The 55,082-nt window shown below is 46.3% G+C and carries 70 protein-coding genes and 1 other annotated feature (1 of these 71 running past the window's edge); of the genes, 69 read left to right on the forward strand and 1 reads right to left on the reverse strand.

What is annotated here, in order from left to right:
* The first annotated feature begins 619 nt into the window (after positions 1-619).
* From AC3WRW_RS24140 to pssA, 7 genes are all read left to right on the forward strand, one after another.
* Positions 620-1,081 (forward strand): CtsR family transcriptional regulator, encoded by a 462-nt coding sequence (locus tag AC3WRW_RS24140; protein WP_167067774.1) that lies wholly within the window; start codon positions 620-622, stop codon positions 1,079-1,081.
* 13 nt (positions 1,082-1,094) lie between these two features.
* Positions 1,095-1,607 carry a protein-arginine kinase activator protein McsA gene (gene mcsA, locus AC3WRW_RS24145; protein ID WP_171683359.1) on the forward strand — a complete coding sequence of 171 codons (513 nt, stop codon included), beginning with the start codon at positions 1,095-1,097 and terminating at the stop codon, positions 1,605-1,607.
* 66 nt (positions 1,608-1,673) lie between these two features.
* The gene (gene mcsB, locus AC3WRW_RS24150; RefSeq protein WP_492548858.1) at positions 1,674-2,693 is read left to right on the forward strand and encodes a protein-arginine kinase McsB; all 1,020 of its coding nucleotides are present in this window, start codon (positions 1,674-1,676) and stop codon (positions 2,691-2,693) included.
* A gap of 60 nt (positions 2,694-2,753) precedes the next feature.
* Positions 2,754-5,195 (forward strand): ATP-dependent protease ATP-binding subunit ClpC, encoded by a 2,442-nt coding sequence (clpC, locus tag AC3WRW_RS24155; protein ID WP_492548827.1) that lies wholly within the window; start codon positions 2,754-2,756, stop codon positions 5,193-5,195.
* A gap of 155 nt (positions 5,196-5,350) precedes the next feature.
* Complete coding sequence (gene radA, locus AC3WRW_RS24160; RefSeq protein ID WP_492548828.1) at positions 5,351-6,718, forward strand: DNA repair protein RadA; 1,368 nt, start codon at positions 5,351-5,353, stop codon at positions 6,716-6,718.
* A gap of 40 nt (positions 6,719-6,758) precedes the next feature.
* Entirely contained in the window at positions 6,759-7,838 is a 1,080-nt protein-coding gene (gene disA, locus AC3WRW_RS24165; protein WP_171683363.1) for a DNA integrity scanning diadenylate cyclase DisA, read from the forward strand.
* Positions 7,839-7,923: 85 nt separating this feature from the next.
* Positions 7,924-8,673, forward strand: coding sequence for a CDP-diacylglycerol--serine O-phosphatidyltransferase (gene pssA / locus AC3WRW_RS24170; protein WP_492548829.1), 750 nt, complete (start codon positions 7,924-7,926; stop codon positions 8,671-8,673).
* Positions 8,674-8,755: 82 nt separating this feature from the next.
* Here pssA and AC3WRW_RS24175 read toward each other — a convergent pair whose 3' ends face one another.
* Positions 8,756-9,151: a DUF1573 domain-containing protein gene (locus tag AC3WRW_RS24175; RefSeq protein WP_171683398.1), complete on the reverse strand. Its 396-nt coding sequence runs from the start codon at positions 9,149-9,151 to the stop codon at positions 8,756-8,758.
* Positions 9,152-9,307: 156 nt separating this feature from the next.
* Here AC3WRW_RS24175 and AC3WRW_RS24180 point away from each other — a divergent pair, with 156 nt between their 5' ends.
* The 62 genes from AC3WRW_RS24180 to cwlD form a co-directional block, all read left to right on the forward strand.
* A complete protein-coding gene (locus tag AC3WRW_RS24180; protein ID WP_492548830.1) occupies positions 9,308-10,375 on the forward strand; it encodes a PIN/TRAM domain-containing protein in 1,068 nt (355 codons plus the stop codon).
* Positions 10,376-10,441: 66 nt separating this feature from the next.
* Positions 10,442-11,146 carry a 2-C-methyl-D-erythritol 4-phosphate cytidylyltransferase gene (gene ispD / locus AC3WRW_RS24185; RefSeq protein ID WP_492548831.1) on the forward strand — a complete coding sequence of 235 codons (705 nt, stop codon included), beginning with the start codon at positions 10,442-10,444 and terminating at the stop codon, positions 11,144-11,146.
* Positions 11,143-11,628 (forward strand): 2-C-methyl-D-erythritol 2,4-cyclodiphosphate synthase, encoded by a 486-nt coding sequence (gene ispF / locus AC3WRW_RS24190; protein ID WP_492548832.1) that lies wholly within the window; start codon positions 11,143-11,145, stop codon positions 11,626-11,628. The genes ispD and ispF overlap by 4 nt, the downstream gene beginning before the upstream one ends.
* A gap of 31 nt (positions 11,629-11,659) precedes the next feature.
* On the forward strand, positions 11,660-13,114 hold the full coding sequence (gene gltX, locus AC3WRW_RS24195) for a glutamate--tRNA ligase (protein ID WP_492548833.1): 1,455 nt from the start codon (positions 11,660-11,662) through the stop codon (positions 13,112-13,114).
* Positions 13,115-13,460: 346 nt separating this feature from the next.
* Positions 13,461-14,132 carry a serine O-acetyltransferase gene (gene cysE, locus AC3WRW_RS24200; RefSeq protein ID WP_492548834.1) on the forward strand — a complete coding sequence of 224 codons (672 nt, stop codon included), beginning with the start codon at positions 13,461-13,463 and terminating at the stop codon, positions 14,130-14,132.
* Positions 14,113-15,513: a cysteine--tRNA ligase gene (gene cysS, locus AC3WRW_RS24205; protein ID WP_492548835.1), complete on the forward strand. Its 1,401-nt coding sequence runs from the start codon at positions 14,113-14,115 to the stop codon at positions 15,511-15,513. The genes cysE and cysS overlap by 20 nt, the downstream gene beginning before the upstream one ends.
* A complete protein-coding gene (locus AC3WRW_RS24210; protein WP_492548836.1) occupies positions 15,510-15,941 on the forward strand; it encodes a Mini-ribonuclease 3 in 432 nt (143 codons plus the stop codon). Before cysS ends, AC3WRW_RS24210 begins: the two co-directional genes overlap by 4 nt.
* A 54-nt stretch (positions 15,942-15,995) precedes the next feature.
* Positions 15,996-16,736, forward strand: coding sequence for a 23S rRNA (guanosine(2251)-2'-O)-methyltransferase RlmB (rlmB, locus tag AC3WRW_RS24215; protein ID WP_492548837.1), 741 nt, complete (start codon positions 15,996-15,998; stop codon positions 16,734-16,736).
* 6 nt (positions 16,737-16,742) lie between these two features.
* The gene (locus AC3WRW_RS24220; RefSeq protein ID WP_492548838.1) at positions 16,743-17,255 is read left to right on the forward strand and encodes an NYN domain-containing protein; all 513 of its coding nucleotides are present in this window, start codon (positions 16,743-16,745) and stop codon (positions 17,253-17,255) included.
* 119 nt (positions 17,256-17,374) lie between these two features.
* Positions 17,375-18,019 carry an RNA polymerase sporulation sigma factor SigH gene (gene sigH / locus AC3WRW_RS24225; protein WP_028557511.1) on the forward strand — a complete coding sequence of 215 codons (645 nt, stop codon included), beginning with the start codon at positions 17,375-17,377 and terminating at the stop codon, positions 18,017-18,019.
* Positions 18,020-18,250: 231 nt separating this feature from the next.
* Entirely contained in the window at positions 18,251-18,400 is a 150-nt protein-coding gene (gene rpmG / locus AC3WRW_RS24230) for a 50S ribosomal protein L33 (protein WP_079418041.1), read from the forward strand.
* Between the two features lie 19 nt (positions 18,401-18,419).
* On the forward strand, positions 18,420-18,632 hold the full coding sequence (gene secE, locus AC3WRW_RS24235; protein WP_127457552.1) for a preprotein translocase subunit SecE: 213 nt from the start codon (positions 18,420-18,422) through the stop codon (positions 18,630-18,632).
* 24 nt (positions 18,633-18,656) lie between these two features.
* Positions 18,657-19,190, forward strand: a complete 534-nt coding sequence (gene nusG, locus AC3WRW_RS24240) for a transcription termination/antitermination protein NusG (RefSeq protein WP_126144113.1) — start codon at positions 18,657-18,659, stop codon at positions 19,188-19,190.
* A gap of 89 nt (positions 19,191-19,279) precedes the next feature.
* Positions 19,280-19,705, forward strand: coding sequence for a 50S ribosomal protein L11 (rplK, locus tag AC3WRW_RS24245; RefSeq protein ID WP_029196472.1), 426 nt, complete (start codon positions 19,280-19,282; stop codon positions 19,703-19,705).
* A 115-nt stretch (positions 19,706-19,820) separates the two neighbouring features.
* On the forward strand, positions 19,821-20,513 hold the full coding sequence (rplA, locus tag AC3WRW_RS24250) for a 50S ribosomal protein L1 (RefSeq protein ID WP_492548839.1): 693 nt from the start codon (positions 19,821-19,823) through the stop codon (positions 20,511-20,513).
* Positions 20,514-20,567: 54 nt separating this feature from the next.
* Positions 20,568-20,720: a sequence feature (ribosomal protein L10 leader region), on the forward strand.
* 66 nt (positions 20,721-20,786) lie between these two features.
* Positions 20,787-21,296: a 50S ribosomal protein L10 gene (gene rplJ, locus AC3WRW_RS24255; RefSeq protein WP_492548840.1), complete on the forward strand. Its 510-nt coding sequence runs from the start codon at positions 20,787-20,789 to the stop codon at positions 21,294-21,296.
* A 62-nt stretch (positions 21,297-21,358) separates the two neighbouring features.
* Positions 21,359-21,724 (forward strand): 50S ribosomal protein L7/L12, encoded by a 366-nt coding sequence (rplL, locus tag AC3WRW_RS24260; protein ID WP_492548841.1) that lies wholly within the window; start codon positions 21,359-21,361, stop codon positions 21,722-21,724.
* Positions 21,725-21,859: 135 nt separating this feature from the next.
* Complete coding sequence (locus tag AC3WRW_RS24265) at positions 21,860-22,456, forward strand: class I SAM-dependent methyltransferase (protein WP_492548842.1); 597 nt, start codon at positions 21,860-21,862, stop codon at positions 22,454-22,456.
* A 380-nt stretch (positions 22,457-22,836) separates the two neighbouring features.
* Positions 22,837-26,376 carry a DNA-directed RNA polymerase subunit beta gene (gene rpoB, locus AC3WRW_RS24270; protein ID WP_492548843.1) on the forward strand — a complete coding sequence of 1,180 codons (3,540 nt, stop codon included), beginning with the start codon at positions 22,837-22,839 and terminating at the stop codon, positions 26,374-26,376.
* A gap of 69 nt (positions 26,377-26,445) precedes the next feature.
* Positions 26,446-30,066: a DNA-directed RNA polymerase subunit beta' gene (gene rpoC / locus AC3WRW_RS24275; protein WP_492548844.1), complete on the forward strand. Its 3,621-nt coding sequence runs from the start codon at positions 26,446-26,448 to the stop codon at positions 30,064-30,066.
* Positions 30,067-30,242: 176 nt separating this feature from the next.
* Positions 30,243-30,494 carry a ribosomal L7Ae/L30e/S12e/Gadd45 family protein gene (locus AC3WRW_RS24280; RefSeq protein ID WP_127457545.1) on the forward strand — a complete coding sequence of 84 codons (252 nt, stop codon included), beginning with the start codon at positions 30,243-30,245 and terminating at the stop codon, positions 30,492-30,494.
* Positions 30,495-30,655: 161 nt separating this feature from the next.
* Positions 30,656-31,075, forward strand: coding sequence for a 30S ribosomal protein S12 (gene rpsL, locus AC3WRW_RS24285; protein WP_028557500.1), 420 nt, complete (start codon positions 30,656-30,658; stop codon positions 31,073-31,075).
* A 44-nt stretch (positions 31,076-31,119) separates the two neighbouring features.
* On the forward strand, positions 31,120-31,590 hold the full coding sequence (gene rpsG, locus AC3WRW_RS24290; RefSeq protein WP_127457544.1) for a 30S ribosomal protein S7: 471 nt from the start codon (positions 31,120-31,122) through the stop codon (positions 31,588-31,590).
* 39 nt (positions 31,591-31,629) lie between these two features.
* Complete coding sequence (fusA, locus tag AC3WRW_RS24295) at positions 31,630-33,705, forward strand: elongation factor G (protein ID WP_492548845.1); 2,076 nt, start codon at positions 31,630-31,632, stop codon at positions 33,703-33,705.
* A 42-nt stretch (positions 33,706-33,747) separates the two neighbouring features.
* A complete protein-coding gene (tuf, locus tag AC3WRW_RS24300) occupies positions 33,748-34,938 on the forward strand; it encodes an elongation factor Tu (protein ID WP_492548846.1) in 1,191 nt (396 codons plus the stop codon).
* A gap of 239 nt (positions 34,939-35,177) precedes the next feature.
* Positions 35,178-35,486, forward strand: a complete 309-nt coding sequence (gene rpsJ, locus AC3WRW_RS24305; protein ID WP_028557496.1) for a 30S ribosomal protein S10 — start codon at positions 35,178-35,180, stop codon at positions 35,484-35,486.
* Between the two features lie 45 nt (positions 35,487-35,531).
* A complete protein-coding gene (gene rplC, locus AC3WRW_RS24310) occupies positions 35,532-36,155 on the forward strand; it encodes a 50S ribosomal protein L3 (RefSeq protein WP_167067777.1) in 624 nt (207 codons plus the stop codon).
* 16 nt (positions 36,156-36,171) lie between these two features.
* A complete protein-coding gene (gene rplD, locus AC3WRW_RS24315) occupies positions 36,172-36,798 on the forward strand; it encodes a 50S ribosomal protein L4 (protein ID WP_492548847.1) in 627 nt (208 codons plus the stop codon).
* Entirely contained in the window at positions 36,795-37,085 is a 291-nt protein-coding gene (rplW, locus tag AC3WRW_RS24320; RefSeq protein WP_127457540.1) for a 50S ribosomal protein L23, read from the forward strand. Before rplD ends, rplW begins: the two co-directional genes overlap by 4 nt.
* Before the next feature lie 30 nt (positions 37,086-37,115).
* A complete protein-coding gene (gene rplB / locus AC3WRW_RS24325) occupies positions 37,116-37,946 on the forward strand; it encodes a 50S ribosomal protein L2 (RefSeq protein WP_492548848.1) in 831 nt (276 codons plus the stop codon).
* A 48-nt stretch (positions 37,947-37,994) separates the two neighbouring features.
* Positions 37,995-38,273, forward strand: a complete 279-nt coding sequence (gene rpsS, locus AC3WRW_RS24330) for a 30S ribosomal protein S19 (protein WP_029196461.1) — start codon at positions 37,995-37,997, stop codon at positions 38,271-38,273.
* Positions 38,274-38,304: 31 nt separating this feature from the next.
* Positions 38,305-38,637: a 50S ribosomal protein L22 gene (rplV, locus tag AC3WRW_RS24335; protein ID WP_261303076.1), complete on the forward strand. Its 333-nt coding sequence runs from the start codon at positions 38,305-38,307 to the stop codon at positions 38,635-38,637.
* Positions 38,638-38,650: 13 nt separating this feature from the next.
* Positions 38,651-39,313, forward strand: a complete 663-nt coding sequence (gene rpsC / locus AC3WRW_RS24340) for a 30S ribosomal protein S3 (RefSeq protein WP_167067701.1) — start codon at positions 38,651-38,653, stop codon at positions 39,311-39,313.
* Positions 39,314-39,316: 3 nt separating this feature from the next.
* Complete coding sequence (gene rplP, locus AC3WRW_RS24345) at positions 39,317-39,751, forward strand: 50S ribosomal protein L16 (RefSeq protein ID WP_127457537.1); 435 nt, start codon at positions 39,317-39,319, stop codon at positions 39,749-39,751.
* A complete protein-coding gene (gene rpmC / locus AC3WRW_RS24350) occupies positions 39,741-39,938 on the forward strand; it encodes a 50S ribosomal protein L29 (protein WP_028557487.1) in 198 nt (65 codons plus the stop codon). The genes rplP and rpmC overlap by 11 nt, the downstream gene beginning before the upstream one ends.
* 27 nt (positions 39,939-39,965) lie before the next feature.
* Positions 39,966-40,229 (forward strand): 30S ribosomal protein S17, encoded by a 264-nt coding sequence (gene rpsQ / locus AC3WRW_RS24355; RefSeq protein WP_492548849.1) that lies wholly within the window; start codon positions 39,966-39,968, stop codon positions 40,227-40,229.
* Between the two features lie 35 nt (positions 40,230-40,264).
* Complete coding sequence (rplN, locus tag AC3WRW_RS24360) at positions 40,265-40,633, forward strand: 50S ribosomal protein L14 (protein WP_028557485.1); 369 nt, start codon at positions 40,265-40,267, stop codon at positions 40,631-40,633.
* Between the two features lie 51 nt (positions 40,634-40,684).
* Positions 40,685-41,038 (forward strand): 50S ribosomal protein L24, encoded by a 354-nt coding sequence (rplX, locus tag AC3WRW_RS24365; protein WP_209856245.1) that lies wholly within the window; start codon positions 40,685-40,687, stop codon positions 41,036-41,038.
* Positions 41,039-41,071: 33 nt separating this feature from the next.
* On the forward strand, positions 41,072-41,614 hold the full coding sequence (gene rplE, locus AC3WRW_RS24370) for a 50S ribosomal protein L5 (protein ID WP_171683384.1): 543 nt from the start codon (positions 41,072-41,074) through the stop codon (positions 41,612-41,614).
* A gap of 36 nt (positions 41,615-41,650) precedes the next feature.
* Entirely contained in the window at positions 41,651-41,836 is a 186-nt protein-coding gene (locus tag AC3WRW_RS24375; RefSeq protein ID WP_029196455.1) for a type Z 30S ribosomal protein S14, read from the forward strand.
* Between the two features lie 32 nt (positions 41,837-41,868).
* The gene (gene rpsH / locus AC3WRW_RS24380; RefSeq protein ID WP_029196454.1) at positions 41,869-42,267 is read left to right on the forward strand and encodes a 30S ribosomal protein S8; all 399 of its coding nucleotides are present in this window, start codon (positions 41,869-41,871) and stop codon (positions 42,265-42,267) included.
* 29 nt (positions 42,268-42,296) lie between these two features.
* Positions 42,297-42,839 carry a 50S ribosomal protein L6 gene (rplF, locus tag AC3WRW_RS24385; protein WP_171683385.1) on the forward strand — a complete coding sequence of 181 codons (543 nt, stop codon included), beginning with the start codon at positions 42,297-42,299 and terminating at the stop codon, positions 42,837-42,839.
* A 100-nt stretch (positions 42,840-42,939) separates the two neighbouring features.
* Positions 42,940-43,308, forward strand: coding sequence for a 50S ribosomal protein L18 (gene rplR / locus AC3WRW_RS24390; protein WP_492548850.1), 369 nt, complete (start codon positions 42,940-42,942; stop codon positions 43,306-43,308).
* A 28-nt stretch (positions 43,309-43,336) separates the two neighbouring features.
* Positions 43,337-43,834, forward strand: coding sequence for a 30S ribosomal protein S5 (rpsE, locus tag AC3WRW_RS24395; RefSeq protein WP_029196451.1), 498 nt, complete (start codon positions 43,337-43,339; stop codon positions 43,832-43,834).
* An 11-nt stretch (positions 43,835-43,845) separates the two neighbouring features.
* Positions 43,846-44,034: a 50S ribosomal protein L30 gene (rpmD, locus tag AC3WRW_RS24400; RefSeq protein ID WP_079417994.1), complete on the forward strand. Its 189-nt coding sequence runs from the start codon at positions 43,846-43,848 to the stop codon at positions 44,032-44,034.
* 36 nt (positions 44,035-44,070) lie between these two features.
* Entirely contained in the window at positions 44,071-44,511 is a 441-nt protein-coding gene (gene rplO, locus AC3WRW_RS24405) for a 50S ribosomal protein L15 (RefSeq protein WP_127457532.1), read from the forward strand.
* Positions 44,511-45,815 carry a preprotein translocase subunit SecY gene (gene secY / locus AC3WRW_RS24410; protein ID WP_492548851.1) on the forward strand — a complete coding sequence of 435 codons (1,305 nt, stop codon included), beginning with the start codon at positions 44,511-44,513 and terminating at the stop codon, positions 45,813-45,815. The genes rplO and secY overlap by 1 nt, the downstream gene beginning before the upstream one ends.
* An 86-nt stretch (positions 45,816-45,901) precedes the next feature.
* Positions 45,902-46,552, forward strand: coding sequence for an adenylate kinase (locus AC3WRW_RS24415; RefSeq protein WP_127457530.1), 651 nt, complete (start codon positions 45,902-45,904; stop codon positions 46,550-46,552).
* Positions 46,552-47,304, forward strand: a complete 753-nt coding sequence (gene map, locus AC3WRW_RS24420) for a type I methionyl aminopeptidase (RefSeq protein WP_492548852.1) — start codon at positions 46,552-46,554, stop codon at positions 47,302-47,304. Before AC3WRW_RS24415 ends, map begins: the two co-directional genes overlap by 1 nt.
* Before the next feature lie 22 nt (positions 47,305-47,326).
* On the forward strand, positions 47,327-47,620 hold the full coding sequence (locus tag AC3WRW_RS24425; protein ID WP_492548859.1) for a hypothetical protein: 294 nt from the start codon (positions 47,327-47,329) through the stop codon (positions 47,618-47,620).
* A 2-nt stretch (positions 47,621-47,622) separates the two neighbouring features.
* A complete protein-coding gene (infA, locus tag AC3WRW_RS24430) occupies positions 47,623-47,841 on the forward strand; it encodes a translation initiation factor IF-1 (RefSeq protein WP_009676800.1) in 219 nt (72 codons plus the stop codon).
* A gap of 107 nt (positions 47,842-47,948) precedes the next feature.
* A complete protein-coding gene (gene rpmJ, locus AC3WRW_RS24435) occupies positions 47,949-48,062 on the forward strand; it encodes a 50S ribosomal protein L36 (RefSeq protein WP_029196444.1) in 114 nt (37 codons plus the stop codon).
* A gap of 19 nt (positions 48,063-48,081) precedes the next feature.
* On the forward strand, positions 48,082-48,450 hold the full coding sequence (gene rpsM, locus AC3WRW_RS24440; protein ID WP_127457527.1) for a 30S ribosomal protein S13: 369 nt from the start codon (positions 48,082-48,084) through the stop codon (positions 48,448-48,450).
* 18 nt (positions 48,451-48,468) lie between these two features.
* Positions 48,469-48,864: a 30S ribosomal protein S11 gene (gene rpsK / locus AC3WRW_RS24445; protein WP_028557470.1), complete on the forward strand. Its 396-nt coding sequence runs from the start codon at positions 48,469-48,471 to the stop codon at positions 48,862-48,864.
* Positions 48,865-48,989: 125 nt separating this feature from the next.
* Entirely contained in the window at positions 48,990-49,934 is a 945-nt protein-coding gene (locus tag AC3WRW_RS24450; protein ID WP_029196443.1) for a DNA-directed RNA polymerase subunit alpha, read from the forward strand.
* Between the two features lie 24 nt (positions 49,935-49,958).
* Entirely contained in the window at positions 49,959-50,324 is a 366-nt protein-coding gene (gene rplQ / locus AC3WRW_RS24455) for a 50S ribosomal protein L17 (RefSeq protein WP_057304263.1), read from the forward strand.
* A 110-nt stretch (positions 50,325-50,434) separates the two neighbouring features.
* Positions 50,435-51,196, forward strand: a complete 762-nt coding sequence (gene truA, locus AC3WRW_RS24460) for a tRNA pseudouridine(38-40) synthase TruA (RefSeq protein ID WP_492548853.1) — start codon at positions 50,435-50,437, stop codon at positions 51,194-51,196.
* Between the two features lie 174 nt (positions 51,197-51,370).
* Positions 51,371-51,808, forward strand: coding sequence for a 50S ribosomal protein L13 (gene rplM, locus AC3WRW_RS24465; RefSeq protein WP_127457525.1), 438 nt, complete (start codon positions 51,371-51,373; stop codon positions 51,806-51,808).
* 18 nt (positions 51,809-51,826) lie between these two features.
* Positions 51,827-52,219, forward strand: a complete 393-nt coding sequence (rpsI, locus tag AC3WRW_RS24470) for a 30S ribosomal protein S9 (protein ID WP_171683389.1) — start codon at positions 51,827-51,829, stop codon at positions 52,217-52,219.
* 268 nt (positions 52,220-52,487) lie between these two features.
* Positions 52,488-53,180 carry a phosphoadenylyl-sulfate reductase gene (locus AC3WRW_RS24475; protein ID WP_492548854.1) on the forward strand — a complete coding sequence of 231 codons (693 nt, stop codon included), beginning with the start codon at positions 52,488-52,490 and terminating at the stop codon, positions 53,178-53,180.
* A gap of 20 nt (positions 53,181-53,200) precedes the next feature.
* Positions 53,201-54,373, forward strand: a complete 1,173-nt coding sequence (gene sat, locus AC3WRW_RS24480) for a sulfate adenylyltransferase (protein WP_492548855.1) — start codon at positions 53,201-53,203, stop codon at positions 54,371-54,373.
* A 71-nt stretch (positions 54,374-54,444) separates the two neighbouring features.
* Positions 54,445-55,082 carry the 5' portion of an N-acetylmuramoyl-L-alanine amidase CwlD gene (gene cwlD / locus AC3WRW_RS24485; protein WP_492548856.1) on the forward strand. The gene runs 124 nt beyond the window's last position, so the window shows 638 of its 762 coding nt (coding positions 1-638); its start codon is at positions 54,445-54,447; its stop codon lies beyond the right edge, outside the window.

Consider the following 55,082-nt stretch of genomic DNA (forward strand, 5'->3'; position numbering starts at 1 on the left):
ACGACCGTTAAGCCCTCCAGCGTCGATGGTACTTGAACCGCAGGGTTCTGGGAGAGTAGAACGTTGCCAAGCACAGAACAAAAAGCCTTTTTGAGAGAAATCTCAGAAAGGCTTTTTTGCTTTTTCAGCGATTTTCAGGTGAAATTATCGCAAAGTGCTATCCTCACCTGCATAAGGGCAACTACAGGCCGCTATTTGAGCTGATCAGGCGATTCTCAGAATCTAAGCGGAACTACAGGGCTTTATATGCCCGCCAATGCCTAAAGGTAAGCCGATATTGGCAAAATAGCGGATCGTAGGCTCCATAAAAATGCTGAAGAGCCGATATCCTCAGAAATAACGGATCATAGTTCCCCAGTGCTCAATATGCGCATTGCTCAGTCACAATGCCCCCTCCCTAAACCACGGCCCAAAAAAAGGAACACACACCTACGTTAAGCAGGGGTATTTTTGTAAATACTGTGAGTAGGTTGTGAAACAGGTTAGTTTTCTGAGGCAAACGCACTTTAGAGTCAACACTTGTCAAAAAGAAAGGAAATGATTATAATCTAGTTAAGGTCAAAGAAAGTCAAAGTCAATCAAAGTCAATTTACTTCTAGCAGTCTGGGAGGATGAATTGATGCGTAACGTATCAGAAATCATTGAGCAGTATTTAAAGCATGTCCTGCAGCAAAGTTCTGAAGGAGCCATCGAGATTCAGCGTAACGATCTGGCCGATCAATTCCAGTGTGTGCCTTCCCAAATCAATTATGTGATTAGTACAAGGTTTACGTTGGAAAAAGGATACCTCGTAGAGAGTAAGCGCGGCGGTGGCGGGTACATTCGCATCCAGAAGATTGAGCTCAAGAGTCATGGATCGATTTTGGATCATATTTTTCGCACGATTCATACACACATAGATCAAGTCACTTCAGAGGGACTCATTTACCAACTGCAGGAAGGGCACTATATTTCAACACGAGAAGCCAACTTGATTCGGGCAGCGATATCCAGAGATGTGTTGACCTTCAAGCTCCCGCTGCGCGATGAAATTCGGGCTAAGATTCTGAAAGCGATGCTGATATCCTTGCTTAGCAGATAAGGAGGCACATGAAATGATTTGTCAGGAATGCGGGAAACGACCGGCGACTCTTCATTTTACGAAGATTGTGAATGGAGACAAGAACGAGTTCCACATTTGTGAAAATTGCGCCCGCGAGAAGGGTGAAATGATTCCCGGAACGTCTGGCGGCTTTTCGATTCATAATCTTTTATCGGGATTGCTTGATTTCGAACCCTCCTCCATCTCGGCGGCGAAGTCCCAGGCTATCCGTTGTGAGAATTGCGGTCTAACGTATTCGCAGTTTAGTAAATTAGGCCGTTTTGGCTGCGGGTCCTGTTATCAAAGCTTTTCGGAAAAGTTAGATCCTCTGTTCAAAAGGGTGCATGGAAACACCGTACACGTGGGGAAAGTCCCCAAACGCAGCGGCGGCATTATCCAATGCAAGCGAGAGATCGATATGCTTAAGAAGGATATGATGACTTGCATAGAAGCGGAAGAGTTCGAACAAGCGGCCAAGATTCGGGATCAGATTCGCGATATTGAGAAGAAAATTGCCGGCTTGTGAGTTTGTAGGGAAGGTGTGAATCCAGTGACACTACAGCGGTTTACAGGAGATGCATTGAGCGAATGGATGAAGGGAGAAGGCCCGGAATCGGATATTGTGATCAGCAGCCGAATCCGAATTGCGCGCAACCTTAGAGATTACCCTTATCCAATGCTGGCTACCAATCAACAATCACAAGAAGTACTCGATCAGTTGTCCGGTGTGCTTGAGAACGATGAGCTGGAGACGATCAGTAATTTTTCGCTTATTCCGCTGTCAGACCTTAACGAGCTTGAGCGAATGGTTCTTGTCGAGAAGCATTTAATTAGTCCAAATTTAGCTAACGAATCCAGAAATGGTGCCGTTATTTTAAGCGAAAATGAATCCATTTCCATTATGATCAATGAAGAGGATCATCTTCGCATACAATGCTTATGCCCAGGCTTTCAAATCAAAGAGGTCTGGGACTTGGCGAATCAGATTGACGATATTTTTGAAACCCAGCTGGATTACGGCTATGATGAAAAGAGGGGCTATCTGACAAGCTGCCCCACGAACGTCGGAACCGGCATTCGCGCTTCGGTGATGATGCATTTGCCCGCTTTGGTGCTTAGCCAACAAATTAATCGAATTTTATCCGCTGTTACACAAGTTGGATTGACGGTTAGAGGATTATATGGGGAAGGCAGCGAAGCATTAGGTAATCTGTTCCAAATATCGAATCAGATTACGCTGGGGCAATCCGAAGACGAGATTATTGATAATTTACACAGCGTTGCAAGGCAAATTATAGAGCATGAGCGTGCTGCCAGGCATAAGCTGATTCAAGAGTCCAGAATGCGCATCATTGATCGGGTGAACCGCTCGCTTGGCATTTTGTCCTATGCAGGCATTATAGACTCTAAGGAGGCTGCGCAGCGTCTGTCGGATGTGCGATTAGGCATAGACTTGGGGATTATCAATAATGTTTCATCCAATGTTTTGAATGAACTGCTCGTGATGACGCAGCCCGGCTTCCTTCAGCAATTCGCTGGCGAGAAGCTGAACGCGGAAGAGCGCGATATGCGCAGAGCCGAGCTGATCCGCGAGAAATTCGGCAGGATTTAATCGCATTAAGATTCATCCTTTAGGTTTTCCATAGATATACTACTTTTGGAGGTGTTCTCTATGATGTTTGGCAGATTTACAGAACGTGCACAGAAGGTGCTTTCTTTGGCTCAAGAGGAAGCAGTTCGTTTAGGGCATAACAATATTGGTACTGAGCATATTTTGCTGGGTCTTATTCGTGAAGGGGAAGGTATTGCTGCTAAAGCACTCGTTGCTCTGGGCTTAGGTCTTGAGAAAATTCAAGATGAAGTCGAATCCCTAATCGGCAGAGGACAAGAACAACCTACCAACATTGCGTATACGCCTAGAGCGAAAAAGGTCATTGAGCTTTCGATGGATGAAGCTAGGAAACTAGGTCACACGTATGTGGGGACTGAACATATTTTACTTGGACTTATTCGCGAAGGCGAAGGTGTCGCAGCGAGAGTTCTTAATAATTTGGGCGTTTCTTTGAACAAGGCGCGCCAGCAAGTGCTTCAACTGCTAGGCAGCAGCGAGACCGTATCGCCAAGCCACGGCAGTACTCAGAACGTGAACACGCCGACCTTGGATGGTTTAGCGAGGGATCTGACGGCTTACGCCAAAGAGGGTCATCTCGATCCGGTCATTGGGCGCAGCAAAGAGATTGAGCGCGTTATCCAAGTGTTGAGCCGTAGAACCAAGAACAATCCGGTGTTGATCGGTGAGCCGGGGGTTGGTAAAACCGCTATTGCCGAAGGGCTCGCTCAGAAAATCATCAACAATGAAATCCCGGAAACGTTGAAGGATAAAAGGGTTATGACCCTCGACATGGGTTCTGTCGTAGCAGGCACCAAATATCGCGGTGAATTTGAGGACCGCCTCAAAAAAATCATGGACGAAATTCGTCAAGCCGGCAATATCGTGCTCTTCATTGATGAGCTGCACACATTGATCGGTGCTGGGGGTGCGGAAGGCGCCATCGACGCTTCCAACATCCTGAAACCGGCATTAGCGAGAGGCGAGCTGCAGTGCATTGGCGCTACAACGCTGGATGAATATCGCAAATATATCGAAAAGGATGCCGCTCTGGAGCGCCGCTTCCAACCGATTACGGTGGATCAGCCTTCCCCGGAGGAAGCGATCCAAATCCTGTACGGTTTGCGTGACCGCTATGAAGCTCATCACCGCGTGAAAATTACCGATGCAGCGATTCAAGAGGCTGTTAAGCTCTCCGATCGCTACATTACGGACCGCTTCCTGCCTGATAAAGCGATTGACTTAATCGATGAGGCGAGCTCTAAAGTAAGACTTCGTTCTTACACGATACCGCCTTCACTGAAACAGCTGGAGAACAAACTCGAAGATATCCGCAAAGAGAAGGATGCCGCGGTTCAAAGCCAAGAGTTCGAGAAAGCCGCAGGACTTCGCGACACCGAGCAGAAGCTTCGAGAAGAGTTGGATACGACGAAAAATGACTGGAAAGAAAAGCAAGGCCGTCTGGACACAGAAGTAACTCCGGATGACATTGCTCAAATCGTGGCAAGCTGGACGGGAATCCCGGTCAGCAAGCTGGCGGAAGAAGAGACGGAGCGTCTGCTCAAAATGGAAGAAATTCTTCATGAACGTGTCATCGGGCAAGAAGAAGCGGTTAAAGCCGTGAGCCGCGCCATCCGTCGTGCTAGAGCAGGCCTGAAAGATCCGAAGCGTCCTATGGGCTCCTTCATCTTCCTCGGACCTACGGGCGTAGGTAAAACCGAGTTGGCGCGCGCCTTAGCCGAATCGTTATTCGGCGATGATAACGCGGTAGTCCGTATCGATATGTCGGAATACATGGAGAAACATTCGACCTCTCGTTTAGTCGGAGCGCCTCCAGGGTATGTCGGCTACGAAGAAGGCGGTCAACTGACCGAGAAAGTTCGCCGCAAACCATACTCGGTCGTCCTGCTGGATGAGATCGAGAAAGCACATCCGGAAGTTTTCAACATCCTGCTGCAAGTGCTGGAAGACGGCCGTTTGACGGATTCCAAAGGACGTACGGTCGATTTCCGCAATACGTTGATCATTATGACTTCCAACGTAGGTGCGGACACGATTAAGAAAAACTCCTCTCTCGGCTTTACGGCTGCGATTGATGCAGGTAAAGATTACACCAACATGAGAGATAAAGTGATGGGCGAGCTCAAGAAAAGCTTCCGTCCGGAGTTCCTGAACCGGATCGACGAAATTATCGTCTTCCACTCCTTGGATGAGAAGCATATCGCTGAAATCGTCTCCTTAATGGCGGACGATCTTCGTAAACGCCTGAAAGAGCAAGAGGTTGACTTCTTGCTGACGGATAAAGCGAAAGCGTTCCTTGCCAAGGAAGGGTACGACCCGACTTACGGCGCAAGACCGCTTCGCAGAGCGATTCAGAAGCATATCGAGGACCGCTTGTCTGAGGAGCTTCTCAAAGGCAATATTGCCAAAGGCGACTCCTTAACGATTGATGAGAATGAAGGCGAGCTGGTTGTCCGCAAGGGCGAAGGCGTAGCCGCTAAATAAGACAAAGCAAAGAAGCATTTTGCTGCATCCGGTCCGGGTGCGGCGAAATGCTTTTTATTTGCAGATGACCTTTCATGGACTTCGTAAAAATGGTAAACTTTATTGGTAAGGATAGCCAAATATTGAATTGTAAGATGTAAGGAGTCATTTACGCCATGAGTAAACAGAAAACCAAATTTTGCTGTCAAGAATGTGGCTATGAATCGCCGAAATGGATGGGCAAATGCCCTGGGTGTCAATCTTGGAATACGATGGTGGAAGAAATTGAAACGGTTGTGCGTACAAAGGGCATGAATTCTTCTGCCCCCCGCACGAAAGAAAAACCGACCCCCATCATACATATAGAAAGTAGCCCTGAGCCTAGGGTCGTGACCAGCAATAAGGAATTGAACCGCGTCTTAGGCGGAGGTATCGTGCCTGGATCTTTGATTCTCGTAGGCGGGGATCCGGGAATCGGGAAGTCAACGCTACTGCTTCAAACCTCTTTCGAGCTTACGCAAGCACATCAGAAAGTGCTCTATATATCGGGGGAAGAATCCGTCAAGCAAACGAAACTTCGTGCGGATCGTTTGAATGCAGCATCTCCGCTGCTCTATGTGCTTTGTGAAACGAACCTTGAGTTAATTGAAGAAGCGATTCAAGAGATTGAACCGGATTTCTTGGTCATCGACTCCATTCAGACGGTCTATCATCCTGCGATTACCTCCGCCCCTGGAACCGTTTCGCAAGTTCGGGAATGTACGGGTCATTTTATGAGAATAGCTAAAGGCAAAGGGATTGCAACGGTCCTTGTCGGTCACGTGACGAAGGAAGGCGCCATTGCGGGACCTAGAATGCTGGAACACATGGTGGATTGCGTGCTTTATTTCGAAGGCGAGCGGCATCATTCGTATCGTGTACTCCGCGCAGTCAAGAATCGATTCGGATCTACGAATGAAATCGGCATTTTTGAGATGCAAGAAGCCGGGTTGGTCGAAGTAAGCAATCCCTCGGAGCTGTTCCTGTCTGAGCGACCGCTCGGCGTTGCCGGTTCTACGGTGGTTGCCAGTATGGAAGGAACGCGTCCCGTTCTGGTAGAGATTCAAGCGCTGGTGTCCTCGACGAATTTCCCTTCTCCCAGAAGGATGGCGACTGGCGTTGATCATAACCGGCTTTCTCTGATCATTGCCGTCTTGGAGAAACGAATGGGCATGTTCCTTCAGAATCAAGATGCCTACCTGAACGTGGCCGGCGGCGTCAAGCTTGATGAGCCTGCGGTCGATTTGGCCATTGCGATCAGCATCGCATCCAGCTTCCGCGATCATGCCACGAGACCGTTTGATGTTGTGTTCGGTGAGATCGGATTAACGGGAGAGGTCCGGGGTGTGTCCCGGATCGATCAACGTGTGAAAGAAGCGGAGAAATTAGGATTCCGCAGAGTCATTATGCCGGAGAAAAGTTTGAAGGGGTGGACCCATCCGCCCGGTATGGAGATTATCGGAGTGAATACCGTGTCCGAAGCCTTGAAAGCGGCACTGGATTAGCTCTTGAATCATTCAACCTGCAAGCCTTCAGGAGGAAATTATGAGTAAAGAAGAGATAAAGCGAGACGTCATGAGCCAACTGCTGCAAATGGTAGCGCCCGGCACATCGTTCCGCGACGGTTTGGAGAATGTTCTGCGCGCCAAAACAGGCGGACTTATCGTTGTTGGATATAGTACGGAAGTAAGGGAAATCGTCGACGGAGGCTTTTCGATCGATTGTGAGTTTTCCCCCAATTATTTATATGAGCTGGCCAAAATGGACGGAGCGATCATCCTCAGCGAGGATATCAAGCGAATTCTTTATGCGAACACACAATTAATTCCCGATTCCTCGATCGCGTCTTCCGAAACCGGAATCCGGCACCGGACAGCAGAGCGTGTGGCGAAGCAGACGAATAAATTGGTGGTCTCCATTTCACAGCGGCGCAATGTCATTACCCTGTATCAAGGCAACTTGCGCTACGCGCTCAAAGATATCGGGGTCATTCTGACGAAAGCCAATCAGGCCATCCAGACGTTGGAACGGTACAAAGTCGTATTGGATCAGTCGCTTACCAATCTAAGCGCGTCGGAGTTCGAGGAGTTGGTTACGCTGCATGATGTCACCAATGTCATTGCGCGTTTCGAAATGGTGCTGCGCATTAAGGCGGAAATCAACCGGTACATTAACGAGTTGGGGAACGAAGGCCGCTTAATTAGCATGCAGCTTGAAGAACTTGTCGGGAATGCGGAACTTGAAGCGCGTTTGCTCGTAAAAGATTATGTAAGGGAATTATCGGAAGACCGCGTGAAGGAAATGCAAGCAGGCCTCAAACGCTTGTCTTCGGATGAATTGCTGGAGCCTCATCAAATCATTCGATTGCTCGGCTATCCTCATACAAATTCTATCGTCGAAGAACCGGTTTCTCCTCGCGGATTCCGGATTCTTGGGAAGATACCGCGGCTTCCCTCGATCATTATTGCGAACCTTGTGGAGAAATTCGGCTACCTGCCGCACATGATGATGGCGACGATTGAAGAATTGGATGAAGTTGACGGCATCGGAGAAGTAAGGGCTCGGGCGATCAAAGAAGGGCTCAAAAGAATTCAAGAACAAGTCTTCATTGACAGACATATTTAAAGTGGATACAATCATAAAGTATCATTGTTGAGGTTTTATAAAGTCAAGTTTAGGGCATAGTAAATCCAGAGGTGGACAAAAACATATGTTAACAAAATCAATTCCCAGCCTTTTTACAGTAGGGAACTTATTCCTCGGTGTTCTGTCGATTATTCTCGCTTTCAGTGGTGAACATGGCATCGCAGCGGTACTTGTCATTGTCGCAATGTTGCTTGACGGACTTGACGGTCGTGTAGCCCGGGCATTGAATGCGCAGAGCGAATTTGGTAAAGAGCTAGACTCGCTGTCCGATGTTATTTCTTTCGGCGTAGCGCCTGCCTTTATCATGTACGTTGTAGCCTTTAATAATCCGAATGTGATTAGTCCGGCATTTGCTTGGATCGTCACGGCGATCTTTCCTATTTGCGGAGCGCTTCGTTTGGCTCGCTTCAATGTTGTTGCAGGTACGCCTGGTTACTTCATCGGCTTGCCGATTCCGGCTGCAGGCGGCGTGCTTTGTACATTAGCGCTTTTTGTGAACGAAATTAACGTGTATGTGCTCTTGGTAAGTACAGTCCTGTTGTCGTACTTAATGGTAAGTACAGTGAAATACCCGAACTTCAAGAAAGCGGGCATTCCCAAAGCAGCAATCTGGATTACACCGGTTATTGTTGCCGTAGCCATCCTGATTGCGATCAAATGGCCGGAGTCCATTTCCAAAATGATCTTCGTACCGCTTTTACTGTACGCGCTATACGGCCTAAAAAAAAACGTTGATGGTTTCTTCATCCGCATCCGCAGAAAGAACAAAAGACGCGGCGTAGAGGATCCGAACTCCGTGAAATCCGACGTGTAACAGCAGATTCCCAAAATAAAAAGCATTTATTTTCTTCTGATGATTCAGAGAAAATAAATGCTTTTTTTGTTCATCTTCATTTTCATGACATGTTGAATAGTCCAAGAGTCGTACATTTCTTTGATTCATTTTCCACGACTTGCTCCAAATTTACATCAAGAATGTTGCTTAGTGCGGACATATAAAAAAGATTTCTGCCCAGTTCACTGCTGACAACCTCGATGCACTGCTCACATAAGTGGCCGGATACATGGGTGCCAAGCACATCTTTAGCTTCATTCAACGTCATCTCGGGATGGTACTCCTGCTTCGCTGCGTGAACCTGAATACATCCACATTCGGTAATGGACTTCACCACGGAACGATTGGCGGCTGCGCCTGACTGTTGAAATTTGGATAAGACGTCAAGCAGACTTCGGTGACGGAGCAATAATTCGGATACTTGATCTTGAAACTGCTTTAAAGTCAAGGAGCTCATTCCATCCACCTCTGGTAGGTTGGTAACTTCCAATTTCATTATAATGGAAGGCCTCTAATATTTCAATTTTACATGCAAAGAAGTGATTAACGATGGATAAATTGGAACATAATTGTAATGGAGCTTTATTAATAAGTTGATGCAGGAGGTGAATCTATGATGAGGAAATGGGTGCAATTCATTTTGGCCATCATGGGTGGCAGTTTAGGTTTTGGATGGAGCGAGGCGATCCTTCGAACGACAGGTTTGGTGAACGAGTCAGGAAAAGCAATTGCCATCAATAGTTTATGCGCGTTAGGTATGTTCATTCTTTCAGCATGGGTTGCAGGCAAGGGGATGAAGCTGCTTGTCAGAGGGGAAAGGAATGTTGCGGACATTCCGGTGTCTGATCTGCTCTCAGGTACACTAGGACTAGTAATTGGACTGCTTATATCGGTATTGGTGTTTCCTGTGCTGGAGCAGGTGAAGTGGGCGAGCCCTATTTTACCCTTCGTCGTTTCCGGAGTTTTGGCGGTTATGGGGTTTCGTATCGGTTACAGCAAGCGGGAAGAGCTGGTGCAGATCATCGCGATGAGCCGGTCAGCCGGTCCGGAGAAGCAGACGCATCGGCCTTACGAGGAGCATAAGATTCTTGACACAAGCGTTATTATTGACGGGCGTATCGCCGATATTTGCAAAACAGGGTTTATCGAGGGGACTCTCGTTATACCGGAGTTTGTCCTGGAGGAGCTGCAGCATATTGCGGATTCTTCCGATTTGCTGAAGCGCAACCGCGGTCGGCGGGGGCTCGATATTTTAAACAAAATTCAAAAGGAACTCGAAGTGAAAGTGCTGATTTATGAAGGCGATTTCGAAGAGATATCCGAAGTGGACAGCAAATTGGTGCGTCTGGCCAAGGTGCTGCAGGGAAAGGTCATCACGAACGATTTCAACCTGAATAAAGTGTGCGAGCTTCAAGGGGTTTCGGTGCTGAATATCAACGATTTGGCGAATGCGGTGAAGCCTGTTGTCCTGCCGGGGGAAGAAATTATTGTTCAAGTCATTAAAGACGGCAAAGAGCATGGACAAGGTGTGGCTTATCTGGACGACGGTACGATGATTGTGGTGGAAGGCGGACGTGAATTCATAGGGATGACGCTTGAAGTGATGGTGACCAGTGTCCTTCAGACTTCAGCCGGCCGAATGATTTTCGCTAAACCGAAACTATTGGAAAAAGCGCAGTAAAACCAGTATGATAAGGAGATGTAACGTAGACAGCTTTCGAACGGAAAGCGCTTAGTTGGAGGGCTTATGGGGAAGCTAGGGGTTATCATCGTGGCGGCGGGCAAGGGCTCGCGCATGGGAACGGCGGAAAGCAAACAATATTTACAACTGGGACAGAAGCCAATTCTCGTACATACGTTGCAATTATTTCAAAACATACATGAAGTGAATGAAATCATTCTGGTTGTTGGCGGAAATGACGTAGAGCGCTGTACAGGCTATGTGCAGAGCTATGCGCTTTCCAAGGTCACTCATGTGCTGGCAGGTGGGGCGGAACGTCAAGATTCCGTCAGACGAGGCCTGGAAGCCCTGGAACAGGACACCGAGTGGGTGCTCGTTCATGACGGTGTTCGCCCTTTCGTCAAAAGAGAACACGTGTTCGAATGTCTGGCGATGGCGAAAGATCGGGACGCAGCCGTGCTGGCTGTACCTGTGAAGGATACGATCAAAATCGTAGATACCGAGAAGCGAATACAATCTACACCGGATAGAAGAAGCTTGTGGGCCATTCAAACCCCGCAAGCTTTTCGACTTTCCCTTCTGCAGGAGGCGCATGAGCGTGCGTCTCAGGAGGATTTCATGGGGACGGACGACGCTATGCTGGTGGAGCGGACAGGAACGACGGTGCATGTTGTCGAAGGGGATTATTACAATATTAAGATTACAACGCCGGAAGATCTGCCATGGGCAGAATGGATATTACAGAATGTAAGGGGAGAGGGACAGCCATGATTCGCGTAGGACAAGGATTTGATGTTCATCAGTTAGTGGAAGGCCGCAAGTGTATTATTGGAGGCGTAACGATTCCATATGAGAAGGGGCTCTTAGGCCACTCCGACGCCGATGTGCTGCTTCATGCGGTTAGCGATGCGATTCTGGGCGCTTTGGGCCTAGGCGATATCGGGAAGCATTTCCCGGATACGGCTGCGGAATTCAAGGATGCGGACAGCTTGGTTTTGTTGAAACATGTGTGGCAATTGGCTAAGGACAGAGGATACCGGCTAGGGAATGCAGATTCCACGATTATCGCCCAGAAGCCCAAAATGGCTCCGTATATTCCGCAAATGGTGGAAATTATGGCCGAGGCATTGGAAGCTGCGCCGGACCAAATCAACGTGAAAGCGACAACGACCGAACAGCTTGGATTTACGGGCCGTGGCGAAGGAATTGCCGCGCAATCGGTTGTTTGTTTAATTCGAGATGTGCTAGAATAGCAGGTATTATTGGGGAGAAGAGGGTACAGTCATGAACCAACCTTTACGTGTGCGCTATGCACCTAGTCCAACCGGACATTTACATATTGGCGGTGCTCGTACGGCACTGTTTGATTATTTATTGGCACGCCGTCATGGCGGAGCGTTCGTTGTGCGTTTTGAAGATACCGATCAAACCCGTCATAAAGAATCCGGAATCGAAGATCAACTGAACGGCTTGAGATGGCTCGGATTAGAGTGGGATGAGAGCGTAGATATCGGGGGGCCATACGGTCCTTACCGTCAAATGGAAAGACTGGATATTTACAAAACCCACCTGGATCAACTGATTCAAAGCGGGCATGCGTATCCGTGCTATTGTTCGGAGGCTGATTTGGAGCAGGAGCGGGCAGAGCAGGAAGCGAGCGGCGAGATGGGCGGCTACTCCGGCAAGTGCCGTCACTTGACGCCTGAGCAGATTGCCGCATACGAGGCGGAGGGCCGCAAGCCTTCGACAAGATTCCGTGTGCCGGCAGACCGGATCATCGGCTTCGAGGACAAGGTTCGAGAACATGTTGAGTTTGAATCGAACGGGATCGGCGACTTTATTATCGCGCGTCCTGACGGGATTCCGACGTACAATTTTGCCGTCATTGTGGACGATCATATGATGAAAATCAACTTGGTTATCCGCGGTGAGGAACATCTGTCCAACACGCCTAGACAAATCCTCATGTATGAGGCTCTAGGCATGCCGATTCCGGAATTCGCTCACTTGGCGTTGATTCTGAATCCGGACCGGAAGAAAATGAGCAAACGGGACGAGTCGATCATCCAGTTTATCGAGCAGTACCGGGAGTTAGGCTACTTGCCGGAAGCTGTTGTGAATTTCATCGCTCTGCTGGGATGGTCTCCTGGCGGCGAAGAAGAGATGTTTACGAAGGAAGAACTGATTGCCCAGTTTGACCTCGATCGCGTATCGAAGAGTCCGGCTGTGTTTGATATGGATAAATTGAACTGGATGAACAACGCCTATTTGAAAAAGGCTCCGCTCTCCCGCGTCGTCGAGCTGTGCGTGCCTCATCTGCAAAAAGCCGGATACATCGAGCCGCAGTTGGATGAAGCGGGCCAGGCTTGGGTAACGGCTCTCGTAGGCTTGAATCAAGAGAGAATGCGCTTCGCGGCGGAAATTGTCGAATTGTCGGGCATCTTCTTCAAAGAGGAGCTCGTGATCGACGAAGAAGCTGCGGCTGTACTGAAAGAAGAGCATGTTCCGGTTGTATTGTCCAGCTTCTTGGGGCAAGTTGAGGGGGCCGAAACTTTCACGGTAGAGGCGATCCCGGCGCTGCTGAAACAAGTGCAGAAGGATACGGGCTTCAAAGGGAAGCAATTGTTCATGTCGATCCGTTCTGCCTTGACAGGACAAGTGCATGGACCTGATCTCAATGTGTCCTTGTACCTGCTCGGCAAAGAAAAAGTCGCTTCGCGGCTACGGAACTTGTTGTAATACAGGGCTCTTTTCGCTATACTTAGTTCAATAAGGAACGCAATGATCAGGAGAGTACGTTTATTTAGGGATTTATCAGAGAGGATAATCGGAGCCGTCAGGCTTCGGCTGTGAGTTATCCATTCCCTCTAATCGGAAATGCACCTGGGAGCTGCCGCGCCGAATACTCGGATACACGAGTAGGGTAGGCGCAGCCGAAATGCCCACGTTACGGGTTTTTGAGTTGGGAGACTTCCGAGTCACCAAGCAGAGTGGAACCGCGATTAATCACGCCTCTGCAGCCTTATGGCTGCGGGGGCTTTTTTTATACACAGGAGTACTGATTTCCTACTAAGAAGGTGAGAGCATGTGGCAAACGATCAAATCTGACATTTCCGCCGTATTCGATAACGACCCGGCTGCACGCAGCTGGTTTGAGGTTGTGTTTACGTACTCGGGCCTTCATGCAATTTGGGCGCATCGTATCGGTCATTGGTTCTACAAGCGGCAGATGTTTACCATCGCGCGGATCGTCTCCCAATGGAGCCGTTTCATGACAGGAATTGAGATTCATCCAGGGGCCACGATCGGCAAGAGGCTGTTTATTGACCATGGGATGGGAGTCGTGATTGGGGAAACGTGCGAAATCGGCGACGATGTTATTTTGTATCAAGGGGTAACTTTGGGTGGAACTGGGAAAGAAAAAGGAAAGAGACACCCAACAATTGGCAATAATGTAGTTGTCGGATCGGGCGCCAAAATTTTAGGCTCCTTCCTTGTGGGCGAGAATTCACGGATTGGCTCCAATGCCGTTGTTATCCGCGAAGTTCCTTCGAACAGTACGGTTGTAACGATGCCTGCTAAGCTTGTGAAGCGGGACGGCGTGCGCGTGAATCGTTTGGACCACGGTAATTTGCCGGATCCCATTGTCGATATTTTCCAAGAAATGCAGCAGCAAATTAACGAATTGAGAAGACAGTTAGAACAAGAACGGGTTAAGAATGGAGGAGCGAGAGAACATGACGCTCAGAATGTATAATACGTTAACACGCAAGAAGGAAGAGTTCGTACCCCTTGAACCGGGGAAAGTGAAGATGTACGTATGCGGTCCAACCGTATATAACTATATCCACATCGGGAACGGCCGACCGGTCATTTTCTTCGATGTCGTACGGCGCTTTTTAGAGTCTCAGCAGTATGAAGTCACTTATATTACAAATTTTACCGATGTCGATGATAAAATGATTCGCAAGGCCGAGGAGATGGGCACGACCGTTCCGGAATTAGCAGAAACCTTCATCGCCGCTTTCTTGGAAGATATCCAAGCGCTAGGCGTGCATGAAGCGACACTCAATCCGCGTGTAACGGAGAATATTCAGGAAATCATCGATTTCATTGCTGCGCTCGTGGAGAAAGGCTATGCCTACGAGGCGCGCGGCGACGTATATTACCGGACGACCAAATTTGCCGAGTACGGCAAGCTTTCCCAGCAAAATTTGGAGGAGCTCCAGTACGGCATTCGCATCGAAGTGGACGACCGCAAAGAGAATCCGCAGGATTTTGTTCTTTGGAAAGCGGCGAAACCGGGTGAAATCTATTGGGATAGCCCATGGGGCCAAGGCCGCCCGGGCTGGCATATCGAGTGCTCTGCCATGGTGCGCAAATATTTGGGCGAAACGATTGATATCCACGGCGGCGGACAAGATTTGACGTTCCCGCATCATGAGTGCGAGATTGCCCAAACGGAAGCGGTGACCGGCCATCCGATGGCGAATTACTGGCTTCATAATGCTTTCTTGAACATCGATAATGAAAAAATGTCCAAATCGCTGGGGAACGGCATACTGATCCGCGATCTGGTGAAGCAAATCAAGCCGGAAGTGTTCCGCTTCTTCATGTTGTCGGCTCATTACCGCAATCCGCTGAACTTCAGCGACGAGAGCTTGAAGCAGGCGGCCAATGCGTTGGAACGCATTCAAAATGCGAACGACAACCTGAAGCACCGGCTGGCGACGGCATCTGTGGCAAGCGAAGTGGAAGATGACCTTAAGGAGCGCGTAGCTGCGATTGCCAAACAGTTCGTCGAGAAGATGAATGACGACTTCAACACCCCGGATGCGATTACAGCGGTGTTCGATCTGGTTGCAGAAGCGAACTTGTATCTGCAGCAGGAGCGGGTGAATGCCGCCGCACTACAGGTATTCTTGGATCAGCTGCAAGTCTTCGATCAGACCTTGGGCATACTGTCTCAGCAAGCGGACGAACTGCTGGATGAAGAGATTGAGATGCTGATCGTCGAGCGGACGGAAGCGCGGAAGTCCAAAAACTGGGCGCGTGCGGACGAAATCCGAGACCTGCTCACAGAGAAAGGGATATTCCTTGAGGACACGCCGCAAGGAATTCGTTGGCGCCGCAAATGAGTGAGACTTTTACAGATTCTGCAAACCTGTTTGTTTTTCCGCCGTCCAAAAGCCCTCATTTGCTGAACCCGCTTGTACTCGCCTATATCGGGGATGCGGTGTATGAGGTCTACATTCGACAATATGTGATATCTGGCGGAAACCATCGGCCGAATCATTTGCACAAAGCATCTACCGGCTATGTTTCAGCGAAGGCGCAATCCAGAGCGCTGGAAGCGTTGATGCCGATGCTGACGGAAGAAGAAACGGATATCGTGAAGCGCGGACGCAATGCCAAATCAGGAACGACAGCCAAAAACGCGGATGTGCTGGAGTACCGGCACAGCACCGCGTTTGAGTGCTTAATCGGATATTTGTATTATAAGCAGTCCTTTGAACGTTTGAAGGAAATATTGGATTTTGCCCTTGCTTACAAGAATAAAGCCTAGCTTGTGCCCAGGGTAAGCGTTGTTGAAATTAGTGGAATTTTAGGAGGAAAAATAATGGAAGAAGAATATATTGGCGGGAAGCACTCCGTTCTTGAGGCGATCCGTGCCGGTCGAACGATTAACAAAATTTGGATTGCCGAGAATGCGCAGAAGCAGTTCGCAGGGCCAATTGTCGCGGAAGCGAAAAATTTGGGGATTCTCGTTCAGTTTACAGACAAGCGCAAGCTTGACCAAATGGTGGAAGGACTTCAGCATCAAGGCGTCATCGCGCAGGTGGCGGCTTATGAGTACGTGGAAGTGGAGGATATTCTTGCGAAAGCCGAAGCGCTTGGACAAGATCCTTTTATTCTGATTCTTGATGAAATTGAAGATCCGCATAACCTGGGCTCAATCCTCCGGACAGCGGACTGCACCGGGGTTCATGGTGTCATTATTCCCAAGAGACGCTCCGTAGGACTCACGGCAACGGTTTCCAAAACCTCAGCCGGGGCTGTCGAGTATGTGCCTGTTGCCCGGGTAACGAACATCGCTCAGACGATCGAACAGCTCAAAGAGAAAGGCGTTTGGGTCGCAGGAACAGACGTGACCGCAGCGCAAGATGTCTACAAGGCTAACTTCGATATGCCTATAGCTCTTGTTATCGGCAATGAGGGCAAAGGTGTGGGGAGGTTAATTAAGGAGAGATGTGACTTCTTAGTTAAGCTGCCGATGGCTGGACATGTCAATTCCTTGAATGCCTCCGTCGCCGCGGGTGTCTTGATGTACGAGGCGGTTCGCCAACGCAACAAGAGTTAACAGCAGATGGAAGAGTTTCTGATCGTAGACGGCTACAATATCATTGGGGCTTGGCCTGAACTGAGTAAGCTTAAAGACACTGACTTGGAAGGTGCCCGGGATAAGTTGATTCATATGCTGGCTGAATATCAATCTTACTCGGGCATGAAAGTATATCTGGTTTTTGACGCTTATATGGTACCTGGACTTGGGAAGAAATATATACAGAGCAAGCTGAACGTGCTCTACACCAAAGAGAAGGAAACCGCGGATGAACGGATCGAACGCTTGGTTACGAATTTGATGGGAAGACGCAAGCAGATCTATGTGGCCACCTCCGATATGATTGAGCAGCATGTTATTTTCGGTAAAGGAGCTCTTCGATTGCCGGCAGGCGAACTTCTTATCAAAATCAAACAGAACCGCAAAGAAGTCCGGGAACGTATTCAACCTGAAACGACGACCAAGCGCAATCCGTTCGAAGGCAAGTTGAGCAGTGATATCAAGGCGCAGTTTGAGCGGTGGCGAAGAGGGGAGTAAATCCTCCAAATGCTAGAAATGGTGGGAGGCCCCGTTGACGTTGTGAGATTTCATCATGTATACTTAACCTAAACTTTTAATGTGAATCTGGGTAGTCCTGCAGGCCGGAGGGATTGTTGGTGAGTGTCGACCTCAAAGAACTGAGAATGTATGATTATGACCTCAAGCCAGATGAAGACATTGTCGAGGCAGTCCGTGAAGGCAGTAGCGAAGCGTTGGAATACCTTATCAATAAATACAAGAACTTCGTGCGTGCCAAAGCACGTTCTTATTTTTTGATAGGTGCAGACCGAGAAGATATTGTGCAGGAAGGCATGATAGGTTTATATAAATCTATTCGCGACTTCCGAGGAGACAAGCTTGCTTCATTCAAAGCCTTTGCTGAACTGTGCATTACCCGACAGATCATCACGGCGATTAAGACAGCAACGCGTCAGAAGCACATACCTCTTAATTCCTACGTGTCACTGGACAAGCCAATCTATGATGAAGATTCTGATCGTACGCTGCTTGACGTCATTAGCGGTTCCAGGGTTACAGACCCTGAGGAGCTTGTGATCAATCAAGAAGAATTTACGGGTCTTGAAGATAAAATGGGAGAAATATTGAGCGACTTGGAACGTAGGGTGCTTATGCTCTATCTTGATGGAAGGTCTTACCAAGAAATAGCGGTGGATCTGGATCGTCATGTCAAGTCTATTGATAATGCTCTTCAACGTGTGAAACGCAAGCTTGAACGTTATCTGGAAGTTAGAGATTTGTAGCATATGCCCGCGATGCCTTGCGTGACTTGGCGCCGCGGGCGTTTTCTTTGTACGAGGTTTATTATCGAGCCGGAGCGTCTATACTGATGATACTCTCGCATTTGTGAGACTTCTGCCTTGACACTCCGTTGCGGGTTGTGATAAAGTAGTTCGAGTAGCCCTAAAAGTCGCTTTCTTTTTGACGCGCTTCGAAGGGCTTTAATTAGAACGTGTCTGTAGGAGGTGTACATCATGCGGGTCATCATCACATTAGCGTGCACAAATTGCAAACAAAGAAACTATGCATCCACTAAAAATAAGCGCAACAATCCCGACCGTATTGAGTTGAAGAAATATTGCAAATTTTGCAATGAACATACTGCTCATCGCGAGACTAGGTAGTTCTTTGGAGGTGTAGTTTGTGGGGTTCTTGGCTAGAATGAGACAAAGCTTCGGTTCCACTTTTTCCTTCTTCACCGACAGTTGGACAGAACTCAAAAAGGTCAAGTGGCCAAGTCGCAAAGAAATGATTACCTACACACTTGTTGTGTTGGGAACCGTAGCTTTTGTTGCTATTTATTTCTTTGTGCTGGATCTTGGAATTTCTGAGTTGCTGCGCCTTGTTTTTAAATAAACAGGACTATAGGTGAATTTATTCATGGAAAAAAGATGGTACGTCGTACATACCTATTCAGGGTATGAGAACAAAGTGAAAGCCAACCTGGAGAAACGTGTTGAGTCCATGGAAATGACGGACAAGATCTTCCGTGTGCTTGTGCCTATGGAAGAGGAACTGGTAAACAAAGACGGCAAGAAGAAAGTCGTCATGCGTAAAGTTTATCCAGGGTATGTTCTCGTGGAAATGATTCAAACGGATGATTCTTGGTACGTAGTACGTAATACGCCAGGAGTTACTGGATTCGTAGGTTCTACGGGATCCGGCTCTAAACCGACTGCATTATTACCTGAGGAAGTTGAATCTATTTTGAAGCATATGGGGATGGAAGAGCCGAAGGCGAAGATCGACTTCGAACTCAAAGAAACCGTACGCGTCAAGGTGGGGCCTTTCGCAAACTTTGTCGGATCTGTTGAAGAAATTGTGGCTGACAAGGGTAAACTTAAGGTGCATGTCAACATGTTTGGTAGGGAAACCCCGCTTGAGCTCGATTTCGACCAAGTGGAAAAGCTATAACACAAGACAACCAAGGGTTTCTACCAGGTCTATTCCTCGGGATAGACCTTCACTAGTGGGATCTATATTATAAACAGGAGGTGTCTATCATGGCAAAAAAGGTTATTAAAATCGTCAAGCTTCAAGTTCAAGCTGCGAAAGCAAATCCAGCACCACCGATCGGTCCAGCATTGGGTCAAGCAGGTGTGAACATCATGGCTTTCTGTAAAGAGTTTAACGCTCGTACTGCTGATCAAGTAGGCCTTATTATTCCGGTTGAGATCACAGTATTCGAGGATCGTTCCTTTACATTCATCACAAAAACGCCTCCGGCTGCAGTTCTTCTTCGCGTCGTTGCTGGTATCGAAAAAGGATCCGGTGAACCAAACAAAAAGAAAGTTGCAACTGTGAAACGTGCAAAAGTTCGCGAAATCGCAGAACAAAAAATGCCTGACCTGAATGCTGCATCCGTTGAGGCTGCTATGCGTATGGTTGAAGGTACAGCTCGCAGCATGGGAATCACTATCGAAGATTAATTCCGCAAGGAATGCGACTGTGTGAGCCTCGGCTTGCGAATAAGTTTTCTCGGAAAACTTTGAGGTCGCTCGGTGGGAGGATTATCCGCTAATACCACTAAGGAGGATTTAGATTATGCCTAAACACGGTAAAAAATACCGCGAAGTATCTCAGCTTGTAAATGCTGAAACTTTGTACGATCCGTCAGAAGCAATCGAGCTTGTTAAGAAAACAGCTCCTGCTAAATTTGATGAAACTGTAGATGTTGCAGTTCGTCTGGGTGTAGACCCAAGAAAACAAGATCAGGCTGTTCGTGGGGTAGTTGTACTTCCACACGGTACTGGTAAAACAAAACGCGTACTTGTATTTGCTAAAGGCGACAAAGCGAAAGAAGCTGAAGCAGCTGGTGCGGATTTTGTTGGTGATGCTGACATGATCAACAAAATTCAACAAGGTTGGTTCGAGTTCGACGTTTGCGTAGCTACTCCGGACATGATGAGCGAAGTTGGTAAACTGGGTCGTATCCTCGGGGGTAAAGGTTTAATGCCAAACCCTAAAGCGGGAACAGTTACTTTCGACGTAACGAAAGCCGTTCAGGAGATCAAAGCTGGTAAAATCGAATACCGTCTTGACAAAGCAGGACAAATCCATGCTCCACTTGGTAAAGTATCTTTCGATGCAGACAAGTTGAACGAAAACTTCAAAGCATTGGTTGATGCGCTTGTTAGAGCGAAACCGGCAGCTGCTAAAGGTGTTTACCTGAAAAACATTGCTGTATCCTCAACAATGGGACCAAGTGTTCGAGTAAACGTAAGCTCCTTCAGATAAGTAATAGCTTCCAGTTGACTTCGGTCACTGGGCGTGATACTCTATCAAAGGTCATAAAAATGAATATGCAAACCGTAGACAGTAGGTGCCACGTGCTTAATTTCCTACCGAGGTGTTATGATATATATAACGATTTCTTTGAACATCAGGGAAAAAGTGAACACATCATGCCTTCGTAGCGTCTACGAAGGCATTTCTTATTCATATAAGGAATGCTGATGCTCCTACTGTTTGTGATATTGAAACATAAATGCATAAGAAGTGAGGTGTACTATGGCAAACGCGAAAATTCTTGCTGAGAAACAACTGGCAGTAGCTGAAGTGACTGAAAAGTTCAAAGCTAGTGCTTCTACAGTCATCGCTGACTACCGCGGTTTGAACGTAGCTCAAGTAACACAGCTGCGTAAAACTCTGCGTGAAGCTGGTATTGAATTCGTAGTTCTCAAGAACTCGTTGGCTAGACGCGCATCGGCAAATGCTGAACTTAGCGCATTGGATGAGTACCTAACAGGTCCAACCGCTATTGCTTTCAGTAAAGACGATCTAGTTGCTCCGGCGAAAATCTTGACTGAATTTGCGAAAAAGAATGACAAATTGAGCGTAAAAGGTGGCGTGGTCGAAGGCCGCGTAGTTGGATACGATCAAATTAAAGCACTTGCTGAACTTCCATCCAGAGATGGTCTTCTCTCCATGTTGCTTAGCGTTCTTCAGGCTCCTGTTCGTAACTTTGCACTTGCTGTTAAAGCAGTTGCTGAGAAAAAAGAAGCTGAAGGTCAAGCTTAATACCGTGTACGAAACGTTTTACAACAACAAACTAATTTATTAATGATAATGGAGGTTTAACCATGAGCACAAATGCAACGATCCTAGAAGCAATCAAAGGCATGACAATCTTGGAATTGAACGACCTGGTTAAAGCAATTGAAGAAGAGTTTGGCGTAACAGCAGCTGCTCCAGTAGCAGTTGGCGGTGGCGCAGCAGTAGCAGTTGAAGAAGCTCAAACTGAGTTTGATGTTATCTTGACTAACGCTGGTGCTTCCAAAATCAACGTAATCAAAGTAGTTCGCGAAATCACAGGTCTTGGCCTGAAAGAAGCGAAAGACCTGGTTGACGGCGCTCCAAAACCAATCAAAGAAAAAGTTAGCTCCGAAGAAGCAGAAGCTGTTAAAGCTAAGCTTACAGAAGCTGGCGCAACTGTTGAAGTTAAGTAATTTCTTTTACGGGAAACCTCTTGAAGCTTGCCTTCAAGAGGTTTTTTTACCTAAGCTTTTACCTTTAGGAAAGCCTTAGGAACGCTCGCAGTTATTTGATTTTCCTATAGGTAAAAAAGAGGAGGGAATCTTAACGTGTCAGAGCATTATTATACGCAGCGTCCCACGGTTAAGCGTGATGTCAACGAAGCGCAAGAGGAACTGCGCGGTAAGAAGTACACATTCCTGACGGATGCCGGCGTCTTTTCCAAAAAAGGTGTGGACTATGGAAGCAAGCACCTGATTGAAACAATGCAGCTGAAAGAGGATGCCAAGGTACTTGATGTTGGGTGCGGCTACGGCCCGATAGGACTTACTGCAGCGTCGATGTGTCCTAAGGGGCATGTGACAATGGTCGACATTAATGAGAGAGCTGTCGAGTTGAGTACGGAAAATGCACGGCGCAACGGGATTGCCAATGTGTCGATCTTGCAAAGCGATTTATTGGAGCAGGTGAAGGAGCAGCGCTTTGACGTGGTGCTCACAAATCCTCCGATCCGTGCAGGGAAAGAAGTCGTGCATCGGATCTTTACGGATGCTTACGATTGTCTGGTCGACGGCGGCTCGATCTGGGTTGTCATACAGAAAAAACAAGGCGCGCCATCAGCGATGAAAAAACTAGAGTCGCTGTACCGTGAAGTTGTAGAGGTATCCAAAGACAAAGGCTACAAAATACTCAAAGCAACAAAGTAGCATATGCTTCCCGGGTGGAGGACCTATTTGCTAGCCATAATCGTGGAAATTTGTTTGACTTGACATTTCACATATGGTATTATTAAAAAATGTCAGTATTAAGATGGGACACATGTCTTTAGTTAACAAAAATGTCAAGTCTTTTTTTCCTCCGAGATGAATAAAATTTAAACTTGTAACGTATAATGTTTGAATTTTAGGAAACTCTAACAGGATGGGAAGAAATATTTGGAAAGTTTTATTGATTACAGGGAAAAATCTTCATCCATACAGTCGCTTATTTCGGACGGGCTCCATAACGGAGGCGTCCTGAGTGTACGTCGGTCGAAGTTTTTCTTCTTCTTTTTATTTATTGAGTAGAGTTGAGGGGTGAATGAAAGTTGGCGGGACATCTTGTTCAATTTGGACGACGTAAACGCAGGACTTATGCACGAATTAATGAGGTGCTGGGCATTCCAAACCTGATTGAAATCCAGCAAAAATCGTATGAGTGGTTTTTGGAAGAAGGATTACGTGAGATGTTTCAGGATATCTCTCCAATTCAGGATTTTACAGGCAACCTAGTACTGGAGTTTATTGACTATAGCTTGGGGGATCCTAAGTATTCGGTCGATGAATCCAAAGAACGCGACGTAACCTATGCGGCGCCGTTAAGAGTCAAAGTCCGTTTGATTAATAAGGAAACCGGAGAGGTCAAGGAACAAGAAGTGTTCATGGGGGATTTCCCTATTATGACCGATACGGGAACGTTCATTATTAACGGTGCGGAGCGTGTTATCGTCTCCCAGCTCGTTCGTTCCCCCAGTGTTTATTATAGCACGAAAGTGGATAAAAACGGCAAAAAAACTTACACGGCTACGGTTATTCCGAACCGTGGAGCTTGGTTGGAGCTTGAAACCGATGCGAAGGATATTATCTATGTCCGTATCGATCGCACGCGCAAAATTCCAGTAACGGTACTGCTTCGTTCATTAGGGTTTGGCACGGATGCAGAGATTTTGGATTTGCTCGGTGATAATGAATATATCCGCAATACGCTCGATAAAGATAACACGGATTCTACGGAAAAAGCGTTGATCGAAATCTATGAGCGTCTTCGTCCGGGCGAACCGCCTACGCTTGATAATGCAAGAAGCTTAATCGTCGCTCGTTTCTTTGATCCGAAGCGTTATGACTTGGCTAACGTAGGTCGTTACAAAATCAATAAGAAATTACACATTAAAAATAGATTGTTCAATCAGCGCCTGGCGGAAACTTTGGTGGATTCCGAAACGGGAGAAATCATTGCTGAAGCAGGACAACTGCTGGATCGTCGCGTGTTAGACGAAATCCTTCCTTTTATCGAAAAAGGAGCAGGCTACAAAGAGTTCTCCATTCCGAAGGGTGTAACTGGCGCGGATACGATCCCTGTTCAGTGCATCAACGTGTACTCGCCGACAGAAGAAGGCAAGGTTGTTAAAGTAATCTCTAACGGGGTTATCGACAAACAAGTGAAGAACATCACGCCTGCCGATATCATTTCATCCATCAACTATTTCATCAACTTGCTGCATGGCATTGGGAATACGGATGATATTGACCACTTAGGCAACCGTAGACTTCGTTCTGTTGGTGAATTGCTGCAAAACCAATTCCGTATCGGTCTGTCCCGTATGGAACGTGTTGTTCGTGAGCGTATGTCCATTCAAGATGCGAATGTCATTACGCCGCAAGCTTTAATCAACATTCGTCCTGTTATCGCGTCGATCAAAGAGTTCTTCGGAAGCTCGCAGCTTTCTCAATTTATGGACCAAACGAATCCGCTTGCCGAATTGACGCACAAAAGACGTCTATCTGCACTCGGACCCGGCGGTTTGACGAGAGAGCGCGCAGGGATGGAAGTTCGTGACGTCCATCACTCTCACTATGGCCGTATGTGTCCAATTGAGACTCCAGAGGGACCGAACATCGGGTTGATCAACTCCTTGTCTACGTTTGCCCGTATTAATGAGTATGGCTTCATTGAAGCTCCGTACCGTTGGGTAGATCCGAAGTCGGGAACTGTTACTGACCAAATCGCTTACCTGACTGCGGATGAAGAAGATAACTACGTAATCGCGCAAGCGAACGCCGAGTTGACGGAAGAGAACAAATTCGTTGATTCAGCGATTATCGTCCGTTACAAAGATGATAACTTAACGCTGCCGGTTGAACGTGTCGACTACATGGACGTTTCTCCGAAGCAAGTTGTTTCCGTAGCGACGGCATTAATTCCGTTCCTTGAAAACGATGACTCCAACCGTGCGTTGATGGGATCCAACATGCAGCGTCAAGCCGTACCTCTTTTGATTCCAAAAGCGCCTCTAGTAGGTACTGGTATGGAGCACAAAGTCGCGAAGGACTCGGGAGTATGTATTGTCTCCAAATTTGATGGAATTATTGAGAAAGCTGCTGCGAATGAAATTTGGCTGCGTCGCCAGGAACTGGTTGACGGCAAATTGGTCAGCGGCAACATCGTCAAATATAAGCTTCACAAATTCATGCGTTCCAACCAAGGTACGTGCATTAATCAACGTCCGATTGTGAAAAAGGGCCAATTGATTAAAGCGGGCGATATTCTTGCTGACGGACCATCAACAGAGCAAGGCGAATTGGCTTTGGGCCGTAACGTTGTCGTAGCCTTCATGACTTGGGAAGGGTACAACTACGAGGATGCGATCTTGTTAAGCCAAAAGCTTGTGAAAGAAGATGTGTACACGTCCATTCACATTGAGGAATATGAGTCCGAAGCGCGTGATACGAAGCTTGGACCTGAAGAAATTACACGCGACATCCCGAACGTCGGGGAAGATGCGCTGAAAAATCTTGACGAGCGCGGAATCATCCGTGTCGGTGCCGAAATCGGTGCTGGCGACATCCTCGTAGGTAAAGTAACGCCTAAAGGTGTGACTGAGCTTACGGCGGAAGAAAGATTGCTGCACGCGATCTTCGGTGAGAAAGCTCGTGAAGTTCGTGACACGTCCCTGCGCGTACCGCACGGTACGGACGGTATCGTTGTCGACGTGAAAGTATTTACCCGTGAGAACGGCGATGAGCTGCCTCCTGGCGTGAACCAACTCGTTCGTGTCTATATCGCGCAAAAACGGAAAATTTCCGAAGGCGATAAAATGGCGGGACGTCACGGTAACAAAGGGGTCGTTGCCCGTATTCTTCCTGAAGAAGATATGCCTTTCCTTCCGGATGGTACTCCTGTTGAGGTTGTCTTGAATCCACTAGGGGTTCCTTCGCGGATGAATATCGGTCAAGTGCTTGAAGTTCACTTAGGTATGGCTTCCAAGTACCTGGGCATCCACGCGGCTACGCCTGTATTCGACGGAGCGCGCGAGTATGACGTGTTCGATGCGATGGAAGAAGCCGGCATGCAGCGCAGCGGCAAAACGATTCTGTACGATGGCCGTACAGGGGAATCTTTCGAGCGCGAAGTTACGGTTGGCGTCATGTACATGATCAAACTGGCGCACATGGTTGACGATAAAATCCATGCCCGTTCCACAGGACCTTACTCCCTTGTTACTCAGCAGCCGCTGGGTGGTAAAGCGCAGTTCGGTGGTCAGCGTTTCGGGGAGATGGAGGTATGGGCGCTTGAGGCTTATGGTGCCGCCTATACACTGCAAGAGATTCTTACTGTGAAGTCCGATGACGTCGTAGGCCGTGTGAAAACATACGAGTCCATCGTAAAAGGCGAGAATGTTCCAGAACCGGGTGTTCCGGAATCATTCAAAGTTTTGATCAAAGAGCTTCAAAGCTTGGGTATGGACGTCAAAATCCTTTCCGGCGACGAAGAAGAGATCGAAATGCGCGAAGCCGATGATGACGACGAAGTCACCAGCGATAAATTAAACCTAAATTTAGAGGGCTCTGAATTAGGGGTCAATGAATAGAGAACACCACATTAGATCGAGATCGATTCACTGCATAGTGGGTTTAAATTCTTAAAGGAGGGTTGCTCCTTGATGGACGTTAACAACTTCGAGTTTATGAAAATCGGTTTGGCATCACCCGATAAAATTCGCTCTTGGTCCCGTGGGGAAGTAAAGAAGCCGGAAACGATTAACTACAGAACTTTAAAGCCTGAGAAAGAAGGTCTTTTCTGCGAAAAGATCTTCGGGCCAACCAAAGATTGGGAATGTCATTGCGGTAAATACAAACGCGTCCGTTACAAGGGCGTCGTTTGTGACCGCTGTGGCGTTGAAGTAACCCGCCAGAAAGTACGTCGCGAGCGTATGGGGCACATTGAGCTTGCAGCTCCTGTATCGCATATCTGGTACTTTAAAGGCATTCCAAGCCGCATGGGTCTTGCTTTGGATATGTCTCCAAGATCCTTGGAGGAAATTATCTACTTCGCGTCCTATGTGGTAACCGATCCAGGGGATACACCTTTGGAGAAGAAACAGCTTCTTTCCGAAAAAGAATACCGCAGCTACCGCGAGAAGTACGGCTACGCGTTCCAAGCGGGCATGGGTGCTGAGGCAGTGAAAAAGCTTCTGATCGATATCGACATCGAACGTGAAGTCGATACGCTCAAAGAAGAATTGAAAACAGCGCAAGGTCAACGCCGCAATCGTGCGATCAAGCGTTTGGAAGTTATGGAAGCATTCCGTAACTCGAAGAATTTGCCGGGTTGGATGATTCTGGATGTACTTCCGGTTATCCCGCCGGAACTTCGTCCGATGGTTCAATTGGACGGCGGACGCTTCGCGACCTCCGACTTGAATGATCTCTATCGCCGGGTTATCAACCGTAACAACCGTCTCAAAAGATTGCTCGACCTGGGCGCTCCGGACATTATCGTTCAAAATGAGAAGCGCATGCTGCAAGAAGCGGTAGATGCTCTTATCGATAACGGCCGCCGCGGCCGTCCGGTAACAGGACCTGGTAACCGTCCGTTGAAATCCCTCAGCCATATGCTGAAAGGTAAACAAGGACGTTTCCGTCAAAACTTGCTCGGTAAACGTGTTGACTATTCCGGTCGTTCCGTTATCGTAGTAGGACCTCACCTGAAGATGTACCAATGCGGTCTTCCGAAGGAAATGGCACTTGAATTGTTCAAGCCTTTCGTCATGAAAGAGCTTGTAAATAAAGGTTTGGCCCACAACATCAAAAGCGCGAAACGCAAAGTCGAGCGCGTAAGTCCGGATGTTTGGGATGTTCTCGAAGAAGTTATTAAGGAGCATCCGGTTCTTCTGAACCGTGCCCCCACATTGCACAGACTCGGGATTCAGGCGTTCGAGCCGATTCTCGTGGAAGGCCGTGCCATCAAGCTGCATCCGCTCGTATGTACAGCCTACAACGCTGACTTCGACGGTGACCAAATGGCGGTCCACGTACCTCTGTCATCGGAAGCACAAGCGGAAGCTCGCTTATTGATGCTGGCGTCCGGTAACATTTTGAACCCGAAAGACGGCAAGCCGGTTGTTACACCTTCACAGGATATGGTTCTGGGAAGCTTCTACTTAACAACGGACAACAAATTTGCTAAAGGTGCCGGTTCTATTATTAGAACTGTACACGAAGCGATTTCTTCCTATCAATCGGGCAAAATGGCTCTGCATGCGCGTGTTGCTATTCCGGCGAAAGCTTTGAATAAAACGAGCTTTACTGAGAAGCAGCAAAATGCCATGTTGATTACAACGATCGGTAAAATCATTATGAACGAAATCTATCCAAGCGATTTCCCATTCATCAATGAACCGACCAAAACGAACTTGCTGAACGGTATTCCAGATTCCCACTTTGTCTTCGACAAAGGTGCCGATCTGAAAGCCATTATGCTTGAGCGTCCTGAGAACAAAGCGGTAGGTAAAGAATACCTCGGCTCTATCATTGCTGAGTGCTTCCGTAAATACCAAACGACGCAAACGTCGATGATCCTTGATAAAATCAAAGAGCTTGGCTTCACGTACTCCACCAAAGCGGGTATTACCGTTGCTGTCTCCGACGTTGTGGTTCCAACTGAAAAAGAAGGAATCCTCAAAGAGTGCGAAGAGAAAGTACGCGTAGTTACGAACCAATACCGCCGTGGTTTGATTACGGATGAAGAGCGTTATGACCGTGTTATTGCGATCTGGAGTAAAGCGAAGGATGAAATCACCGATATTCTGATGAAATCCCTCGATAAGTACAACTCCATCTCGATGATGGTTGAGTCCAAAGCACGGGGTAACAAATCGCAGATTACACAGCTTGGCGGTATGCGTGGTTTGATGGCGAATCCATCCGGTAAAATTATGGAGTTGCCGATTAAATCGAACTTCCGTGAAGGTTTGACGATCTTGGAGTACTTTATTTCCACGCACGGTGCGCGTAAAGGTCTTGCCGATACGGCGCTTCGTACAGCTGACTCCGGTTACTTGACTCGTCGTCTCGTAGACGTAGCGCAGGACGTTATCGTTCGTGAGGACGATTGCGGTACGGATAAAGGCTTCATGGTTAGCAAAATTCAAGACGGTAAAGAGGTTATCGAAGATCTCTACGACCGTATCGAAGGACGCTATGCGTTTGAAACTGTTCGCAATCCGCAAACAGGCGAAGTCATCGTTCAACGCAACGAGCTGATCGAATCCGAAATTGCAGATGCGATCATCGATGCCGGTATTGAAAGACTTCAAATTCGTTCCGTTCTTAGCTGCCGCACCAATCATGGTGTTTGTAAGAAATGTTACGGCCGCAACTTGGCGACAGGCCAATTCGTTGAGATTGGTGAGGCTGTAGGTATCATTGCCGCTCAATCCATCGGTGAGCCAGGAACACAGTTGACAATGCGTACGTTCCATACCGGTGGTGTTGCCGGAGACGATATTACGCAAGGTTTGCCGCGTATTCAAGAGCTTTTCGAAGCTCGGAATCCGAAAGGTCAAGCGATCATTTCCGAGATTGACGGCGTCGTCAAAGAAATTCGCGAGGCGAAAGATCGTCGTGAAATCGAAGTCCAAGGCGAAGCGGAATCCAAGGTATATGCAGTTCCTTACGGTTCCCGTGTACGTGTATCTCTGAACCAACAAGTTGAGGCCGGAGACGAGCTGACAGACGGATCTATCGATCCGAAAGAGATGCTTCGCATCAAAGGTATCCGCGGCGTGCAGAACTACATTCTGCAAGAGGTTCAACGTGTTTACCGTAACCAAGGGGTAGAAATTAACGATAAGCATATTGAAGTTATGGTTCGTCAAATGTTGCGGAAAATCCGCATCGTTGATGCTGGAGATACGACGCTCCTTCCAGGTTCCTTCGTAGACATTCATGAATATGAAGCAGCCAACAAAGTAGCTTTGTTCGCCGGCAATGAGCCAGCTGTTGCAAGACCAATCTTGCTCGGTATCACCAAAGCGTCCCTTGAGACAGATTCCTTCCTGTCCGCGGCGTCCTTCCAAGAGACAACTCGTGTCTTGACGGATGCAGCGATCAAAGGCAAGGTCGACCAATTGCTCGGTCTGAAGGAGAACGTTATTATCGGTAAACTCATTCCTGCAGGAACGGGTATGCCTCGTTACCGGAACATCCGGATTACGGACCCGAACGAAGTGCTCGTGCAAGATGAGGATCTCGAAAAAGAAACTGTAGCCGTAGAATAACGTCTATATAAATCTAAGAGGGATGGCTGGTTAAGCTGTCCCTCTTGGTTTTTTTATAAAACTATGATTATGTTAAAAAGGAAAGAAGTTCTTCCTTGACACTGGAATCCCAAAATGCTAATATATCGTAGTGTGCCTAAGTTGATATTCTTTCCTTTCTTTGAAGGGGGTGCCTTATGTCTTATGATAAAGTCAAACAGGCGAAGAATATAAGTGTAGGGACGAAGAAGGTAACTAAGACAGTGGAGCAAGATAAAGCTGTTGAAGTGTTTGTTTCTAAAGATGCAGATCCGCGATTAACGATAAAGCTGGTAGCTCTCTGTAACCAAAAGGGTGTGCCAATAACCTACGTAGATTCTATGAAGCTGCTAGGTAAAGCATGTGGAATTGAAGTTGGAGCTGCGGTAGCAGCTGTTGTAAATGAATAAACGCTTAAGACGTTTTTGTTAGTGGGATGGCGTACATAAGTTTTCATAACTTTTGCAGCTGCCCGTGGCAAAGACTTTCTCTTTGCTCATTTATGACTCGCCTGGATCTGTGGGCTTGCAAAAAGTCTATCATGTTATGAATTTAGGGAGGAGGTGGCGATATGCCAACAATTAATCAACTAGTACGTAAAGGTCGTCAAGCGAAGGTGGATAAGTCTAAATCACCAGCTTTGCAAAAAGGTTTTAACGCTTTGAAAAGAGAAGCAACGGATTTGAGTGCACCTCAAAAACGTGGTGTCTGCACGCGTGTAGGTACAATGACTCCTAAGAAGCCTAACTCCGCACTTCGTAAATATGCTCGTGTTCGTTTGACGAACCGTGTAGAGGTGACAGCATACATTCCAGGTATCGGTCACAACCTGCAAGAGCACAGCGTTGTATTGATCCGTGGAGGAAGAATTAAAGATCTTCCAGGGGTACGTTATCACATCGTGCGTGGCGCGCTGGATACTTCCGGTGTTAACAACCGTAAGCAATCCCGTTCCAAATACGGTACTAAACGTCCGAAAGTAAAAAAATAAGATATAACAATCAGGGATGATTCTTATAAGAAAGGGGGATAACTATGCCTCGTAAAGGTCCAGTTACTCGCAGAGACGTATTGCCAGATCCGATTTATAATAGCAAACTTGTTACTCGTCTTATCAATCGTATTATGATCGATGGAAAAAGAGGGGTAGCACAGTCCATTCTATATAACGCTTTTAACCTCGTGAAAGATCGTACAGGTAAAGAGCCGATGGAAGTGTTCGAAGCTGCTATTAAAAACATTATGCCAGTTCTTGAAGTTAAAGCTCGCCGCGTAGGTGGAGCGAACTATCAAGTTCCAATCGAAGTAAAACCAGAGCGTCGTACGACACTTGGTTTGCGTTGGTTGGTCAACTACTCCCGTCTTCGCGGTGAGAAGACAATGGAAGAAAGATTGGCTTATGAAATTATCGATGCTAGCAATAGCACAGGTTCTTCCGTTAAGAAACGTGAAGATACACACAAGATGGCTGAAGCTAACAAAGCGTTCGCTCACTATCGTTGGTAGAATCATAAAACAGATTATAGAAAGGAGACATAACGACTTATGGCTAGAGAGTACTCCTTGAAAAATACACGTAATATCGGGATCATGGCACATATTGATGCTGGTAAAACAACTACCACTGAGCGTATCTTGTTCTATACAGGCCGTGTTCACAAAATCGGTGAAGTCCACGAAGGTGGAGCAACGATGGACTGGATGGAACAAGAGCAAGAGCGCGGAATCACAATTACTTCCGCCGCTACAACTGCTCACTGGGATGGTCACCGTATCAACGTTATTGATACCCCGGGACACGTTGACTTTACCGTTGAGGTAGAGCGTTCCCTTCGTGTATTGGATGGAGCAGTTGGTGTATTTAGCGCGAAAGAAGGCGTTGAGCCTCAATCCGAAACAGTTTGGAGACAAGCTGATAAATACAATGTTCCTCGTATTGCTTACGTTAACAAAATGGATATCATCGGTGCAGATTTCTTGCAAGTTGTTGAATCCATGCGTGTGAAATTGGGTGCAAATGCGGTTGCTATTCAACTTCCGATTGGTGCTGAGAATGAATTCAAAGGCATCATCGATTTGGTTGAAGAAGTAGCGTATATGTACAAAGACGATCTTGGTAAGGATATCGAGAAAATCGAAATTCCTGCTGAGTTTAAAGATAAAGTCGCAGAGCTCCGTTTGGAATTGGTAGAAAAAGTTGCTGAGCTTGATGAAGAGCTTACAATGAAATACCTTGAAGGCGAAGAATTGACTGTTGACGAAATCAAAGCAGCACTGCGTAAAGGTGTCTGTGAAGTTAAGATCTTCCCAGTTATCTGCGGATCTTCTTACAGAAACAAAGGCGTTCAATTGATGCTTGACGCGGTAATCAATTACCTGCCGGCTCCAATTGATGTACCTGACATTAAAGGTGTACTTGACGATGGAACTGAAGTGGTTCGTAAGTCTGCTGATGACCAACCGTTCTCAGCGCTTGCGTTCAAAATCATGACAGATCCTTTCGTTGGTCGTCTTACTTTCTTCCGTGTGTACTCTGGTACCTTGAACTCCGGTTCCTACGTTGTTAACGCAACGAAAGGCAAACGTGAGCGTGTTGGTCGTATTCTTCAAATGCATGCGAACAGCCGTCAAGAAATCAGCATCGTATACTCCGGTGATATCGCGGCTGCCGTTGGTCTGAAAGATACAACGACAGGGGATACGCTTTGCGATGAGAAGCACCCAGTTATCCTTGAGTCCATGAACTTCCCTGAACCGGTTATCCAGCTTGCTGTTGAGCCGAAGACGAAAGCGGACCAAGACAAAATGGGTATCGCATTGCAAAAGCTTTCCGAAGAAGATCCTACATTCCGTGCTTCTACAGATGAAGAAACAGGACAAACGATCATCGCAGGTATGGGTGAGCTTCACCTTGAGATCCTCGTTGACCGTATGCTTCGTGAATTCAAAGTAGAAACAAATGTAGGTAAACCGCAAGTTGCTTACCGTGAAACTTTCCGTGCACCTGCTAAAGTTGAAGGTAAATTCGTTCGTCAATCCGGTGGCCGTGGTCAATACGGACATTGTTGGGTTGAGTTCGAGCCTCAAGAAGCAGGGGCTGGATTCGTCTTCGAAAGCAAAATCGTGGGTGGTTCGATTCCTCGTGAATACATCGCTCCGATCCAAGCGGGTATCGAAGAGTCTATGAAGAACGGGGTTCTTGCTGGATTCCCTCTAGTAGACATCAAAGCTACAGTTGTCGATGGTTCCTACCATGATGTTGACTCCAATGAAATGGCGTTCAAAATCGCTGGTTCCATGGCGCTTAAAGCTGCAAAAGAGAAATGTAAACCGGTTCTTCTTGAGCCAATCATGAAGGTTGAAGTTACTGTACCAGAAGAGTACATGGGCGATGTTATGGGTGACCTTAACTCCCGTCGTGGACGCATCGAAGGTATGGATAACCGTCATGGCGCGCAAATCATCCGTGCTAAGGTACCTCTTTCCGAAATGTTTGGATACTCCACAACACTTCGTTCGAGAACTCAAGGCCGTGGTGTTTACTCCATGGAACTTTCACATTATGAAGAAGTACCTAAGTCAATTGCAGAAGAAATTATTGCAAAAGGCAAAGGCGCTTAATAATATAAAACTAATAGTCACTCTAAGGAGGAATCGTTTAAAATGGCAAAGGCTAAATTTGAACGTAATAAACCGCATGTTAACATCGGTACTATCGGTCACGTTGACCATGGTAAAACAACTTTGACAGCTGCTATCACAACTGTATTGTCCAAAAGATACGGTGGAGCTGCAGTAGCTTTCGACCAAATCGATAAAGCACCAGAAGAGCGCGAGCGCGGTATCACAATCTCCACAGCTCACGTTGAGTACGAAACACCTAACCGTCACTACGCACACGTTGACTGCCCAGGTCACGCCGACTATGTTAAAAACATGATCACTGGTGCTGCTCAAATGGACGGAGCGATCCTGGTTGTATCCGCAGCTGACGGCCCTATGCCACAAACTCGCGAGCACATCCTTCTTTCCCGTCAAGTAGGCGTACCTTACATCGTAGTATTCCTTAACAAATGTGACATGGTTGAAGATGATGAGTTGCTTGAACTGGTTGAGATGGAAGTTCGCGACCTTCTTAACGAGTATGAGTTCCCAGGCGATGACACTCCAATCATCCGCGGTGCAGCTCGTGAAGCTCTTCAAAACCCAGATGGTGCTTGGGCTGACAAAATCGTTGAGTTGTTCGAGCAAGTTGACACTTACATCCCAACTCCTGAGCGTCAAACTGATAAGCCTTTCCTTATGCCGGTTGAGGATGTATTCTCCATCACTGGTCGTGGAACAGTTGCTACAGGCCGTGTAGAGCGTGGTACTGTTAAAGTACAAGACGAGGTTGAAATCGTTGGTATCGCGGAAGAAACTCGTAAATGCGTTGTAACAGGCGTAGAGATGTTCCGTAAATTGCTTGATTCCGCTCAAGCTGGTGACAACATCGGAGCTTTGCTTCGTGGTGTAGACCGTAAAGACATCGAGCGTGGACAAGTTCTTGCAAAACCAGCTTCCGTTAAACCACACACTAACTTTACAGCTCAAATCTACGTTCTGACTAAAGAAGAGGGTGGCCGTCACAAGCCTTTCTTCACTGGTTACCGTCCACAGTTCTACTTCCGTACAACTGACGTAACTGGTATCATCACTCTTCCAGAAGGTACTGAGATGGTTATGCCTGGTGATAACATCACAGTTACAGTTGAACTGATCAACCCAATCGCTATCGAAGAAGGAACTCGTTTCGCGATTCGTGAAGGCGGACGTACTGTTGGTGCGGGCGCGGTTGCTACAATTCAAAAGTAATTCCTTTATATAGAAGAAACACTCACCGTTTAGGCGGTGGGTGTTTTTTTATGCGAATGCCTAAAATTTCGCTTGCATTTAGTTTCAGAATTTTATATAATATAAAACGTTGGTCTGTGACGTTGCGATGATGCGAAAGGTTGCCGACACACCCGGACCCTTTGCCATGGGAAAGGTTGTTGGAGAATTTTCGCGGAGTATGTCCGATACTAAATTGGGCGATAGAAGGAGGGACTTATATGGCAAAGCAAAAAATTCGTATCCGTTTGAAAGCTTATGATCACAGAATCATTGATCAATCAGCTGAGAAAATCGTGGAAACTGCCAAGCGTTCCGGTGCAGGTGTATCCGGTCCGATTCCGCTTCCGACAGAGAAGCAAATCATCACGATTCTTCGTGCGGTACACAAGTACAAGGATTCGCGTGAGCAATTCGAAATGCGTACGCATAAGCGTCTAATCGATATTGTGAATCCAACACCACAAACAGTTGATGCTCTAATGCGTTTGGACTTACCGTCTGGCGTAGATATCGAGATCAAACTGTAATACAACTATAGAATGAACGTTTAGGAAGGAAAAGAGGTGTCAACGATGAAAGGTATCTTAGGAAAAAAACTAGGGATGACTCAGTTGTTTACTCCGGAGGGTAATGTAGTTCCGGTAACTGTCATTCAAGCGGGACCATGTGTGGTTCTTCAAAAGAAAGATGTGGATAACGACGGTTATGAGTCAATCCAAATCGGTTTTGATGATGTTAAAGCTAGCAGAATCATTAAACCAGAGCTTGGCCATGCGAAAAAAGCAGGGGCAACGCCTAAGCGCTACGTTAAAGAAATTCGCGGCATTCAGTTGGGTGACTATGAAGTTGGCCAAGAGCTGAAAGCAGATCTGTTCACAGAGGGCGAATTCGTTGATGTAACGGGTACTTCCAAAGGTAAAGGTTTCCAAGGTAACATCAAAAGACATAACCAGTCAACAGGCCCTATGGCTCACGGCTCCCGTTACCACCGCGGACCAGGTTCGATGGGTTCCATTCAAGCGAACCGCGTTCCAAAAGGTAAAAAGTTGCCAGGACAAATGGGTAACGAGACTGTAACATTGCAAAATCTTCAAATTATCAAAGTAGATGCTGAGCGTAACGTGTTGCTAGTTAAAGGTTCCATTCCGGGTCCTAAAAACAGCTACGTTAGCGTGAAGTCTGCTGTTAAAAAGTAAGAAAGGAGGAAGACAGATGCCAAAAGTAGCTTTATATAATGTAACAGGTGCTCAGGTAGGAGAAGTTGAACTGTCTGACGTTGTTTTCGGAATTGAGCCTCACGTTCATGCGATTCACGAAGCTGTTCTTTTGCAACAAGCAGCTGTGCGTCAAGGAACTCACAAAACAAAAGGTCGTTCGGAAGTTCGCGGCGGCGGTCGTAAACCTTGGAAACAAAAAGGAACTGGCCGTGCTCGTCAAGGTAGTATTCGTGCTCCACAGTGGAAAGGCGGCGGTACCGTATTCGGACCAACTCCTCGCAGCTATGGTTTCAAATTGCCTAGAAAAGTTCGTCGCTTAGCGATTAAATCCGCTTTGTCCTCGAAAGTTCTGGATAACAACTTGATCGTATTGGATCAACTTCAATTGAATGCTCCTAAAACGAAAGAATTCGTAGCAATCTTGAACAACCTGAAAGTTGATCGCAAAGTATTGGTTGTAGGCGTTGATAACGACTCCAACGTAGCTTTGTCTGCTCGTAACATCCCAGGTGTGAAATTCGTTGCTGCTGATGGCGTGAATGTTCGTGATGTCATGCTGCATGACAAATTGATCATTACGCAAGAAGCTGTACAGAAAGTTGAGGAGGTGCTTGCACAATGAAAAATCCACGCGACATTATCAAGCGCCCGATCATCACTGAGCGTACAAGCGACCTAATGGCTAACAAAAAGTATGTTTTCGAAGTGGATCTTCGCGCTAACAAAACAGAAATTAAACAAGCTATTGAAGCAATCTTCAAAGTAAAAGTTACAAATGTAAACACACTCAGAATGCCAGCTAAGCCAAAACGTTATGGTCGTCACTCCGGCTACACTTCCATCTGGAAGAAAGCTATCGTGTCCCTAAGCGCAGAAAGCAAAGAATTGGAATTCTTTGAATCGGTATAAACCATTTCTTAAAGTAAGGAGGAAATCAGAGTGCCAATTAAAAAATATAAACCAACCTCACCAGCTCGTCGTGCGATGTCGGTTTCTACTTTTGAAGAAATCACAACATCAACACCAGAGAAATCTTTGCTTGCTCCTTTAAGCAAAACAGCTGGCCGTAACAATCAAGGTAAAATTACGGTTCGTCACCATGGCGGCGGACACAAACGTAAATACCGGATTATCGATTTCAAACGTACTAAAGATGGAATACCAGGACGCGTTGCTACAATCGAGTACGATCCTAACCGTTCCGCAAACATCGCATTGATTCATTATGCTGATGGTGAGAAAAGATACATCATCGCTCCTAAAGGTCTTAAAGTGGACGATCGCATCGTATCCGGACCACAATCCGATATCAAAATCGGTAACGCTCTTCCATTGGAAAACATTCCAGTTGGTACAGTTATCCACAACATTGAGTTGAAACCTGGTAAAGGTGCACAACTAGTGCGCGCTGCTGGTACTGAAGCTCAACTTCTTGGTAAAGAAGAAACTTATGTAACGATTCGCCTTTCCTCTGGTGAAGTTCGTAAAGTTCTTAAAGTTTGCCGCGCAACTGTAGGTTCTGTTGGTAACGAAGATCACGAGCTCGTGAAAATCGGTAAAGCAGGACGTAATCGTTGGAAAGGCAATCGTCCTCAAGTTCGTGGGGTTGTAATGAACCCGAATGATCACCCACACGGTGGTGGTGAAGGACGCGCACCAATCGGACGTAAATCACCTATGTCTCCATGGGGTAAACCGACGCTTGGTTTCAAAACTCGTAAAAAAGGTAAAGCTTCCGATAAATACATTGTACGTCGTCGTACGAAGTAATCACGGATATATGAATTTTCTTGAGGTTCAAGGAAGGGAGGAACACCCATGGGTCGCAGCTTAAAGAAAGGTCCATTTATCGATGGATACTTACTGAAAAAAGTAGAAGACTTGAACACATCCAGCAAAAAACTGGTTATCAAAACGTGGTCCCGTCGTTCTACAATTTACCCGCAATTCGTTGGTCACACTTTCGGTGTGTACGATGGAAGAAAACACGTGCCTGTATACGTAACGGAAGATATGGTTGGACATAAGCTTGGTGAATTTGCTCCAACACGTACTTACAAAGGTCACGATGACGATAAGAAAACCGGCAAACGCTAATTTCAATTTTTAACCGAGAGGAGGTACTACCATGCAAGCTAAAGCAATATTGAACCACGCTCGGATTGCTCCTCGTAAAGCAAAGCTAGTTGTTGACTTGATTCGGGGAAAAGCGGTAGGTGAAGCGATCGCAATTCTGCGTCATACACCTAAAGCAGCTTCTCCAATCCTGGAGAAACTTCTAAACTCCGCAATTGCCAATGCAGAGCATAACTACTCATTAGATCCTAATAAGCTAGTGGTTACTGAGACGTTTGTTAACCAAGGACCGACAATGAAAAGGTTCCAACAACGTGCAATGGGCCGCGCTAGCGCGATCAAAAAACGTACCAGCCACATTACAATCGTGGTATCTGAGAAATAAGGAGGGATAACGTGTGGGTCAGAAAGTCAACCCGGTAGGCCTAAGAATTGGTATTATTCGTGATTGGGAGTCCAAATGGTTCGCAGAGAAAGATTTCGGAACTCTGTTGCTTGAAGACGTCAAAATCCGCGAATACTTAAAAAATAAACTTAAAGATTCTGCAGTTTCCCATATCGACATCGAGCGCGCGGCTAACCGTGTGAACGTTACGATTCATACTGCAAAACCAGGAATGGTTATTGGTAAAGGCGGAGCTGAAGTAGAAGTAATTCGCAACTACATCGCTGGCTTGTCCAATAAAAAAGTTCACATCAACATTTCTGAAATCAAAAGCCCTGACCTTGATGCTATCCTAGTAGCTGAAGCAGTTGCACTTCAATTGGAGCGTCGTGTTTCTTTCCGTCGTGCAATGAAACAAGCTATGCAAAGAACAATGAGATCCGGAGCAAAAGGTATCAAAGTAGCAACTAGCGGACGTCTTGGCGGTGCTGAGATCGCTCGTACGGAAGGATATAGCGAAGGAACTGTTCCACTTCATACGCTTCGTGCTGATATCGACTACGGTACTGCAGAGGCACACACTACTTACGGACGTATTGGTGTAAAAGTATGGATCTATCGTGGAGAAGTGCTTCCGACAGCTAAGAAAAAGGCTCAGCCGGAAGGAGGAAATTAAATCATGTTAGTACCTAAACGTGTAAAACACCGCAAAGAACACCGCGGTAGCATGAAAGGTCGCGCTAAAGGTGGAACGGAAGTAACTTTTGGCGAATATGGTCTGCAGGCAGTTGAGCCGGCTTGGGTAACCAACCGTCAAATCGAAGCAGCACGTATTGCCATGACACGTTACATCAAACGTGGCGGTAAAGTATGGATTAAAATTTTCCCAGCTAAACCAATTACGCAAAAGCCGCTTGAAGTTCGTATGGGTAGCGGTAAAGGTAACGTGGAGAAATGGGTTTCCGTAGTAAAACCGGGCAAAGTATTGTTTGAACTTGCTGGTGTTAGTGAAGAGGTCGCTCGCGAAGCGATGCGTCTTGCTGCTCACAAGCTTCCAATCAAAACGAAGTTCGTGAAAAGAGAAGAAGTAGGCGGTGAAGCAAATGAAGGGTAGTGAATTCCGGAACTTAACCACTGCTGAAATCGAGCAAAAAGTTAATGGTTTTAAAGAAGAGCTTTTTAACCTCCGTTTTCAACTAGCTACTGGTCAATTGGACAACCCGACTCAAATTCGTGATTTGCGTAAAGAGATCGCTCGTGCCAAGACTATTTTGCGTGAAAGAGAATTGGGGATTGGCTAACCAAATCTAGAAGGGAGGGTTCCTTAAATGACTCAACGCAACGATCGTAAAGTTCAGATCGGTAAAGTTGTCAGCGATAAAATGGATAAAACCATTGTTGTTGCTGTTGAAACTTACAAAAAACATGATCTCTATCACAAGAGAATCAAATATACGAAAAAGTTCAAAGCTCATGATGAAAACAATCAAGCTAAAATTGGTGACACTGTTAAAATCGCCGAAACTAGACCTTTGTCCAAAGATAAATCTTGGAGACTGGTTGAAATTCTTGAAGTTGCAGTTGTTATCTAATAATCTAGATATGAACCCCGAAAGGAGGGAATACGATGATTCAACCATTTACTCGTTTGGCTGTTGCTGACAACTCCGGTGCTAAGCAATTGATGTGTATCCGTGTTTTGGGTGGTACTGGTCGTCGCGTTGGTCACATTGGTGATTTGATCGTATGTTCAGTAAAAGAAGCAACACCTGGTGGCGTTGTCAAAAAAGGTGACGTTGTTAAAGCAGTTATCGTTCGTACGAAGAGCGGTGCTCGCCGTAAAGACGGATCTTACATCTCATTCGATGAGAACGCGGCTGTTATCGTGAAAGAAGATAAAAGTCCACGTGGAACACGTATCTTTGGACCAGTTGCACGCGAACTTCGTGACAGAGACTTCATGAAGATCGTATCCTTGGCTCCAGAAGTTATCTAAGAACAGTTAGTCTGTTTTCCTTACGGGAAACCTCAGGAGGTGTAGAAGCTAATGCCAAGAACTAAAAAGAGACTAGAATCTCATAACAATAAACTGCACGTGAAAAAAGACGATACGGTTTTTGTAATCACTGGTAAAGACAAAGGTAAGAAGGGCCGTGTAATCGCTGCTTATCCTCGTCAAAACCGTGTATTGGTTGAAGGTGTAAACATGGTTAAGAAACATGCGAAACCATCCCAACAAAACCCGCAAGGCGGTATCTTGAATCAAGAAGCTGCAATCCACGTTTCCAACGTGATGCTGATTGATCCTAAGAGCGGCAAACCTACTCGCGTAGGATACAAAGTATTGGATAACGGAACGAAAGTTCGCATCGCGAAAAAATCCGGCGAAGTTATCGACTAATACAAACAAGCATGGAAAGGAGGCAATTGAGTCATGGCAGTAAGAATGAAAGATCGTTATTTGAACGAAATTACTCCAGCGTTAATTCAAAAGTTTAACTACTCAACAGTAATGCAAGTTCCTAAAATCGAGAAAATCGTTATCAACATGGGTGTTGGTGAGGCTGTATCGAATTCCAAAGTTCTTGACACTGCAGTAGAAGATCTTCAAAAAATCGCTGGTCAAAAACCGGTTGTAACTAGATCCAAAAAAGCAATCGCGGGTTTCAAACTTCGTGAGAACATGCCAATCGGTGTGAAGGTAACACTTCGCGGCGAGCGCATGTATCATTTCTTGGATAAACTTTTCAACGTATCACTTCCACGTGTACGTGACTTCCGTGGTATTTCCAACAAGGCTTTTGATGGCCGTGGAAACTACACGCTTGGTTTGAAAGAACAGCTCATTTTCCCTGAAATTGAGTATGATAAGGTTGATAAAGTTCGTGGTATGGATATCGTTATCGTAACAACGGCTAAGTCCGACGAGGAAGCTCGCGAGCTTTTAACACAACTCGGAGCGCCTTTCGTTAAATAGGTTCCAGGTCGTACCTATCAGGAGGTGTTATATTAAGTGGCAAAAACTTCGATGAAAGTCAAACAACAACGTACCCCGAAGTTTAAAGTGCAAGCATACACACGTTGTGAGCGCTGCGGACGTCCGCATTCAGTGCTTCGCAAGTTCAAAATTTGTCGGATTTGTTTCCGCGAATTAGCACACAAAGGTCAGATTCCAGGCGTGAAAAAAGCAAGCTGGTAATCACCCTATTTTCGGGAAGGAGGTTTACACAAATGGTCATGTCAGATCCAATTGCAGATATGCTAACTCGCATTCGTAATGCGAATATCGTACGTCATGAAACAGTTGAAATCCCTGCATCTAAAGTGAAAAGGGAAATCGCTGAAATCCTCAAAAAAGAAGGATTTATCCGTGATGCTGAGTACGTTGAAGATAGCAAACAAGGTATCATTCGTTTGTTCCTGAAATACGGTTCAAACAATGAGCGTGTTATCTCCGGTTTGAAGAGAATCTCCAAACCAGGACTACGCGTTTATACGAAATCACAAGAAATCCCTCGTGTATTGGGCGGATTAGGGATTGCCATCATCTCCACATCTAAAGGAGTTATGACGGATAAAGATGCTCGTCAATCCAAAGCTGGCGGAGAGGTTATCTGCTACGTTTGGTAATACAATTGTAATTGAATGGAGGTGCAAACATGTCTCGTATTGGTCGCAAACCAATCACCATTCCAAGTGGTGTAAATGTAACCCTAGAGGATACTCAAATCACGGTTAAAGGCCCTAAAGGTTCTTTGTCCCGTGAACTTCATAAAGATATGAAAGTAAGTGTTCTAGAAAACGAGATTTCCGTTGAGCGTCCTTCCGACAACAAGCTCCACCGTGCTTTGCATGGTACAACACGCAGTGTTGTTGCCAACATGGTAAGTGGTGTAACGGAAGGCTTTGCGAAATCTTTGGATCTAGTAGGCGTAGGTTACCGTGCTAACAAAAGCGGTGACAAACTGGTTCTTAACGTTGGGTACTCCCACCCGGTTGAAATCACTCCTGAGAGCGGTATTGAGTTCGAAGTTCCTTCGAACACAAAAATTATCGTTCGCGGAATCGATAAAGAACGCGTTGGCGCTATGGCAGCTAAAGTTCGTTCCGTACGTGAGCCTGAGCCGTATAAAGGTAAAGGTATCAAGTATGAAGGCGAGCGTATTCTTCGTAAAGAAGGTAAAGCTGGTAAGAAGAAATAAGATCGTTAGATCGCGGGTAATAGCTAAGAGCTTTCGTGAGAAAGCTTGCTATCTAAGCGTAAGCCTCGCATCATAAGTGATGAAAGGAGTGTAAGTATAGATGATTACTAAAGGCGATAAAAACAAAGCACGTTTGAAAAGACACCTTCGCGTTCGTAAGAAAATTGAAGGTACAACTGTTCGCCCACGTTTGAACATTTTCCGTTCTTCCAAACACATGTATGCACAATTGATTGATGACACTACTGGTGTTACAATCGCTTCTGCATCTACACAAGATAAAGATCTGAAAAGCGAAATCGGCAACGGCGGTAACGTTGAAGCTGCTCGTAAAGTTGGCGCATTGATCGCAGCACGTGCGAAAGAGAAAGGTGTAGACAAAGTGGTATTTGACCGCGGTGGCTACCTCTATCATGGACGTGTTCAGGCATTGGCTGACGCAGCTCGTGAAGCTGGACTAGAATTCTAGGAAAAACATATATAAGGAGGTAAAAGACTTGCGTGTAGATCCTAATACTTTAGAGCTAACAGAAAAAGTCGTTAATATTAATCGCGTAGCTAAAGTAGTAAAAGGCGGACGTCGTTTCAGCTTCAGCGCACTTGTTGTCGTTGGCGATGGCAATGGCTGGGTTGGCGCAGGAATCGGTAAAGCTTCCGAAGTTCCTGATGCAATCCGCAAAGGTATTGAAGATGCGAAAAAGAACTTGATTCATGTTCCAATCGTAGGCACTTCGATTCCTCACCTTGTAACTGGTAAGTTTGGTGCAGGACGTGTTCTGTTGAAACCAGCTTCCCAAGGTACAGGAGTTATCGCAGGCGGACCAGTTCGTGCAGTACTTGAACTTGCTGGTATCGGCGATATCTTGACAAAATCCCTGGGTTCATCGAACTCTATGAACATGGTTAACGCAACGCTTGAAGGCTTGAGCCGTTTGAAAAAAGCGGAAGAAGTTGCAAAGCTTCGCGGAAAAACTGTTCAAGAGTTACTAGGTTAGGAGGGGTAAACATGGCGAAACAATTACAAATTACCCTAAAACGCAGCCTGATTGGCCGCCCTGAAACGCAACGCGTTACTGTGAAAACTCTTGGTCTGCGCAAGCTGCACCAAACCGTTCTTCACCAAGACAACGCAGCAATCAGAGGTATGGTTAATCAAGTGAGTCATTTGGTAGAAGTTAAAGAAATCGAAGCATAATAGCACGATATTAAGATCTAGAGGAGGTGTGCAACGATGAAGTTACATGAGCTAAGTTCTGCTACTGGCGCTCGTCAAACTCGTAAACGTGTTGGACGTGGAACAAGTAGTGGTATGGGTAAAACATCAACTCGCGGACACAAAGGTCAAAACGCACGTTCCGGTGGAGGCGTTCGCCCTGGATTCGAGGGTGGACAAAACCCGTTATACCGTCGTTTACCTAAACGTGGATTCACGAACCGTTTCCGTACGGAGTACGCAATCGTGAACCTTGAAGATTTGAACAACTTCGCAGCTGGTACTGAAGTTACTCCAGAAGTATTGATGGAGTCAGGTATTGTTAAAGCTCCTAAAGATGGCATCAAGATTTTAGGAAACGGTGAAATCACAGTAAAATTAACCGTTAAAGCGAATAAGTTCTCTCAATCAGCGATTGAGAAAATCCAAGCTGCCGGCGGTCAAACCGAGGTGATTTAATGTTCAGTACCATAGCCAACATCTTCAAGGTAGAGGATTTACGTAGAAGGATTGTATTCACACTGATCTTGTTAATCGTCTACCGTTTAGGTGCGTTTATTCCCGTACCTAACATAAATACAGATGTTCTTAAACTTCAAGACCAAGCGAATCAGAGCGATGTCTTTGGTTTGCTTAACACGTTTTCCGGCGGTGCGCTCTTCCAATTCTCCATCTTCGCGATGGGAATTATGCCTTACATCACAGCTTCTATCATCGTTCAGCTTTTGTCCATGGATGTAGTCCCGCGCTTTGCGCAATGGGCCAAAGAAGGGGATGTTGGTAGAAAGAAGATGACGCAAGTTACTCGGTACGGTACGATTATTTTAGGTATTGTGCAAGCTTTTGGTCTCTCAATTGGGTTCAACCGTTTATACAGCGGACTCGTTATTGATCCGGGTTTCACAACATTTGCTTTGATCGCTATCGTTCTGACTGCTGGTACAGCTTTCTTGATGTGGCTCGGGGAGCAAATCACTGAATTTGGAATTGGCAACGGTATTTCCATTATCATCTTTGCAGGTATCGTCGCGGCGATTCCTACAAGCATACAGCAAATTTACAAATCACTGTTTGCGACCGAAGGAGCTTTGTTCCTGAATATCGTGAAACTGATCATTATTGCTATCGTTGTTGTGCTGATTATTGCCGGTGTCATCTTTGTACAGCAAGGGGTTCGTAAGATCCCAGTACAATATGCCAAACGGGTAGTTGGACGTAAAATGTATGGTGGTCAAACTACGCACATTCCACTTAAAGTGAATGCTGCTGGTGTAATCCCAGTTATCTTTGCACTTTCGCTATTGATGTTCCCTCCAACCATTGCAAGTTATTGGAGAGGTAATGTCGTTGCAGAATGGATTATTAACAACCTGAGTATTAACCAAACTGCACCGTTAGCGATTGTCCTGTATGTACTGTTGATTATCGGGTTCACATACTTTTATACCTTCGTACAAATCAATCCAGTTCAAATGGCTGATCAGATGAAGAAAAATGGCGGCTACATACCGGGGATCAGACCTGGTAAAACAACTTCTGTTTATCTGACTCGTGTAATGACTAGAATTACTCTTTCTGGAGCTTTGTTTCTATCGGCAATCTCGATTCTTCCAATGCTGTTCGGGGGTCTTGCAGGTTTGCCAAGTTCGGTTCGGATCGGTGGTACATCTTTACTTATCGTAGTAGGCGTTGGTCTTGAAACGATGAAACAAATCGAGAGCCAATTGATTAAACGTCATTACAAAGGTTTTATCAATAAATAGCAAATAGGTTCCGATGGGGCAATTTTTTGCGACATCGGCACCTATTGTGCTGTTCGTAATGCCGAGTGCGATGGGAGGTTTTAAAGTTGAACGTAATTTTTATGGGGCCTCCTGGTGCAGGCAAAGGTACGCAAGCAGAGAAAATCGTAAGCGAATTTCAAATTCCTCATATCTCGACTGGAGATGCGTTTCGCTTGGCGATGAGCCAAGGAACACCGCTTGGTGTTGAAGCCAAAGGTTATGTGGATAAGGGGCTTCTTGTTCCTGATGAAATCACGAATGGTATTGTGAGAGAGCGTCTTGCTCAACCGGACTGCGATAAAGGTTTTTTGCTTGACGGGTTCCCGCGAACTGTTGCTCAGGCAGATGCTTTAGCTGAAATTGTAGATTCCTTAGGCAAGAAGATTGAACTGGTTATCAATCTTTCCGTTGATCGCAGCTTCTTGCTTGCACGACTAACCGGCCGAAGAATTTGTAAATCCTGTGGTGCTACGTATCATGTAATCTTCAACCCACCAAAGCAAGATGGCGTATGCGATAAATGTTCAGGTGAGTTGTACCAACGGTCTGATGATACGGAAGAAAAAGTCGGAACGCGTTTGGATGAGTACATCAACAAAACCGCTCCGCTGCTGGATTACTACCAAAAGAGGGAATTATTGCGTGAGGTTAACGGAGAACAAGACATTCATGCGGTAACCGAACAAATTAGCTCACTGCTACGAGGTCTAGCGTAATGATCATTTGTAAGTCCGAGGTTGAACTAGACCTAATGCGGGAAGCCGGGCGTATCGTAGCCGAAACGCACCGCTTACTGGCAAGGGCAATTCGTCCGAACATTACAACGAAAGAACTTGATCAGATCGCGGAGGAATACATTCGCAGTCAGGGAGCGATTCCATCTTTCAAAGGTTATAACGGTTTTCCTGGAAGCATTTGTGCTTCAGTCAACGAAGAATTAGTTCATGGTATTCCTGGTCCAAGAAAGCTGGTTGAGGGCGATATTATCTCTATTGATATTGGCGCTCAGTATAAAGGTTATCATGGAGATTCTGCTTGGACATATCCTGTCGGTGAAATTTCTGAAACGGCCAAACGTTTGTTAGCCGTGACCGAACAATCACTGTATCGAGGCATAGCAGAAGCTAAACCGGATGCTAGACTCTACACGTTGTCGCATGCAATCCAAACTTGTATTGAAGACGCAGGCTTCTCCGTGGTTATAGAGTATGTCGGTCACGGTATCGGAACGGATCTTCACGAAGAACCACAAATTCCGAATTACGGTGTGCCTGACAAAGGTCCTCGTCTCAAACCAGGCATGGTCCTAGCCATTGAACCCATGGTGGTCGTTGGCGAAAGATTTGTCCAAACACTCGAAGACGATTGGACTGTCGTCACTGCGGATAAAACATTGTGCGCTCACTTTGAACATACGGTTGCTATTACGGCAACTGGTTATGAAATATTAACCTTGCCTAGATCGTAGGTGATGATGAGTGGATAAGTTGATGCCGAAGGTGGGTCAAATCGTAAAGGTGCTTCGCGGCCGAGATCCCGGAGAATACGCGGTCGTGATTGGGATTGTCGATGAACGCTTTGTCTGGCTTGCAGACGGTGTGCATCGCAAATTCGATCAGCCGAAGAAGAAGAACCTGAATCATCTTCAATTACAAGAAACGATTAGCAGTGAAGTGGAGTCAAGCATTAGGGAAACAGGCCGTGTTACTAATGGAAAGTTGCGCTTCGCAATTGCCAAATTCGTTGAACTTATGCAAGTTGAAGCACAAGAGAAAGGAGAATGACTGTGGCCAAAGAAGATGTAATTGAAGTAGAAGGTACAGTGATTGAACCTCTTCCGAATGCAATGTTTAAGGTTGAATTGGAAAATGGTCATAAAATCCTAGCCCATGTATCCGGTAAAATCAGAATGCACTTTATTCGTATTTTGCCTGGAGACAAGGTTACCGTAGAATTATCGCCTTACGATTTAACGAGAGGCCGTATAACCTACCGTTTCAAATAAATGTTCGGCTTACATGTAAGTTACTCTCTCAAGGCGTATGCTTACGAAGCAAGTTTTCTAACAGAAAACGCAACATGGTTGCTTACGATGATAAGGAGGGCTTAAAAATGAAAGTTAGACCATCGGTTAAACCGATTTGCGAGAAATGCAAAGTAATTCGCCGTAAAGGTAACATTATGGTAATTTGCGAAAATCCTAAGCACAAACAAAAACAAGGTTAAAAGGAGGTGCAATCTGTAGATGGCACGTTTAGCTGGAGTTGACTTACCTCGTGACAAACGAGTAGTAATCGCGTTGACTTACATTTTCGGTATCGGCACTACAACTGCTCAGAAAATCATCGCTACAACAGGTATTGACGGCAGCACTCGCGTTCGCGACCTGACGGAAGATGAAGTGAGCAAAATCCGTGATGTAATTGACAAAACCCTTAAAGTAGAAGGCGACCTTCGCCGTGAGATTTCCCTGAACATCAAACGTCTAATCGAGATCGGATCCTACCGTGGTCTTCGTCACCGCCGTGGTCTTCCTGTTCGCGGACAACGTACTAAAACTAATGCTCGTACACGTAAAGGTCCTCGTCGTACAGTAGCTAATAAGAAGAAATAATAAAGGGGGTTAGAGCTAATGGCAAAACCTAAAAAAGTAGTCCGTACGAAACGTCGTGACCGTAAAAATATTGAGTCCGGAGTAGCACACATCCGTTCAACATTTAACAATACGATCGTAACGATCACGGATCCTCATGGCAACGCAATTTCCTGGGCATCTTCAGGAAACCTTGGATTCAAAGGTTCCCGTAAAAGTACTCCTTTTGCGGCACAAATGGCAGCTGAAAAAGCAGCTAAAGCAGCTATGGAGCACGGTTTGAAAACTGTTGAAGTTATGGTTAAAGGTCCTGGTGCAGGCCGCGAAGCAGCAATCCGCTCTTTGCAAGCAGCTGGTCTTGAAGTAAACCTGATTAAAGACGTGACTCCGGTTCCTCACAATGGCTGCCGTCCTCCAAAACGTCGTCGCGTATAATTCGGATTACTTTGTAGTATAATTATCCCAAAAACGTGAATAATGGTTTGAAGGATAGGCATACTATGAAATTTTGAAACGAAGTATCCAGAGGGAAACGACGTATTGAATGGAGGGTACATTTCATGATCGAAATCGAAAAGCCAAAAATAGAAACCGTAGCATTAAGTGAAGACGGCGCTTATGGAAGATTTATCATAGAGCCGTTGGAGCGTGGCTATGGTACAACCTTAGGTAACTCACTACGTCGTATCTTACTGTCCTCTTTACCCGGGGCTGCAGTAACCTCTGTCCAAATCGATGGCGTTTTGCATGAGTTTTCAACGATTCCTGGCGTGCTTGAGGATGTTACGGAAATTATCCTTAATCTCAAAGGACTTTCGTTGAAAATTCACTCCGATGAGGAGAAAGTGCTTGAAATTGATGCAGAAGGAGAAGGAAATATTACTGCGGCTGATATTCGCGGTGATAGCGATGTGGAGATTCTTAACCCGGATCTGCATATTGCGACCTTATCTCCCGATGCACGTCTTCACATGAGAATTCATGCGGGCAGAGGACGCGGTTACGTCCAATCGGACAAAAATAAGCATGAAGAGCAACCAATTGGTGTGATTCCAATTGATTCGATCTACACGCCTATTACCCGAGTGAACTACAGTATTGAAAATACTCGCGTCGGCCAAGTGACGAACTATGATAAGTTGACTCTCGAAGTGTGGACCGATGGAAGTATCAGGCCAGAAGAAGCCGTGAGCTTGGGCGCCAAAATCTTAACTGAACATCTGAACTTGTTCGTCGGTTTGACGGATGAAGCGAAAGATGCTGAGATTATGGTGGAGAAGGAAGAAGATAAGAAAGAGAAAGTTCTGGAGATGACTATCGAGGAACTGGATCTATCTGTTCGTTCTTACAACTGCCTCAAGCGTGCAGGGATCAACACCGTACAAGAGCTTATTACCAAAACAGAAGAAGACATGATGAAAGTTCGGAACTTAGGTCGCAAATCGCTTGAAGAAGTTCAAGAAAAGCTCGAAGAGCTTGGTTTGGGTCTTCGTACCGAGGAATAGTCTTGTTAGAAGGAGGTTAATTCAATGAACTACAGGAAGTTGAACCGCGATTCCAGTAATCGTAAAGCATTGTTCCGTGATCTGGTTACAGATTTGTTCATACATGAACGCATTCAAACTACAGAAGCAAAAGCAAAAGAAATTCGTTCCATCGCTGAGAAGTTAATCACTCTTGCGAAACGCGGAGATCTTCATGCACGCCGTCAGGTTGCTGCTTTTGTTCGTAGAGAAGCTGCTAACGAGAATCAAGATGCGATTCAAAAACTTTTCTCCGATTTGGCTACTCGTTACTCCGAGCGTCCAGGTGGATACACACGTATCCTTAAACTGGGACCACGCCGCGGTGACGCAGCACCAATGGTATACCTAGAGCTAGTAGATCGCGCATAAAGACGGATGGGAAAGGGTGGACGGAATCATAGATTCTGGTGAAGCCCTTTTTTTGCAGTCTTTTGCCTGACCTGTAGAGGTAGGAAGGATGACTCATGGAGGAACAAGCCTTGAGAAATCTACGTTTTACCATAAGCTATGATGGCACAGCATATTCAGGCTTTCAGATTCAACCGAATGCAGATACGATTCAGCACCGGTTAGAACAGGCTGTTTATCTGCTGACTGGAGAGCAAGTAAAAGTAGCCTCATCGGGGCGTACTGATGCGGGTGTTCACGCCAAAGCGCAAGTTATTAATTTTACCACGAGCTCCAAGATTCCTGTGGAACGGTGGTGTTTAGCGTTAAACGCTAGATTGCCCAAGGACATCGTCGCTCATACGGCGGAAGAAGTCCTTCCCTCCTTTCACTCCCGCAAAGCTGCGAAACGTAAGACTTACTGCTATACGATTCGCTCGGCGCGCTTCCCTGATGTCTTTCACCGCAACTTTGAATACCATCACCCTACGCATTTAAATGTGGAAGCCATGAGAGAGGCGCTCCCTTGTTTGCTAGGAGAGCATGATTTCACTTCGTTTTGCACGGTGAGAACGGATAAGGAAGTGAAAGTGAGAACGCTCTACGAGGCTCGTATGGTGCTTGAAACCGATGAGCTGAGTGGAGAAGGATCCATTGAGCGGATTCGAATCATTGTGACGGGAAACGGCTTCCTGTATAACATGGTTAGGATCATTGTAGGAACGTTGATTCAGATCGGAGAAGGCAAGAGACCCAGCAGCGATATGCAGCGTATTCTCGAAGCCAGAAACCGGGCTGAAGCCGGACCTACGGCCGAAGCGATGGGGCTAATGTTGTGGCGAGTTGAGTATTAAAAAGCTCAAAACATGTCTTGCTTCTTCACTAGGTTTCGTGTAAAATATAACTTGGCGTTTCGTGATCGGCTACCCCACAGCCCCTGATCCGTAACTGCCACAACCAATCCATCGCTTATGTAAGTTAACAATAATAAATATGTATTTGAGATATATTTTCTAGGAGGATTCAGCATGCGCACGACATATATGGCGAAGCCAAATGAAGTAGAGCGTAAATGGTACATTGTTGACGCTGCAGGCCAAACACTTGGCCGTCTTGCAAGTGAAGTTGCTAGCATTATCCGCGGTAAGCACAAACCGGAGTTCACTCCACACGTAGATACTGGTGATTTCGTAGTTGTTATCAATGCTTCCCAAATTAAGCTTACTGGTAAAAAAATGCAAAACAAAATGTACTATCGTCACTCTTTGTACCAAGGTGGTTTGAAAGTGACTTCCGCTCAGGACCTGCTGAACAGCAAACCTGATCGCATGATCGAATTTGCCGTACACGGTATGCTTCCTAAGAACCGTCTTGGCGATAGCTTGAAAACTAAGCTTAAAGTATACGGTGGAGCAGAACACCCACATCTAGCACAACAACCAGAAGTTTGGAATCTTCGCGGTTAATATAAGGAGGAACGTTTCGTGGCACAAGTTCAATATTATGGAACGGGTCGTCGTAAACATTCGGTAGCGCGTGTGCGCCTTGTACCGGGTGAAGGACGCATCATTATCAACAAACGTGAACTAGATGAGTATTTCGGTCTAGAAACTTTGAAACTTATCGTTAAACAACCTTTGGCATTGACTGAAACTGTCGGTAAATACGATGTTCTGGTTCTTGCTAACGGTGGTGGAATCAGCGGACAAGCTGGAGCAATCCGTCATGGTATCTCCCGCGCTTTGTTGAAAGCTGATCCGGAATACCGTGGATCCTTGAAAAAAGCAGGATTCCTAACACGTGATTCCCGTATGAAAGAGCGTAAAAAATATGGATTGAAAGCCGCTCGTCGCGCTCCTCAATTCTCCAAACGTTAAGATCTTGCGCCTTTGGCGCTACAAAGAAACCTTTCTGGCCTACAGCCGGAAAGGTTTTTCTTTTACCCTCAGAAAGGTTTTATTCTTTTCATTGAAAAGTATTCTCATTTACAGCAAACTCCATGCTATATCCGAAGTTTTTTCACGAAATATGAAGTTAGTTAATACCAAAATGACGAAAAGTCATTGACAGGGGAAAGAACTCCGCTATAATAAAATTATAAATCATATGATAATACTCGGAATTAACAATGGAGGTAAATGGACCATGAATCTTTTTGAAAAAGAAGCCTTTGTAACGAAAGCGGCTGAAGAATTCGAGAACCAGTCACCGGAAGCGCTTTTGAAATTAGCTGTTGAAACCTTCTCCAGTCTAACGCTTGCTTGCAGTTTTGGTGCGGAAGATGTCGTGCTTGTGGATATGCTTCAGAAAATTAATCCAAATGTAGATATTTTCTACCTGGATACGAATGTTCATTTTCCTGAGACATATGATACTAGAGATCGCTTAGAGCAGCGCTATGGTACAAAGTTCGTCCAAGTTTTGCCGAAACTTACGCTTGAGGAGCAAGCGGAGAAGTTCGGCGATGAGCTCTGGAAAAGCGATGCGAACCAATGCTGCAACATTCGTAAAGTGGATCCGCTAACGGATATTCTCAAGAATTATGACGCTTGGATCACAGGAATCCGCCGCGATCAAGCGCCAACTCGTGCAAATGCCAAGAAAGTGGAGTACGACGTAAAATTCGGTCTTATCAAGTTCAATCCATTGGCTGGCTGGACTTCCGAAGATGTATGGAATTATATTCGCGAGAACGATGTGATTTATAATCCGCTGCATGACCGCAACTACCCGAGCATCGGCTGCACACACTGCACACGTCAAGTGGCAGAGGGCGAAGATCCACGCGCGGGTCGTTGGGCTAACATCGAGAAAACAGAATGCGGACTTCATAAATAAATTTATGGAGGTGCAACGTAATGACTACGATCGAACCGCATGGAGGCGAACTTGTCAATCGCCTGGTTCCGGCAGAACGAAGAGAAGAGTTTCTCAAACACGCGGCATCGTTGAAACAAATTCGTGTAAGCTCATGGACGATTTCTGATTTGGATCTTATCGCAGTAGGCGCATTTTCCCCGCTAACCGGTTTTCTTGATGAGGCAAACTACAAGACTGTCGTTGAAACGATGCGTCTTGTGGACGGAACAGTCTGGAGCATGCCAATTACATTGTCCATTGCTCCGGAAGTTGCTTCCTCGATTACAATTGGTGAGCAGGTCGCTCTTGTCGGTGAGGAAGATGGCGTTGCTTACGCCATTTTGGATGTGACGAGCATCTACACCGTTGACCAAGCGAATGAGGCAGTTAAGGTATTTAAAACCAGTGATATGGCACACCCAGGCGTAGATAAATTGTTCTCACGTTCATCTACATATATCGGTGGGCCTATTCAACTTTTGAACCGTCCTAGGCCTAAGAAGTTTGAAGAATTCTACTTTGATCCTTCAGAAACCCGCCGAATTTTTGCCGAGAAGGGCTGGAAAACGGTTGTGGGCTTCCAAACACGCAATCCGGTTCACCGTGCGCATGAATACATTCAAAAGTCAGCAATGGAAATCGTGGATGCATTATTCCTCAACCCGCTTGTTGGGGAGACGAAATCCGATGATATCTCCGCTGATGTTCGGATGCGAAGCTATCTTGTTCTGCTTGAGAATTATTATCCGCAGGATCGTACCTTCCTTGGGGTTTATCCGGCTGCTATGCGTTATGCAGGCCCTCGTGAGGCGATTTTGCATGCGATTGTTCGTAGGAACTATGGTTGTACCCATTTTATCGTAGGACGCGACCACGCGGGCGTAGGAGATTATTATGGCACGTATGAAGCTCAACAGATATTCGGCCATTTTACAGCAGAGGAGATCGGGATCACCCCGTTGTTCTTCGAACACAGCTTCTTCTGCACCAAGTGCGGCAACATGGCATCCAGCAAAACTTGCCCGCATGAGAAGTCTCTGCATCTGCACCTCTCCGGTACGAAGGTTCGCGGATTGCTTAGAGGCGGCGAGTGCCCTCCTCCGGAGTTTACCCGCCCAGAGGTCGCTCAAGTTCTGATTGAAGGCCTTAGAGACCCGGAATATCAAGTCTAAGCAAGGTATATTTGTCCACCCTGTCCCATATAGATGTTACAGAGTCTATGGGGAACAGAGGTGGATTTTTTATGCGCAAAAGGAAGAAGCGATTGGTCGTATGGCTAACTTTTCACAGCAGTCTTAAGTTAGGGCTTTCGGCCTTGCTGGTTGCACTAGTTGTTTTTATTTATGCCTATGAGCTTCCGGCGACGAAAACTTGGTCAGATTGGACTTTGCCGTTATCGGGTAAAACCATTGCTTTGGATGCAGGGCACGGAGGCCCGGACGGCGGTGCTTCCAGTAAAGAAGGTGTAATTGAGAAAGATATCAATTTAGCGATCACTTTGCAATTACGCGACTATTTGCAGCAAGCCGGGGCGCTCGTTGTGATGACTAGAGAAACGGACACGGATCTGGCCGATCCCGGAACGAAAGGCTATAGCAAAAGGAAAACGGAAGATCTACACAATCGCGCAGACATGATCAATGATAAAAAAGCGGATATGTTTCTGAGCGTACATTTGAACAGCATTCCATCGCCAAAATGGAAAGGCGCACAAACGTTCTACTATACGAATAATCCGAACAATCCGAATCTTGCTGCGTTAATCCAGCTGGAGCTGAAAAGAAATTTGGAAAATACGGATCGTGTCGCCAAACCGGCGGACAAAACGGTGTACTTGCTAAAAACGCTCAAAATTCCAAGCGCCTTAGTAGAAGTAGGTTT

It is taken from the genome of Paenibacillus sp. FW126-R14, from assembly GCF_058789495.1.

What these genes read in the sequence shown, in the direction of transcription:
- AC3WRW_RS24140 (WP_167067774.1), top strand. Translation starts at nt 620, where the DNA reads ATGCGTAACGTATCAGAAATCATTGAGCAGTATTTAAAGCATGTCCTG.
- mcsA (WP_171683359.1), top strand. Translation starts at nt 1,095, where the DNA reads ATGATTTGTCAGGAATGCGGGAAACGACCGGCGACTCTTCATTTTACG.
- mcsB (WP_492548858.1), top strand. Translation starts at nt 1,674, where the DNA reads ATGAAGGGAGAAGGCCCGGAATCGGATATTGTGATCAGCAGCCGAATC.
- clpC (WP_492548827.1), top strand. Translation starts at nt 2,754, where the DNA reads ATGATGTTTGGCAGATTTACAGAACGTGCACAGAAGGTGCTTTCTTTG.
- radA (WP_492548828.1), top strand. Translation starts at nt 5,351, where the DNA reads ATGAGTAAACAGAAAACCAAATTTTGCTGTCAAGAATGTGGCTATGAA.
- disA (WP_171683363.1), top strand. Translation starts at nt 6,759, where the DNA reads ATGAGTAAAGAAGAGATAAAGCGAGACGTCATGAGCCAACTGCTGCAA.
- pssA (WP_492548829.1), top strand. Translation starts at nt 7,924, where the DNA reads ATGTTAACAAAATCAATTCCCAGCCTTTTTACAGTAGGGAACTTATTC.
- AC3WRW_RS24175 (WP_171683398.1), bottom strand. Translation starts at nt 9,151, where the DNA reads ATGAGCTCCTTGACTTTAAAGCAGTTTCAAGATCAAGTATCCGAATTA.
- AC3WRW_RS24180 (WP_492548830.1), top strand. Translation starts at nt 9,308, where the DNA reads ATGATGAGGAAATGGGTGCAATTCATTTTGGCCATCATGGGTGGCAGT.
- ispD (WP_492548831.1), top strand. Translation starts at nt 10,442, where the DNA reads ATGGGGAAGCTAGGGGTTATCATCGTGGCGGCGGGCAAGGGCTCGCGC.
- ispF (WP_492548832.1), top strand. Translation starts at nt 11,143, where the DNA reads ATGATTCGCGTAGGACAAGGATTTGATGTTCATCAGTTAGTGGAAGGC.
- gltX (WP_492548833.1), top strand. Translation starts at nt 11,660, where the DNA reads ATGAACCAACCTTTACGTGTGCGCTATGCACCTAGTCCAACCGGACAT.
- cysE (WP_492548834.1), top strand. Translation starts at nt 13,461, where the DNA reads ATGTGGCAAACGATCAAATCTGACATTTCCGCCGTATTCGATAACGAC.
- cysS (WP_492548835.1), top strand. Translation starts at nt 14,113, where the DNA reads ATGACGCTCAGAATGTATAATACGTTAACACGCAAGAAGGAAGAGTTC.
- AC3WRW_RS24210 (WP_492548836.1), top strand. Translation starts at nt 15,510, where the DNA reads ATGAGTGAGACTTTTACAGATTCTGCAAACCTGTTTGTTTTTCCGCCG.
- rlmB (WP_492548837.1), top strand. Translation starts at nt 15,996, where the DNA reads ATGGAAGAAGAATATATTGGCGGGAAGCACTCCGTTCTTGAGGCGATC.
- AC3WRW_RS24220 (WP_492548838.1), top strand. Translation starts at nt 16,743, where the DNA reads ATGGAAGAGTTTCTGATCGTAGACGGCTACAATATCATTGGGGCTTGG.
- rpmG (WP_079418041.1), top strand. Translation starts at nt 18,251, where the DNA reads ATGCGGGTCATCATCACATTAGCGTGCACAAATTGCAAACAAAGAAAC.
- nusG (WP_126144113.1), top strand. Translation starts at nt 18,657, where the DNA reads ATGGAAAAAAGATGGTACGTCGTACATACCTATTCAGGGTATGAGAAC.
- rplK (WP_029196472.1), top strand. Translation starts at nt 19,280, where the DNA reads ATGGCAAAAAAGGTTATTAAAATCGTCAAGCTTCAAGTTCAAGCTGCG.
- rplA (WP_492548839.1), top strand. Translation starts at nt 19,821, where the DNA reads ATGCCTAAACACGGTAAAAAATACCGCGAAGTATCTCAGCTTGTAAAT.
- rplJ (WP_492548840.1), top strand. Translation starts at nt 20,787, where the DNA reads ATGGCAAACGCGAAAATTCTTGCTGAGAAACAACTGGCAGTAGCTGAA.
- rplL (WP_492548841.1), top strand. Translation starts at nt 21,359, where the DNA reads ATGAGCACAAATGCAACGATCCTAGAAGCAATCAAAGGCATGACAATC.
- AC3WRW_RS24280 (WP_127457545.1), top strand. Translation starts at nt 30,243, where the DNA reads ATGTCTTATGATAAAGTCAAACAGGCGAAGAATATAAGTGTAGGGACG.
- rpsL (WP_028557500.1), top strand. Translation starts at nt 30,656, where the DNA reads ATGCCAACAATTAATCAACTAGTACGTAAAGGTCGTCAAGCGAAGGTG.
- rpsG (WP_127457544.1), top strand. Translation starts at nt 31,120, where the DNA reads ATGCCTCGTAAAGGTCCAGTTACTCGCAGAGACGTATTGCCAGATCCG.
- fusA (WP_492548845.1), top strand. Translation starts at nt 31,630, where the DNA reads ATGGCTAGAGAGTACTCCTTGAAAAATACACGTAATATCGGGATCATG.
- tuf (WP_492548846.1), top strand. Translation starts at nt 33,748, where the DNA reads ATGGCAAAGGCTAAATTTGAACGTAATAAACCGCATGTTAACATCGGT.
- rpsJ (WP_028557496.1), top strand. Translation starts at nt 35,178, where the DNA reads ATGGCAAAGCAAAAAATTCGTATCCGTTTGAAAGCTTATGATCACAGA.
- rplC (WP_167067777.1), top strand. Translation starts at nt 35,532, where the DNA reads ATGAAAGGTATCTTAGGAAAAAAACTAGGGATGACTCAGTTGTTTACT.
- rplD (WP_492548847.1), top strand. Translation starts at nt 36,172, where the DNA reads ATGCCAAAAGTAGCTTTATATAATGTAACAGGTGCTCAGGTAGGAGAA.
- rplW (WP_127457540.1), top strand. Translation starts at nt 36,795, where the DNA reads ATGAAAAATCCACGCGACATTATCAAGCGCCCGATCATCACTGAGCGT.
- rpsS (WP_029196461.1), top strand. Translation starts at nt 37,995, where the DNA reads ATGGGTCGCAGCTTAAAGAAAGGTCCATTTATCGATGGATACTTACTG.
- rplV (WP_261303076.1), top strand. Translation starts at nt 38,305, where the DNA reads ATGCAAGCTAAAGCAATATTGAACCACGCTCGGATTGCTCCTCGTAAA.
- rplP (WP_127457537.1), top strand. Translation starts at nt 39,317, where the DNA reads ATGTTAGTACCTAAACGTGTAAAACACCGCAAAGAACACCGCGGTAGC.
- rpmC (WP_028557487.1), top strand. Translation starts at nt 39,741, where the DNA reads ATGAAGGGTAGTGAATTCCGGAACTTAACCACTGCTGAAATCGAGCAA.
- rpsQ (WP_492548849.1), top strand. Translation starts at nt 39,966, where the DNA reads ATGACTCAACGCAACGATCGTAAAGTTCAGATCGGTAAAGTTGTCAGC.
- rplN (WP_028557485.1), top strand. Translation starts at nt 40,265, where the DNA reads ATGATTCAACCATTTACTCGTTTGGCTGTTGCTGACAACTCCGGTGCT.
- rplX (WP_209856245.1), top strand. Translation starts at nt 40,685, where the DNA reads ATGCCAAGAACTAAAAAGAGACTAGAATCTCATAACAATAAACTGCAC.
- rplE (WP_171683384.1), top strand. Translation starts at nt 41,072, where the DNA reads ATGGCAGTAAGAATGAAAGATCGTTATTTGAACGAAATTACTCCAGCG.
- rpsH (WP_029196454.1), top strand. Translation starts at nt 41,869, where the DNA reads ATGGTCATGTCAGATCCAATTGCAGATATGCTAACTCGCATTCGTAAT.
- rplF (WP_171683385.1), top strand. Translation starts at nt 42,297, where the DNA reads ATGTCTCGTATTGGTCGCAAACCAATCACCATTCCAAGTGGTGTAAAT.
- rplR (WP_492548850.1), top strand. Translation starts at nt 42,940, where the DNA reads ATGATTACTAAAGGCGATAAAAACAAAGCACGTTTGAAAAGACACCTT.
- rpmD (WP_079417994.1), top strand. Translation starts at nt 43,846, where the DNA reads ATGGCGAAACAATTACAAATTACCCTAAAACGCAGCCTGATTGGCCGC.
- rplO (WP_127457532.1), top strand. Translation starts at nt 44,071, where the DNA reads ATGAAGTTACATGAGCTAAGTTCTGCTACTGGCGCTCGTCAAACTCGT.
- secY (WP_492548851.1), top strand. Translation starts at nt 44,511, where the DNA reads ATGTTCAGTACCATAGCCAACATCTTCAAGGTAGAGGATTTACGTAGA.
- map (WP_492548852.1), top strand. Translation starts at nt 46,552, where the DNA reads ATGATCATTTGTAAGTCCGAGGTTGAACTAGACCTAATGCGGGAAGCC.
- AC3WRW_RS24425 (WP_492548859.1), top strand. Translation starts at nt 47,327, where the DNA reads ATGCCGAAGGTGGGTCAAATCGTAAAGGTGCTTCGCGGCCGAGATCCC.
- rpmJ (WP_029196444.1), top strand. Translation starts at nt 47,949, where the DNA reads ATGAAAGTTAGACCATCGGTTAAACCGATTTGCGAGAAATGCAAAGTA.
- rpsM (WP_127457527.1), top strand. Translation starts at nt 48,082, where the DNA reads ATGGCACGTTTAGCTGGAGTTGACTTACCTCGTGACAAACGAGTAGTA.
- rpsK (WP_028557470.1), top strand. Translation starts at nt 48,469, where the DNA reads ATGGCAAAACCTAAAAAAGTAGTCCGTACGAAACGTCGTGACCGTAAA.
- AC3WRW_RS24450 (WP_029196443.1), top strand. Translation starts at nt 48,990, where the DNA reads ATGATCGAAATCGAAAAGCCAAAAATAGAAACCGTAGCATTAAGTGAA.
- rplQ (WP_057304263.1), top strand. Translation starts at nt 49,959, where the DNA reads ATGAACTACAGGAAGTTGAACCGCGATTCCAGTAATCGTAAAGCATTG.
- rplM (WP_127457525.1), top strand. Translation starts at nt 51,371, where the DNA reads ATGCGCACGACATATATGGCGAAGCCAAATGAAGTAGAGCGTAAATGG.
- AC3WRW_RS24475 (WP_492548854.1), top strand. Translation starts at nt 52,488, where the DNA reads ATGAATCTTTTTGAAAAAGAAGCCTTTGTAACGAAAGCGGCTGAAGAA.
- sat (WP_492548855.1), top strand. Translation starts at nt 53,201, where the DNA reads ATGACTACGATCGAACCGCATGGAGGCGAACTTGTCAATCGCCTGGTT.